We start from the raw sequence: 57,671 nt of genomic DNA on the forward strand, positions 1-57,671 counted from the left end.
CTGACCCTTCAAACATTGATTTCCCAATTCCTGCGAATGATGATGCTACTAAATCAATCCAATTGATTACTGACATTATCATCAAAGCAATTCAGGAAGGCTTAGACGAGCGTAAACGTGAGAAAGAAGACGAAGCTGAAAAAGAAGCAGCTGTAGCAAAAGCAAAAGCTGATGCTCCTGAATCTAAAGAAGAAGGTGCTTCCCGTCGCGAACGTAAGTCTGCTGAAGTAACTGCTGAAGCAGGAACTGACGCTCCTGCCGAAAGCGCTGAGTAATCTCAATCCCCACAAAGGGAACTAATAGAATAAATAATTAAATCTTCTCAGCCTCCGCCATTGGCGGAGGTTTGAGGTTAAATACAAAAACACATGTCTACAGTACAAATCTCTGCCTCAGACGTAAATAAACTGCGCCAACAAACAGGTGCAGGAATGATGGATTGTAAAAAAGCTTTAACAGAAGCAAACGGTGATTTCGAAGTTGCGATTGATTACCTTAGAAAAAAAGGTGCTAAAGTTGCTGCAAGCCGCCAGGATCGTGAGTCTAACGAAGGCGTAGTTATTTCTAAAACTACAGCTGACGGAAAACGCGGTATTATTGTTGAAGTTAACTGCGAAACTGATTTCGTTGCTAAAAATGCTGACTTTATTGCTTTTGCTAACAGCATTGCTGAATTAGCGATCGACAAAAACGTATCGTCTGTTGAAGAATTAACCGGTCTTGATTTAAACGGAACTAAAGTTTCTGATGCATTAATTGATCAAACCGGTAAAATAGGAGAAAAAATTGGTGTTTCTAAATTCGAAACTGTAACTGGCGAGAAAGTTATTGCTTACATCCACGGTAACTACCGTTTAGGTGTTTTAGTAGCTTTAAGTGCTGATGCAGCTAATGCAAACGAAGCTGGTAAAGATGTTGCAATGCAAATTGCAGCTATGAACCCGGTTGCTCTTGATAAAGGCGATGTTGATGCCAAAACTATTGAGCGTGAACTTGAAATTGCTAAAGAGCAAATTCGTGCAGAAGGTAAACCAGAAGAAATGGTAGAAAAAATCGCTGCCGGTAAACTGAACAAATTCTATAAGGATTCAACTTTATTGAATCAGGAATTCGTTAAAGATTCTTCTAAAACTGTTGCTCAGTTTTTAAACGGAGTTCAAAATGGGTTAACTGTTACTGCGTTTAAACGCGTTCAGTTAGGAGCTTAGTCATTACATTGGTTTAGACCAAACGCATTAATATTAGAAATCCTTGCCAAATTTGGCAGGGATTTTTTGCGTATAAGAGCATGCTATGTTTTGAATTCTGCCAGATGCAATACATTGAAAACGAGTATATTAAACCCTCTTCATAAACCTTATTACACCGCTCGCACACACACACCTGCCGCTAAAGTTCTATTTTAAAATTCACTAAATGATCAATGATCAATTAACTAATGTACTAATTTGTTAAATTCGCCAAAATATTGTCTTGAATGAAGTATAAGCGCATCCTCCTGAAATTGAGCGGAGAATCATTAATGGGTGATAAACAATATGGTATTGACAGCGACCGTGTTTTACAATACGCCAAAGATATAAAAGCAGTTCATGACACCGGACTGGAAATAGCTATAGTAATAGGAGGAGGAAATATTTTCAGAGGCTTGAGCGCTGAAAAAGCCGGAATGGACAGAGTCCAGGCAGATTATATGGGGATGCTTGCTACAGTAATTAACAGCATGGCACTTCAGGACGCTCTGGAAAAGGAAGGCGTAAAAACCCGGCTTATGACGGCAATAAAAATGGAGCAGATCTGCGAACCATTTATCCGCAGAAGAGCGGTAAGACACCTTGAAAAAAGAAGGATTGTAATTTTCGGAGCAGGTACAGGGAACCCTTATTTCACTACTGATACGGCCGCTTCACTTCGTGCCATCGAGATCCAGGCAGATGCCGTATTAAAAGGAACACGAGTTGATGGAATCTATTCTGCCGATCCCGAAAAAGATCTAACAGCAGTAAAATATGAAAACATTACTTTCCAGGAAGTTTACGATAAAAATCTAAACGTGATGGATATGACTGCGTTTACTTTATGCCAGGAAAACAAACTTCCTATCATTGTATTTGATATGAATAAATCCGGCAATTTTATGCGAATTGCCAATGGTGATTCTATTGGAACTTTAGTAAAAGGATAATCAAACTGTGTTATAAAATCTCATATACTGAACGATGAATGAACTTATAAAAAAACAGCTAAGCGACGCCAAAGCCACGATGGAAAAAGCTGTTGAACATTGCGATGCTGAATTACTAAAAATTCGCGCGGGCAAGGCTTCAGCAACCATGCTTGATGGTATTAGTGTTGATTATTATGGCAACCCGACTCCATTGCAACAGGTTTGCGGAATTTCTACTCCGGATGCCCGTACCCTGGTAGCTCAACCCTGGGAAAAACACATGATAGGCCCCATTGAAAAAGCTATTATTGATTCCAACGTAGGTTTGAATCCTCAAAATGATGGAATCGTTATCCGTATGAACGTTCCGCCATTAACCGAAGAACGCCGGAAAGATCTGTTTAAAAAAGCAAAAGAAGAAGCGGAAAAAGGACGTATAGCTATACGAAACATCCGTAAAGATATAAATGGAAAAATCCAGAGATTAAAGTCTGAGGGAGTTTCTGAAGATGAGATAAAAGGAGGTGAAGCCGAAGTTCAAAAGTTAACCGATGGCTACATAGTTAAGATTGATAAGCTTGTAGAATCTAAGGAAAAAGATATCATGACGGTGTAACGCGAAAGCGTCATGTTGAGCCTATCGAAACATAAGCGATTACTCTTCGACTCCGCTCAGAGTGACAATCTCTCCGAGAAGCTCAGAGTGACAGTGCCGTCCTGAAATATTTAATCTAAAAGTCAAAATAAAAGGAATGAGTTAATTAGCTCATTCCTTTTTTAATTTTGTAATATCATGAAGATTTTATTAACATATTTGAAGCAATACAAGAACTTACTGATACTGGCATTATTTCTTGCTGCTATTAATCAAACCTTCTCCTTGCTTGATCCCTGGATCCTTCGTATAATCATTGATACTTATGTAACACATTATAAAGAGTATACAACCGGTGAGTTTTTTAAAGGCGCCGGCTTACTTATTCTTGCGGCAATGGGGGTGGCCATGGTCTCCCGCATTGCAAAGAATTTCCAGGATTATTATGTTAATGTAATTACACAGAGTTTAGGTGCGAAAATATATTCTGATGGTTTGGCGCATTCGCTGGATTTACCCTATTCTGTATTTGAAGACCAGAGAAGCGGGGAAACACTCGGGATACTACAAAAAGTACGTACAGATTCAGAAAAGTTAATAACGGCGCTTATTAATATTCTTTTTACGTCACTAATCGGGATAATATTTGTATTTGTGTACGCGGTCAATATTCATTGGTCAATAGCTGTTGTTTATCTCTCTGTTATTCCTATACTTGGTTTTATAAGTTCTGTTTTAAGTAAAAAGATCAAAATAGTTCAGAAAAAAATCGTACACGAAACAACTACGCTTGCAGGTTCAACCACAGAATCGCTGCGCAATATAGAACTGGTTAAAAGCTTGGGCCTGTCATCTCAGGAGATACAGCGCCTTAAAAATACAACGGATAAGATTTTACTCCTTGAGCTTAAAAAAGTAAAATACGTAAGAAGTCTGAGCTTTGTACAAGGCACCCTGGTTAACCTGCTTAGAAACGGGATACTACTGTTAATGCTTTATCTTATTTTCGCAGAAAAAATCACTGTTGGTGAGTTTATCTCTTTATTCATTTATTCTTTCTTCATTTTTGGACCTTTACAGGAACTTGGAAACATTATAAATATTTACCGTGAAACGGAAGTTTCCCTAGAAAATTTCAGTAAAATATTAGCCATTCCAAAAGAGAAAAAACCGGCAAATCCAAAAATCATTAGTCGCATCACAAATCTGAAGTTTAATGATGTTAGTTTTAAACATCAGACAGCTAACAGAAATGCATTAAACAACATTTCTTTTGATACGAATATTGGTCAGACCATCGCTTTTGTAGGCCCATCCGGATCAGGAAAAACGACGTTGGTAAAGCTCCTCGTTGGTTTATATCAGCCACTGGAAGGTGATGTATTGTACAACAATTCTTCCTATCATGATATTGATTTAGATCGATTAAGGGAACGCATAGGATTTGTAACACAGGATACTCAATTATTTTCGGGAACCATACGAGAAAACCTTTTATTTGTTCGCCCGGATGCTACGGATGAGGATTGTATGAATGTTCTGGAAAAATCCGCATGTCAATCTTTACTGGCACGTGCAGAAAAAGGTCTGGATACTGTAATTGGTGAAGGAGGTGTAAAAGTATCAGGAGGCGAAAAACAACGTTTATCTATCGCGCGTGCATTGTTGAGAAAACCAAATATTCTGATTTTCGATGAGGCCACATCATCCCTCGATTCTATAACGGAAGAGGAGATCACCCGCACAATCCGTGATGTCTCTGAAATGGATAATCATATCACCATTCTCATTGCTCACAGGCTTTCAACGATTATGCACGCAGACAGAATCTATGTTCTGGAACGTGGTCAAATTATTGAGTCGGGAAAACACGCAGAGTTATTGGAGGAAAAAGGCTTGTACTATGCGATGTGGAGACAGCAGATCGGAGAAAAGCAGGTTTTGGAAATCAGTTAATTTTTCGTGTCGGATAATTTTTTATAGAGCCTGGCTAATGCCGGGCTTTATGTTTTAGATAGGATGCCGCTTTGATAGAAAATTTCACAAGTACAGGGATTAGTATAAGCAATATTCAGGTTTGATGATGCGATAATATTGCAGGTGCTTGTATGATGGCTGCAGGTCCTTATATGATGAGTGAAGGTGTTTAGGAGTCACATTTTCCCCATCCTAAACCCGGCTGTAATGGATACCGGCCATTGTGGCTAATGCCTTGTGCAGTATGAATGAAGACGGGGCTGCATTTTCCACAGAGACGCCTGGTGTTTTTCTAAAATGCACAACATGAGGATTGAAAATTAGTTAAATGTCGTACCTTTCATGAAAAAACTAATGAACAACCTGTTATTTCTAAACCTTGGAACACTGGAAATAATCATAATTATTTTTATGGTGATTTTGCCATTTATATTAGCTCTTATTTGCCTGATTGATATCCTGAAATCGAATTTTCGAGACAGTACAACGACAAAATTAATCTGGGTATTGATTGTACTTGTGGCGCCGGTTATCGGATCTTTAATCTATATTTTCTTTGGCAAGCAAAAGAAGATAACAAACTTTGAACGAAGAGCAACTTAGCTTTCGGGTTGATGAATTTCTTTTAAACCCAAAGGCACCAATTTTTTAGTTTTCAAATAAGTTATTGATACAATTACAAGTGTCATGCTGCCGCCGAAAAGAATGGCCGGCACTGTACCCATCAGCCTTGCGGTTAAACCGGATTCAAAAGCTCCGATTTCGTTCGAAGAACCAATAAACATGGAATTAACCGCTGAAACTCTGCCGCGCATATTATCCGGAGTTAGTAACTGCATAATGGTTGAGCGGATCACCACGCTTACACTATCGAATACACCTTCAAAAAATAAAAAAAACAGGGTTAAATAGAAGCTGGTGGAAAGGCCATAGCCAATTATTGATAAACCAAATCCGGTTACGGCAAACAACAGATTTCTCCAGGGCTTGTTCATGGGCGAATGGCGAGCCATAAAGAGCATCGTTATCACAGCCCCAATAGCGGGCGCCGCCCTCATCATTCCAAACTGCTCGGCGCCTACATGCAATACTTCGCTGGCGACTACTGGAATTAATGCCACAGCACCCCCAAAAAACACAGAGAATAAATCGAGACTCATTGCTCCTACAAGCATCCTGCTGCGGAATACAAAGCTGATTCCTTCCTTTAGACTTTCCATCATATTCTCATGTGGAACAAATTGAGGAGGACGCTTTTGAAGGAAAAATATACATCCAAATGATATCACTAAAAAAACCAGTATCAAAAAGAAAGTCACTGAGATTCCTGCATAAGCATATACCAACCCCCCGAAAGCCGGACCAGCGATGGAAGCCACCTGCCAGCCTGTACTGTTCCATGTTGAAGAATTAGCATAATGTTCCCGCGGAATTATCTGAGCCATTAATGAAAATATGGTTGGCCCCATAAATCCCCGGGCGATCCCAATCCCGAAAATCATAAGATATATTGTCCAAACGATATTTGACTGACTAAGCTGAGAAGAAAAAACCGGCAATGTTACTAAGAACAATATCAGAGAGCACACAAACATTCCCGCCAAAATAAGTTTTAAAAGCTTTGTTTTTTCTGATTTATCGGCCACGTAACCGCCATATAGAGCGATACTCAAAGCGGGAATCGCTTCGGCTAAACCAATAAGTCCTAAAGAAAAGGGGTCTTTTGTTAAATGATAAATGTACCAGCCAATTATTACGGCCTGTATTTGGTAGCCAAATGTGAGAAAAAACCGTATTGCTAAAAATGAGCGAAACTCCGGATAGCGCAAAGCGGCATAAGGATCTTTTTTCGGATCTGAATCTAACTTGTCCACTAAATCTTTTTCTAATTAACAGAGACGCAAATCTACAGTTTTACATCAGTTCTATGATATGTTATGAAGTGAAATTGCCCTTTCTTTTATGTTAAAATACTGCTTAAGCAAGTGATTTTTTTCCATAGCAAGGTTTGCATCTTCCTCAAAAATCCGGATAACTTCATTCCTTGCTTCCTGCAAAATATTCTGGTCCTGCATTAAATCTGCAAGTTTTAAATCTAATACACCGCTTTGACGAGTACCTTCCATATCTCCCGGACCACGCAATTGAAGATCTATTTCAGAGATTTCAAAACCATCATTAGTTTTAACCATAGTTTCCAAACGGACTTTGGCTTCTTTACTCAGCTTGTTTCCGCTCATTAAAATGCAATACGACTGTTCGGCCCCGCGACCAACTCTCCCCCTGAGCTGGTGTAACTGCGATAAACCAAAGCGTTCTGCATTTTCAATGATCATCACACTGGCATTTGGAACATTTACACCTACTTCAATCACTGTGGTCGCAACCATTATCTGAGTTTCTCCTTTTATAAACCGTTGCATTTCGAAGTCCTTTTCAGATGGCTTCAGCTTTCCATGTACAATGCTAATTCTATAATCAGGCAATGGAAACTCACGAGAAATGGTTTCTATACCAGCTTCTAAATATAAAAGATCAAGCTTTTCACTTTCTTTTATTAAAGGATAAACTATGTAAACCTGCCGGCCCAAAGCTATTTCCTGCCGCATAAAACCAAACATTCGCAAACGCTGATTTTCAAACAGATGGATTGTTTTAATGGGCTTTCTGCCTGCCGGTAACTCATCAATTACTGATACATCCAGATCGCCGTATAATGTCATCGAAAGAGTGCGTGGAATTGGGGTTGCAGTCATTACTAATACATGCGGAGGTATAACGTTCTTCCTCCAAAGCTTGGCTCGCTGCTCTACGCCAAACCGATGCTGCTCATCAACCACTGCCAGGCCCAGGTTTGCAAATTGCACCGCATCCTCTATCAGTGCATGTGTTCCAACTAGTATGTTCAACTTCCCATCAGCAAGCTCGGCATGAATTTTTTTACGATCCTTTTTTGGAGTAGAGCCGGTTAATATTGAAATGCTTACAAAATCATCATTTACCAATTTTTGAATCGAACTGAAATGCTGCTGAGCCAGAATTTCTGTGGGAGCCATAATACATGCCTGACAACCATTATCTATAGCAAGCAACATGCACATAAGGGCTACAATAGTTTTACCGCTTCCAACATCACCCTGTAACAATCTGTTCATCTGAATTCCCTTTTGAGTATCCAGACGAATCTCTTTTAAAACTCTTTTTTGCGCATTGGTTAAATCAAACGGAAGTTTCTCATTATAAAAAGTATTGAACTTTTCACCAACCTTATCAAACACCGAGCCCTTAAATTTTTGCGTTCGTAAAAGTTTATTTTTCAGTAATCTAAGCTGTATAAAAAACAACTCCTCAAACTTTAACCTCCTGATTGCCGCCTGCAATGACAAAGCATCGGGAGGGAAATGAATATATTGAATTGCCTCCTGCTTACCGATAAACTTATACTGACTAAGTAAGTAAGCGGGTAACGTTTCCTGAATTTCGTAAAGTACTGCCTCAAGAGCAGATGTCTGCAGGCGTTGAATACCTTTAGTATCCAATGAAAATTGCTTAAGCTTCTCGGTAGAATTATAAACAGGTTGCAGGGTTAAATTGCCTTGTTTCTTTAAATTTGGATTATATAATTCAAGCTCGGGATGAGTGATTGAAATCTTACCGTTAAACTCATTTGGTTTTCCAAATACAATAAATACAGCATTTGGCTGGAGCATTTTCTCCACCCATTTCATTCCCTGGAACCATACCAGTTCTACGATGCCTGTGTCATCTCTCAGCTTAGCCACAAGACGCCTTGATTGCTTTTCACCTACAATTTCTTTTGATATTAAGCGGGCTATAAATTGAACAAGGGGTAAATCGGGACTTAGCTCTCTTATTTTATAAAACTTTGTCCGATCAACATATCTGAATGGATAATGATTAAGTAAATCCTGGTAGGTGAAGATGGATAATTCTTTTTTAAGCACATCTGCACGCTGAGGTCCAACGCCCTTGAGGTATTCGATAGGTGTGCTTAAAGAATGTATTGCCAAAAGTGTATGTGTTAGAAACCAAAAAGTGTATTCCAACTCAAAGATAAATGAAACTTGTTAAAGCTTTATGGGATAAAGCTATTTCAATGAAAAGCTCCTGCACTAGTGTACAGAAGCTTCATAAATATAAAATTATAATCTTATTGAACCGGCTCTACTCTGAACCAATCAAAATCTGCAAATCCTGAATCATTGATCTGTGTTTCTCTGGTAGCAAACAATCCAACCTTGGCACCTTTCCAACGGCCGACTTCAGCCTGGAATTCAGCGCCTGCGTCTGTAAATACTTGTCCATCCAAACTATAACTAAATTTGCATTTGGCGCCTTGTGTTACCTTCACTCTGAAATATACCGGTTGATTTGATACTTTTGAGATAATCTTTTCTTCTTCGGCCTTTCCACCTTCAGCATTTTTGCACAGGGTATAGACCAAATAATTGCCGTCTTTCTTGCTTTTTAATGCCAGTCCGGCATAACTAAATCCCATTATCGTTAAGCCAACTTTTTCATTTTCAAGCTTCGTATTCGGAGTAAATTTAAGTTTTGTGGTAACCATAAATTCATCAGCCGGGAATTTCTGAAGCAATACGTTAGGCGCTTGCCAAAGGTTTTTAAGGGAATCCGGAAGCTTATCGGTAAACAATCTGAGCGAACCGTTTGCTGCATGAGCAAAGGCCCATGTAGGCTTTGGATTGGCCATCCACTGCCATTGCAAACCAAGTTTGTTACCGTTAAATTCGTCGCTTTCCGGCGGGGTAGCAATTGGAAATTGTTTCTTTCCAACGTTCGGCTTTTTATAAGTTAATACGGGATCTCCTGTGCCATCGCCGTCTTTATCAACACCAATTACAGGCCAGTCGTTTACCCATTTCATGGGATTCAGATGTACAACTCTTCCGTAAGGGCCTTTATCCTGAAAATGCAGAAACCAGTCTTCTCCAGTTGGTGTGTCTACCCATGCACCCTGATGCGGACCGTTTACGGTCGAAGTTCCCTGGTGCATTACAACTTTTCTTTCGTAGGGACCATATAAATTCTTTGAGCGTAACACCAATTGCCAGCCTGTAGACACTCCCCCTGCCGGAGCGAAAATATAATAGTATTTATTTCTTTTGTAGAACTTTGGGCCTTCAATAGTTGCATCCGTCTCATGTCCGTCGTACACGATCACTCCTTCTTCTGAAGCTTTGGTGCCTTGCACGTTTAATTCCCTGACAGCTATAATACTTTTAATTCCCGCCCTGCTTCCAGCATAAGCATGAACCAAATAAACCTTACCGTTATCATCCCATAAAGGGCAGGGATCAATTAAGCCTTTTCCACCTGCAACTAAAATCGGATCTGACCAGGGACCTGCCGGGTTTTTTGCTTTAGTAACATAAATTCCAAAATCAGGATCGGGGTAGTAAATATAAAACTCTCCGTTATGGTGACGAATGGCCGGAGCCCACACTCCCTGCCCGTGGCGCGCCGCCGAAAAATAATCAGCCGGGATCTGCCGTTTTAATGCATGTCCGATTAAGGTCCAGTTAACGAGATCTTTTGAATGAAGAATTGGCAGACCGGGGACATCCTCAAAAGAAGAAGAAGTGAGGTAAAAATCACTCCCGACACGCACTGCATCAGGATCTGAATAATCAGCGTTTAACACCGGATTTTTATAGGTGCCGTTTCCCTGATCGGCAACCCAAACTTTAGAAATATAATTCTTTTCGGTTTGTGAATAGGCCGGAAAAATGAATGAGCAAAACAATACCGCCAATAACGGTCTCTTAAAAATAGAATAATAATACATGGGGTTTATTTAGGGTTATAATGAAGCGGCCCAATTCGCCTGGCCGGAGAATATATCTTTTAGTGTATACTTTTTTATTTCTTTTTTTGATAGTCTTTTTGACCATACTACACGCTTAGCTGAATCAGCACCCGCACCAAAGGATCCGTACTCTGCATAATAAGTAGTTTTTTCTTTGTCAGGGAACATTTTATCACCTTTCCATGGATCCCAGCCTTGAGGCACAATATGCTTTCCCATCTCAGTTCGTATAAATACCGTTTTAGCATACGGTCGCCACGGTCGGCCTAAATAAACCTTATCAGCAGCAGGATCTGCAATCAATTTGCAATCGAAAAACACATATCCAAAACGTTGAACCGGTGTAGTAGCAGCAGCGGTAACATACGAGTTTGAAAGGCTCTTTATTGTACAATTCTGAAATACAACTGTAGCTTCACCAAAAATAAAATCTGTTGTACCTTCAATATAACAATCTTTGTAATATTGCCGGCTAGTACCCGAACCTGTATATAAAGTATCCTGATTCCCTAAAATATTGCAGTTAACTATTGTCGCCCTGTCGCCTTCTACGTGCAGAGCTACAGCCTGCCCCACTCGTCCGGCAGTATTTTTAATCGTTAAATTTTCTGCTCTGAAGTCGTTTCCCTGAACTAAAACAGTATAAGAAGTGTATGTTGAATATTTATCTTTCCCATAAGGATCTTTACCTCCCGGGAATGCTTTTCCTGAATAATCATTTCCGGTAATAATTGTATTGTCCTTGCTTTCGCCGATCAGGAAAATTTTAGTTTTCCATGAAGGGATAACCAGCTTTTCATTATATACCCCTTTTTTAATATAAATTTTGACTACCTGTTGTGAAAGGTCACGAACGGCATTAACAGCTTCCTGAATAGTTTTATAATCACCGCTGCCATCCTGGGATACCGTTAATGAAGAAGGAAGAATTTGAGATTGCCCTTTTAAAACTAGAAATGAATGAAAGCAAATGAGAATAAGGATTATCCTTTTCATAAAATTGGTTTACATAATTCAAAACACAAGATTAATTAGAATTATGCTTTTATCCAATGCAAACGTTCGCATTTATCTTTTAATTTCTTAAAGACGACTCCCTGACGATCAATCTTGGCTCTAAAATCAGTTTCTCAGCCTTATACGGTACATTTTCATTTTTTAACTGATTAAGAAAGATTCTTGCAGTTTCTTCGCCCATTTTCGCTGTTTGCTGATCAATAGTAGAAAGAGAGGGACTAACCAAACTACCAAAGGATTCATTTGCAAAACCGATCACGCCAATTTCATCCGGAATTTTAATGTTCAACTCTTTTAATGCCTGCATTGCTCCCATGGCCGTATAATCTTCGAGGGCAAAAATCGCATCATAATTAATTCCCTGCGTTTTTGCTTCTCTCACAACATCTTTCCCAAACTGGAGGGAAAAATTCCCTTTTATTATAAGCTCTTCTTTAACGGGGAGATTATAATAAAGCAAGGCATCGACATATCCGCGCAAACGTTCTTTAAAAATTGCAATGTCCTGATGTGCCGTAATATGCAGAATGTTCTTATAACCCTGCTTTATCAAATGCTCGGTAGCTATAAAACCACCCTTATAATCGTCTATAACTACGGATGAGACACTAAGGGAGCTTAACTCTCTGTCGAAAAATATAAGCGGTATATTACGACTTTTGATTTCGGCATAAACCTCCTCAACCGTTTCGGTGGTTACCGACGATATAATTCCGTCTACCCTGGATTGCAGAAACGTTTCAATCCCTTTTGCTTCATGTTTTTTAGATTCGTTCGATTGAAATAAAAGTATATTATACCCGTTCGCATTCATAATATTTTCTATTCCTGATACAACAGAGCTAAAAAAGCTTACATGTAAATTAGGGACAATAACTCCGATGATGTTGCTCCGGCCAGAACGCAGAGAGGATGCAATTTTATTTTGGCGATAGTTTAAACGCTCTGCTGTTTCCCGAACCGCTTTTTTTGTTGCAATGCTAATTGCCGGATGATCATTCAATGCCCTGGCAACAGTAGAAAAAGTAACATTTAACTCTTTTGCAATATCAAGTATGGTGGTCTTTTTCAATTTCAATTTTTTTAATCCCATAAAACTAAAAAAATAATAATTTAAAAAGATATTATTTCTACCTTAGTGCCAACGTTGGCAATAGCCATTTAAACCTCATAGCATGCTTTTACTTGGTATTGATGTTGGTACATCTTCTATAAAAGTGTCGGTTGTAGAATCCGAGACTCAAAAAACTATAGTTTCGGCTCAATATCCTGATACAGAATCGTCTATAACTTCCTTAAAAACAGGCTGGGCTGAGCAGTCTCCTGAAATGTGGTGGGATCATGTACAAATGGCTATCCTGAAAGCTAATGCCAGTAAAGCTTATAATCCTCAGGATATTGCCGCGATCGGTATAGCCTATCAAATGCATGGTTTGGTAGTAGTGGATAAAAATCAACACGTACTACGTGATTCTATCATTTGGTGCGACAGCAGGGCGGTTGAAATTGGAAACCGTGCATTCGAGCAGATTGGTGAGGAAAAAAGCTTGTCACATCTGCTTAATTCGCCTGGAAATTTTACCGCTTCTAAATTAGCCTGGGTAAAAGAAAATGAACCTCTCATCTACAATAAAATAGATAAAATCATGCTTCCCGGAGACTTTATTTCCATGAAGCTAACTGGAAAAATCACCACGAGTAATTCCGCACTTTCGGAAGGGATATTTTGGGATTTTCAAAACAACTCAATTTCTGAAGACATTTTAAATTGCTTTGGCTTTGACAAAAGCATAATTGCAGATGTAATGAATGTGTTCGCCGATCATGGTCATCTGACGAAAACAATAGCAGAAAAACTTTCATTAAAGGCTGGAATTCCGATCAGCTACAAATCCGGAGATCAGCCTAATAATGCCTTATCGCTAAATGTTCTTAACCCTGGAGAAGTTGCTGCCACTGCAGGGACCTCGGGTGTTATTTATGGTGTGAGCGATTCTGTCACTTATGACAAGCAATCGAGAGTAAATACTTTTGCTCACGTAAATCATACAGGCAAAAATACCCGTCTCGGGGTGCTATTATGTATTAACGGGACAGGGATATTAAACAGCTGGACCAAAAAGAACATCGCTTCTGGCATTGATTATGAAGAGATGAATGATCAGAGTGCCCAAATCCCGGTAGGAAGCGACAAATTAAGAATACTTCCCTTCGGAAACGGAGCAGAAAGAATGCTAAATAATAAAATTATTGGAGCTCATTTTAACAATATAGATTTCAACCTTCATACACGAGCGCATATTTTCAGGGCTACACAGGAAGGCATCGCATTCGCATTCAGATATGGATTAGATATTATGCGCGAAATTGGAATAAATCCATCAGTTATCAGAGCTGGGAAGTCAAATTTATTCCTGAGTAAGGTTTTTACAGAAGCATTTGTTAATGCAACCAATGTGCCGGTGGAGCTTTATGAAAACGATGGAAGCGTTGGAGCTGCCTTAGGAGCCGGAATTGGAAGTAAAATATTCTCTTCTGAACAGGAGGCATTTAAAAACGCCAAACCGCTCGCTTTTATTGAGCCAACACAAGCAGAAACTTACGAACCAATTTACCAGGATTGGAAAAAATTATTAGATAATCATATAAAAAATCATAAATAAATGGGAAGTGTAATCACCGGAGATACCGAATTTTTTAAAGGAATAAGCCAGATTAAATTTGAGGGTTTAGAATCAGACAATCCGCTGGCGTTTAGATGGTATGACGAAAACCGAGTAGTAGCGGGCAAAACATTAAAAGATCATTTTCGCTTTGCGGGAGCGTACTGGCATTCGTTTGTAGGCAATGGTGCAGATCCGTTTGGAGCACCTACTCATGCTTTTCCATGGGATAAGAAAAGTGATCCTGTTGAAAAAGCAAAAGACAAAATGGATGCAGCCTTTGAATTTTTAACAAAAATGAATTTGCCTTATTACTGCTTTCACGATTTAGATGTGGTGGAATATGGCAATGACATTATCGAGAATGATAGAAGATTGCAGGCCCTGGTAGATTATGCCAAGCAAAAACAAGCAGCAAGCGGAATAAAATTACTGTGGGGAACAGCAAACTTGTTTTCAAATCCACGCTATATGAACGGGGCTTCGACAAACCCGGATTTCCATGTTTTAGCTCATGGTGCCGCACAGGTGAAAGCTGCACTTGATGCAACTATCGCATTGGATGGTGAAAATTATGTATTCTGGGGAGGTCGTGAAGGATATATGACTTTGCTTAATACGGACATGAAACGTGAGCAGGAACACTTCGCTAAATTCCTTCATGCAGCTAAAGACTACGCACGCAAGAATGGGTTTAAAGGAACTTTCTTTATTGAACCGAAGCCTGCAGAACCTTCAAAACATCAGTATGATTTTGACTGTGCGACGGTAATCGGGTTTTTAAACCAATTCGGCTTAGAAAAAGATTTTAAAATAAACATTGAGGTTAACCATGCTACACTAGCGGGACACACTTTTCAGCATGAATTGCAAGTTGCGGCAGATGCAGGAATGTTAGGTTCGGTAGATGCAAATCGCGGCGACTATCAAAATGGCTGGGATACAGATCAATTCCCCAACAACTTAAATGAAATCACGGAGGCGATGATAATTTTCCTTGAAGCCGGTGGTTTACAGGGAGGAGGTGTGAATTTTGATGCGAAGATCAGAAGAAATTCTACCGACATGAAAGATCTGTTCTATGCGCATGTTGGTGGAATGGATACTTTTGCCAGAGCATTGATCACGGCAGACAACATTCTTCAGAAATCAGATTACAAAAAAATCCGCCAGGAGCGATATGCATCTTTCGATTCAGGTAAAGGAAAAGAATTCGAAGAAGGAAAGTTATCTCTTGAGGATTTAAGAACTTATGCTATTGAGCAAGGCGAACCTGCTACAATTAGCGGCAAACAAGAATATCTTGAAAATGTAATTAACAGATATATTTAATCACTCTGTTTAAAAGGACAAAAGGGTATTTATGCCCTTTTGTCCTTTTACATTAAAAACAATTAAGATACTCCGAAAGGTGCTACTAAAGCTAAAACTTCGGCTTTAGTTAGGGGCTCATCAAAGGCCTCTGTTGCTGCACTAAATGATATATTTCCACCGACCCCGGGTAAATTTGTGATTATTACCCCTGCCTGATTAACATTATTTTCCGGGCTTGCTCCACCATAATTTCCATTTGCAGCGGCCACACCACTATCGTTAGAACTGTTGGCTGAGCCTGTAATCCATGGCTTTAATGCCGGAACACCATTCATCCTGCGCATATACCGAATTTTGGCAGCATGCCTCGCCTCTACAGCATGGATACCAAGGGCTGCGGTTAAAACCACCTTCTCTCCTTTAAGGATACCTGCCTGACCTTTATATGCTCTCACTCCAGTATCTTCCAATGCCTGGGCTACCGCCAAAAAGGTACCATAATTTGTAAAAACATCCGGAAAAGTACCCCCAGCTGTAAAATCGTATGTAGCTTTCTCTGACACAGGAGTCTGACTAAGAGAACTTAAAACGCTCTTCAGAAAATCAACATGTTTCTTTTCGCTATCGCGAATCATAACTATCGCATTTCTCTGTTCACCGGCAGGAATTGGCAAAGCGGCGGCTGCATTGCCTTTCAGGTAAAAATTATATTCAAAATGTTCCAGTGTTAACGCATACTGAAGCACATCCACAATAGCTGAGGGCGTAGCCTGGCCATACGCCTTAGTAAACATCGAGCCTAAAGCTAATGGCATAGCCGACAAAGCAATTTTAGAACCCATGCTAAAAAATTCTTTCATAGCATTTCTACGGGGACTTAATCGCTCATAAATCTCTCCGTCTACTTTTTCTATTTCTTCTAATATATTTACAATATTCATGATCTTTTGATTTAAGCTGGTATAGTCGATGGGTCAATTTTAGTTTTAATATAGGTACCCGCAATTGCCAATACCTGAGCAGGAGTGCGGGATATGTTTACAGAACTACTATCAACCTGATCTCCCAAAAAAGTATTTGGTGAGATAAGCTCACGTATTAATGCAGCATGACGCGCTTCTACAGACACGATTTTACCGGCCAATAATAAAAAGTTAGCATTTTGTAATAAATAACCTGCGCCGTCGTAGGCGGACACACCTAAATCTTCGAATGCCATTGCTGTACCCAACACACTGGCACGGCTGGAAAAATTAATGCTACTAAAATCAACAGTTAAATTCTTAATGGGAGTCGCACCATTGGCGGAAATAGCAGCCTTAAAAAACTCGCGGTGAGCAATTTCGTGATCACGGATATCAGTCAAAAAAGCGGTCTCGGTAGCGGTCATGCCCGAATAAGGAGTCGCGACTGCCTGAATGTAAAATGCAGCTTCCAATTGCTCAAGAGCGTAGGCATAATTGAGGATTGCAACATCTCCCGTGCCCAAAGATATGCCAGGACCAAATCCATTTTCAGGATCGTCGGGGTTATAATTACTTTGCTTACACCCTGCTGCCACTAAAGCAATTCCCGCAACACCCGCTCCCGCATACTTCAAGAAAGAGCGCCGTTGCACTTTCTGATCTAAGAGCTCCTCTTTTGATAAAGCGCCCTTTTGTTTAATAGTTGAATTTTCCATAAATCTATTATTAGGTTTAATTGTTCTCAGTAACTACGAGAAGAAATATTGTAATGGATTTATTTTCTTATGAAAAAAAAATATTCATACATTAATCATTGAGGTATGTAAAGCATTCACTATTATTGGAAAGAATATAGATTTGAGCAGAAAAACTAAAATATCACTTCCTGAAGCCGATCTTATACAAGCTATACGGCAGAAACAAAGAATAGGGTCTGAGGCATTATACGACATGTACTCCGCTTCTCTATATGGCGTTATTATTAGAGTAGTACAGAATCAGGAACTCGCTGAAGATTTATTGCAGGAGGCTTTTATTAAAATCTGGAACTCATTTGATTCTTACGATGAAAAAAAAGGCCGCCTCTTCACCTGGATGGTTAATCTCACCCGTAATCTCTCGGTAGACAAAATAAGATCGAAGGATTTTCGTAATAACAGCAAGAACCAGGACATTGAAAACTCCGTAATTACAATTGACGAGCAGCGAAATTCCAGCTTAAATCCAGACTTGTTTGGCGTACGGGAAATGGTTAATAAACTAAAACCTGAAGTTAAAGCTGTATTAGATCTGATTTATTTTAAAGGGTATACGCAGGTTGAGGCGTCTGAAGAATTGGGAATACCTCTCGGCACTGTAAAAACAAGAGTACGATTAGCAATTATCAGTTTAAGAAAACTATTCAATTAAATTGGAAGATTTAAAAGCATATATCGAAAGCGGGATTTTAGAGCTCTACGTGCTTGGCGACTTAACCGAAAGTGAACGCCTTGAAGTAGAACTTATGCTCGAAAAACATCCTGAGCTTAGGGCAGAGTTATTGGAAATTGAAAAAGCGTTAGAAAAATACGCCGAAGCACATTCTCAAAACCCTCCTGATCAGATGCGTGCCCAAATCCTAAATATACTTGATACCAGAGATCGCCAAGATGAAAGTATCGTAGTGCCTATCGACACATATTCTAACAAAAACACTTTTTATAAATTCGCTTTTGCTGCGTCGGTTGCACTCTTATTACTAAGTTTAATCGTGCTAATTAATCTTTATAGTCAATTAAAAGAATCTAATAATCAAATCGCAGTACTGCGCCAATCAAATCAGAAATTTTCTAATCATATAAGTTACGTAGAGGATCAGCTTAAAGTGGCAAATAAATCCTTGCAGATATTTCACAATCCGGACGAATATAAGATTGTGAAACTAAAAGGAACTCCAAATGCTCCCACAGCAAGCCTGATGATTGCTTTCAATCCGGAAAACGAAGAAGTTATGATTGACATGGCTTCTCTGAAGATGCCCACAAATGACACGGAACACCAATATCAATTATGGGCAATGGTAAATGGGAATCCGGTAGACCTGGGTGTATTTGATGCTAAGGGCGATACATCAGGAATGATAAAAATGAGATCATTAAAAAATGCGCAGGCTTTTGCGGTCACTTTGGAACCAAAAGGTGGCAGTATTAATCCTACGATGGACCAAATGATGGTTATGGGCGCTGTTGAACTATTAAACCAGGAGACAGCAACTGATTAATCATTCAATTTATAATCAGGAAAAACAATTCATTTTAATTCTGTCCTTTCTTGGTCACCCGCTTTATCTCTTTTATTAATCTGAATTTAAAAAATACAAATAAGGCGATAGCAAATACTGCAACGATCACTATACTGTACCTTTCCTCGTTGAATCCCCAAAAAAGGCACATTACCATAGTAAAAATGGCTATGTTATAAAAAACGTTTAAAAGAACTTTTTTAAACATTCTAGTAAACAGGCATAGATGGATCGTACTTTTCTTTCCAGGCTAGTATCCCGCCTTCAAGATTATAAAGATTGTCAAACCCTAAAGTTTGAAGTTGCATAATAGCTGCGGCACTTCGTTTTCCGCTGCGACAATGTACAATTACAGGTTTATCTGTCTCAATTTTATCCGATTCTATCATTATTCCCGATAATGGAATATTGACACCCCCTAAATTAGACACCTCATATTCAAAGGTTTCTCTAACATCAATCAGCTGGAAATCTTCGCCATTATCGATTTTTCTTTTTAATTCTTCTACCGTTATTTCTTCCATTTCATAGAATTTTTAAACAAAGATAATACTTATCCGGTATTTGATTGAGATGTTATTTTTAGCCTTTCATATTTATTTTCAGTTAATTTGTAACAACTTACATCACAGGCCGTTTTATAAAATATTATTCTCTCAGTTTAATGAAGAAAATCAATGACTTTTTCTGGTTTTGTTCCGGAACACATGTCGATACTTTAAAGAAATTTCCTACAGAACATAATAAATATGTTGGTATAGGGGCCACTATATTTTTTACTGCCCTATTCGCCTCCTTATCAGGAGGCTACGCTATGTATTTTGTTTTCTCCGGAAACCCGGCTGCAATTCTGCTGGCTATTATATTCGGGCTAATATGGGGGCTGGCAATCTTCAATATGGACCGGTATATTGTTTCGAGTATTACAAAAACCGGAACCGCCAATCAGCAAATCTTGCAGGCTACGCCGCGTATTTTACTCGCGATAATGATTGGAATTGTAATATCCCGCCCTCTGGAGCTGAAAATTTTCGATAAAGAAATCAGGCAGAAATTAAAAACAAGTTATTTGAATGGCCAGCGTTCAAAAATAGATACCCTTAACAATACTTTTAGCAATAAATATGTAACAGAACTACATAAAATAGTAGACCTTAAAGCGGAAAAAGATTCGCTGGAAAGAGATATTAATCTCTCACGTTACGTTCTGAACCAGGAGATTTTTGGAGACAAAAGCAGCCAAACTTCTGGAAAAGAGGGTTACGGTACCTATGCGAAACAAAAGGAAAGCGTTCTGAATCAAAAAATTCAACGCCTGGAGACAGTCAGACAACAAATGACAACGCTGGAGAATTTCATATTACGACGCAAAGAGCTTGAAAGTATAACCAGCGAACGCATGTTTAGCGGTAAACAATTAGACAGCCTGGCAAATGTCGCGGGCTTTGCCGACCGAAACTGGGCCTTAGGTCAGTTAAGCTTTAACACAGATGGTAGCAGAGACCTTGGTACCTACCTGGCTATTGCATTTATCAGCATGCTGTTCATTTTGTTTGAATGCCTTCCGGTTTTCGTGAAGCTTATGAGCCCCGTCGGGCCCTATGATATAGCCTTGCAAAATATTGAACTTTCGGCGGTGCACGGATCTTATAAAAATAAAGACTTTGATATAGCGGTAACAGATGGTGTTCAGGACACAAAAGTGGAAACCGAAATCCATAAACAGAAGCAAATTATTACCGGTAAATCTGCAAGAGAATTAGAGAATTACGATTGGGATTAATTCGATCGGAAAAAATGTATGTGTGCAGTATTTCAAGCCAAACCAATGTACTTCATTTTTTAATTCGATACATCATTTTTTAAATTTGAAGATGAATCTGAAGCATACATGAGCTCAGATATATGCCCGTAAATAAATCTATGAAAAAAGCTTATCTCATCTACATACTTGTTTTTCTCATTTCTTGTGTTGCTCAAAAACCCGAAAATCTTGTACAGCAAAACGATATTGAGAGAATTATTCGCACACTTTCCGCTGACGAGATGCAGGGAAGGGCAGTTTTTACTCCAGGAATTGAGAAAGCCGCCAGCTTTATCGAAAGCGAATTCAGGCAAATCGGCCTGCAACCATTTAAAGGTCAAAACACTTTCAGACAGGAGTTTTCAATGACCAATATAAAACCCATTGCTCTCAGTGTATCCGTTAACGGTAACGTGATAGATGAAAACAATGTATTAGTGATTACGGATAAACCAGGTTTAAACTGGAATACTGCCTCTGGGGTAGAAACACAATTCATTAAGTCCGGAGACATATTTATGTCGAGATACCGTTCTATTATGACACTTAATAAACCTGTTATAATTTTTGTTGACGAAGAGTTTTATGATGCTTTTAAGCGTGTGCGAAATTTTTTCATGGGCGAAAGGTTAATTGATGAACCCAGAGAAAATACTGCGGCCGTATTTATTATCGGAACAAAGGACCCTTCAACCTATCAGATTAATTTCACAAATAAAATTGAACAGGCCCCCCTTTTTAATATAGCAGGAATAATTCCGGGAAAATCGAAACCTGATGAATATGTTATATTTTCAGGCCACTATGATCATTTAGGGATCCTTGAGGATGTTAAAGGAGACTCAATTGCGAACGGCGCCGACGATGACGCATCAGGAATTACCGCAGTAATGTCTTTGGCCAGATATTATAAAAAGCTGAATAACAATGAACGCACTTTAATATTTGTTGCTTTTACCGCTGAAGAATCAGGAATGATAGGCTCTAAATACTTTTCGGAAAAATTGAACCCGGATGAAATTAAAGCCATGTTTAATATTGAGATGATCGGAAAGGAATCTAAATTTGGAAAGAACTCTGCATTCATAACCGGATTCGACCGCTCTGATTTCGGAACTATTTTGCAAAAAAACCTTGTAGGTACCGGTTTTACTTTTTATCCTGATCCATACAAAGAACAACAACTTTTTTACCGTAGCGACAATGCTACTCTTGCTGCTCTTGGCGTGCCGGCTCATACTATTTCGACTGATCAGATTGATATCGATAAATTCTATCACACTGTAGATGATGAATTTGAAACATTAAATATCGCTAATATTACAGCCACGATAAAAGCTATAGCTTTAAGTTCAAGGGGTATTGTAGCAGGTACAGAAACGCCTAAAAGGATAACGCCAATTTCACCAAAAACGCCTTAAAGAATCATCCTCATTACGTAATCATTTAATGTGTATTGATAATACGGGATATCGACTTCTTCAAAAACTTCGAATCCATACTTCCTGTAAAAGTTTTGCGCCGGATTATTCCGGTTAACGTTTAGCTCTAAAATTTTGCCACCCTTGGCTCGTGCATCACGCTTGATGAAATTGGTTAAGTGAGTCCCCAGACCTTTCCCTTGTTCTTCGGGTAAGATATAAAGTTTATGAATCTTATAAATAAATTGCTGGCTATCTGATAAAGAATAAGATGCAAAAGCAAGCGCTTTGCCTTCCGCTTCAGCGAATATGAAAGTGATTCCCTCATCAAGTTGTGATTGCAAGCTTTCAATTGAATACATTTTACTGAGCATAAACTCAATTTGCTCTATCGGCAAAATGCTTTTATAAGTGGAATGCCAGATTGCATTAGCGAGCTGATGGATCAGGAAAATATCATTTGAGCTTGCCAGCCTGATATTCATGTTTTTTTATAAGGTTTCGGCGATAAACGTAAATGGCTGTTCGAATGTTAGCGTATAGAACCCTTCTTTCTCGGTTTCGAAAATATGTTCGGTAATGGGAATCAATCCGGAAACATGTAAATTATGAGCTTCCAGGAGAACCTCTATTTCTTCTCCGGCAGTTTGCCATTTACTAAACCCTGGCTTTACCGGAAATATTTTCTGATGAGGTGTTAAAACTACAATATCTATTCTGTCAATATATACAGCATAATCCTTCGCCGAAAAAGAATCAGCGATGATATTTACAGCCGGATATTGCTCGCCTGTTAAATATTTAAGAGCATCCTGCAAGGGATCATCTTCTGTATGTATTACAATAGTTTCAGGCTGAGCAGCATAAGAAAGATTTTTACTTACCACGCCATCTATCTTAATCCCAAGAGAATCCACGGTTTCAAATATCTCTTCAACAACGATTACCGTAGGACTCCACTCTAAAAGCTGTCCCAGGTTTTCATGATTGAAACCTTCCATACTTATAATTAGCAGGGCAGGCTCTTGTTTTTCACGTATGATATGATGCGATGACATAAAAACAAAAGTACTGAAGACTTAATACACTTTTTTATAAATTTCTTTGAACGCAGAAACCGGATTATCAGACTTATTAACTGCAGCTGAGATAGCTACACCATATACCCCGGTTTTCATTACAGCATCTACATCTTCTATTCTAACACCGCCAACTGCAAGAACAGGGATTTCGATCCCGGCCCCTCTTATTTTATCGGAAAGTGATTTATAGCCCTCAATCCCCAATATCGCATATTCATTAGGCTTGGTGTCGGTTAAACTAAATGGGCCACAACCAATATAATCCACAACTCCGCTTGCTGCAATACGCTGAATATCCTCGAATGTGTTTGCAGAAGCTCCTAATGTTTTTTCACTACCTATTTGTTCCCGAAATGTCGTAAAGTCAGCTTCCATATCTTCTATATGGACGCCTTGAATATCTGCTTGATCTAAAAGATGCGCATGATCAGTAACGATTAGTGTTGCCCCCCAGTCATCGCAAATAGCGGCTATTTGATGAAGATCGTTCAAAAGTTCATCATCATTCTTAGAAAAGCATCTATATTGGACCCATTTACATCCGGCTTCACAAGCAATTTGTGCTTGCTCAATATGACTCCTGCCATCTAAATCCTGTGTTAAATAATGCAATTTGGCTATAAATTTTTTCATTAGAATATAATTGTCTTTTAAGCTCTGAAGTCGTTCGAATGGCCTGGCATCAGCTTATTTTCACAGAGATTTATTTAGTTAGGTGTTCAAGAGAACGTTTCTCTAAGTTCATTTCGGCTTGCCCGCCCGTTCGAGCGGGTGAGAGCTAAGCTCATGCAGGTTTCATTAAACTGTGTTGGCCTTAACAGCTAAATTACTTTAAAACTTCAATAATAGGTTGCCCGATATTACCATTAGGCTCCTGAATATGCAACAAAGCTGAAAGAGTTGAAGCAACATCGGACATACTTGTTAAACGGTTGGTTTTCCCTTGTTTAATTCCCCAGCCCATAAAAACTAAGGGAATATGGGTATCGTATGGATTCCAGGTGCCATGTGTGGTTCCGGTAACCTCGGTACCAGAGCCCTGATAGTAACCCGGATTGGTTATGATTTGAATTTCTCCGCTTCGCTTTTCATTATAGCCATGGATAATCCGGGCTTTTAATACCTCAGGGATGGGTTCATTTCCAATATTTTTCAAGTCAACCACATAAGAAACATTTACTTGACTCTTATAATAAGAAATTACATCCTTTTTAATCTGATTGATATCTAATCCTTTCTCATTAATCAGAGGATAATTAAAATGAACCTGATAATTAAACAAACTTCTAACTACTTTATCGCTCCCATATTTCTTAGACAAAATTCCATTTAGCTCCTCAAGTCCCCGACTGCTATTATTTGTCGTGTTCCAAACTCCTGCCGGAATTTTATGATCGCTTAAAAAGTTCGGATTATGGGCAGCTCCGTGGTCTGCTGACAGGAAAATAGTGTACTCTCCTTTTCCCACTACTTTATCGAGGTAGCTTAAAAAACCAGCAATATCTCTGTCCAACCTAAGATAAGTGTCCTCAACTTCGACAGAATTCGGACCAAACTGGTGCCCTATATAATCGGTTGATGAAAGGCTGACAGCCAGAAAATCAGTGAAGTCGCCTTTTCCCATTTGTTCGCTCTCAATAGCTTTTTTTGCGAAATCAAGGGTATATGTATTAGCAAAAGGAGTATTTCTGATAGCTCCCCAACCAGCTGTACGTCCCGCCCAAATATCATGCGGAAAAGCAGCTGTCGTTTCATTCCTATACTTTCCTTCATATCGCGAAGAATTGTCGGGACTGCTTTGCTTATAGGTAGCAAGTGGATAAAGAGTCTCCCATTTATAATTTTCCTGGTTTTCAACTAATCGCCGATTATTAAACTCTTCTACCCATAATGGCAAATTTGCTCTGTAATAGGTACTGGTAATCCAATTCCCTGTTAAGTCGTCATACCAGTAAGCCGCATCGGCAGAATGACCTGCAGGCAGTATCCCACCCCTGTCCTTTAAAGCAATGCCGATAACTTTTGAGCGAAAGTTTGTTGCCAGCTTTAATTCATCAGTAATTGTACTTGACAGAAGATTTTTGGGCGACATCCTTCCGGCTCTTGAAGTAGTACCTACAGATTGAACTGATGTATCCTCAGTACAATACAATCTGTAACCTGAAGATTGAACGATCCAATCATTTCCTGCAATGCCGTTAACCGAAGGAACAGAGCCTGTATATAAACTTGCATGACCGCAAGCTGTATAGGTTGGAACGTATCCTATCTGTGTATTTTCACAACTGAATCCTTCATTTAAAAGACGCTTAAACCCTCTGGAACCATACCGTTCATAATATCGATAAAGAAAATCCCAGCGCATTTGGTCCACAACCAACCCAACAACCAATTTTGGTCTGGGCAATACAGCGGAAGATTTTTGTTGTGAGAATAATGAAGTACAATAAAAGGAAAAAACAACTAACGGAAGATATCTAAGTTTCATTTATTTAAAATAACAGAGCCAAATCTCGCAATTGAAATTTAAAGTAAGGTTAATTTTTAATGAATAGAAAAATTAATACATCTGCCCTTATCAGACAGATGTATTAGCAACTAAAATTTCAGGTTGAGGGAAACCATATAATTGCGATAAGCCTGCGGAAAATAGAAATTTTCCGTGGTGAATTTACTTCCCATTATGTAGCTATAACTATATCCATTTGAGGCAAATTTCTCTGAAAAGACATTATTCACCAGAAAAGATAAGCCGATATTTTTAATCTGTTTGACCGATGTATTATAACGAAGTCTTAAATCATGTACATCAAATGCGGCTAGAGATCTGCCGTTATTTGATGTGTTGTCCAGGTATTGCTTGCTAACTACTTTGCTTAGAAAAGCAACTTCTATGCCTTGGAAAAAACTATAAGAAATATCACTTGATGCAATAAAATTCGGAGAAAAAGCCAGGTCGGTGTTTTTGAAATTATTAGAAATCTGACCTCCATTATCATAATCATCTGCATATTCAGTAAAATCCTTCACCTTGTTACGACTTAAAGCAGCTGTTGCCGACCAGGAAAGAGCAGGGATTATTTGAACTCTGGAATCAAGCTCTAAGCCCATACGGTAACTATCTGAAACATTTTGCCGAATGTATTCTCCTACGTCATTGATCTTACCCGTTAAAACTAGTTGGTCATTATAGAACATAGCATAGGCATTAATGCCTGCCGAATAACTTTTTCCATTAACTCTGTAACCCGCTTCCAGATCTTTAAGATTTTCAGATTTTGGAATGTTGACAGCACTAGAGTTAATAAAATCATCCCGATTAGGCTCTTTATTTGCTATTGCAAACGAGGCATAAAAATTACTACCAGGATTAAGTTGGTATGTAAGGCCAATTTTTGGATTGAAAAAATTAAAATCGATATCATGGTTAAGCTGATTTCTATTTTTGTCTGTTCCGGTAATTTTATAACCTATGCCTCTATATTGTAAATCGGCAAATAAATTAATTTTCCCGACCTGGTAATTTGTTCTTCCATAAATGTTAAAGTCTGTTTTAAACCCGTTACCGTTATAATAACGTTGTCTGATTTTACTATCTGAAGCATATTGCGCCCAAATTACTTCGCCAAAATGATCCCCGTCATACTCATTGTAAGCACCACCTAAAGTTAAACTCAATGGTTCGGATGGATTGTAATTTAAAGAATAGGTAAATCCGTAAAAATCATTATCCAGCCAGCGGCGGCGAATCAGGTCTGTTTCATTAATGGTTGTACCACCGATAGTTATCGAGCTTAGTTCGTAATCATCAAGGGACTGAGAATTCTTATACTCTTCGAAATAACCACGACCATAAGTATAATGCAAGGCCGTATTAATATTTAATTGAGGAGAAAAAGTATGAGTATATAATAATTGATAATGATCCTGAGAATAGTTGTCTGTTTGATCATCGTATAAAAACTGGCTGTATTTTCTTTTGTCAGAGTCAAAAAGGTTGATAGAATCGGCAGTAGTATGATATAAATAACCGAGGTTATTGTAATAATGATTTAACAAGGCAGCATTGTCTCCTGTTAATTTAGCTTCGGGAATGCCATTCCATACCTGAAATGTTTTCTCAGCGCCTGAAAAAACATTGGCTCTCAGCAAATCTTTTTTTCCGTAGTAAGCCCCGCTTAAAAAATACGAGCGCAGTTTAGAAGCTCCCCTGTCAATATACCCGTCGGAGATGATTCTTGATAGACGGCCATCAAACGTAAATTTCCCATTTATTAAACCTGTTCCGACCATAACGGTATTCTTTAATGTACCGAAAGAACCGGCTGTATTATTTAATTCCGCATAAGCAGAATCACGCAAAGTTGTGGTTTGAACGTTCAAACTTCCGCCAAACGCTCCTGCACCATTAGTTGATGTCCCTACACCTCGTTGAACCTGTATATTATCTACCGATGAAGCAAAATCCGGCATATTCACCCAAAATAGTCCCTGACTTTCGGAATCGTTATATGGGATTCCGTTTAAAGTGACATTAATTCTGGTTGGGTCGCTTCCGCGGATCCTGATTCCTGTATAACCAATGCCCGTACCGGCATCGGAGCTCACTACAACAGAAGGGGTTTGATTCAGAAGATAGGGTAAATCCTGTCCAAGATTATTTTTTTCCAGCTCCTCCCGGCCAACATTCCGGTAAGTAGTCGCAGAATTCTTGTTTGCACGCGTCGAATTTACGAGTACTTCATCAGTTACGATGCCGTTTCTTTCCAGTGCAGCATTTATGGTCTCATTCGAATTAAGTACTATCGTTTGAAGGAATGGTTGATACCCTAAATAAGTAACCTTAACCAGGTACTTTCCTGCTTTCAGGTTAGGAATTGAATATTCACCGGCAAAATTAGATTGAACTATGTAATTACCCGAAGTTATTGTTGCGCCTGCCAGTGCCTGCTCATTTTGGCGATCAATAATTTTTCCGCTAATAGAAAACTGAGCTGCTACCAGTGCTGGTAAGAGGATTGTCGCGATTGCGAACATTACATTTTTTTTCAATTTGATTTATTATAAGTTAACACAATATGCACGAAGGGGTACGCACATTCTTAACTCTACCTCCCTCCGCCGGCATTACCCGGATCAGGTGTTCATTGAAGCTAAAGATTACAAGCCAGGATTAAAAGATATATCACTTTTTAACACTAACCTTTTCAGCTTCTCTGATGGGTCTAATCTCAGCCTGTTTTTATGTTTGCCGATTGGAGTTCAATCATTTATTCACAAACAAGGCACCCCTTTTTGAGACTGTAAAGGTAAGGATTGTTTATTTAGTTTAAGTAACAGTTTTTACCTGCAACACAATCAGGTAGTTTTCCTATTGGTTTTAAACAGAATTCTATCTAAGTTTAACATTTTTTATCTGCTTGCTTGGATAAATTTTATCTATTTCTAAATGTTACGCGTCGATAGCTCAAAACCCTGTAAACTTGTATATTCACTATGCAAGCACGAATTCTTAGGCTATTTAATCGAACCTCATATTGTTCAGTTAAATCAGGATGGAGATTTTTCGCTTACTTACCAGCGATTATTTTCAACTACTGCGAAGGAGTTCTCTACAATACTTGATGAAACCGACATTAAGCTCATTAAACTTTTAGAAGAAACCGAGCAGGGGCATATAATTAAACGCTATCATAAAAAGCCTGTAAGACCTTTTGAATTCTTCAGTAAAACGTTCGATCCGAAATTCTATGAAATTATTCGTCCTAAAATTGAAAAACGAATAATCGAAGCATTCAAGTTACTGAAAGATAAATCTCTGTATTTGATGAGTAAAGAAGGATGGCCTGTTGAGCGTAAGATACAATTGGCTGAGGAACCTGCTTCGGTATTGTTCCATTTCAGAAGAAATGAAGAAGAAACCAGGTATTTCCCTACGATTAAATATCAGGGCATCCGTATTGAATTCATGTTTAAAGATGCGCAGGTGATTTGCAATGAGCCTGCATGGTTGCTATTGGAAGATGTTTTATACTTTTTTGATGGTGAAGTAGAAGGCAAAAAGCTTCAGCCTTTTTTAAACAAGCGATTTATATCTATTCCCAAGTCTTCAGAAAAAGCCTATTTCGAAAAATTTGTAGGTCCTCTAATTGAGAAACACCATGTCTACGCAGAAGGATTTACTATAAACACAGAAAAATTTGATGCAACTCCAGTATTAAAAGTAATTTTCATACCCGGAGGGATCTCGCAATTACAGCTTTATTTTAGATATGGCACTTATATTTTCGCTGCCGGAAGCACTACAAAAGTTTCCGTCAGAATGGAAAAAAAAGGCGACGAATATATTTTCCACCGAATAAAAAGGTCGCTCTCCTGGGAAAAGTCGAAACTTGATGATTTACTGGACCTTGGTTTAGAAGCTGCAAGTTCCTTGTTTTTAAACCTGGAGGTTAAACAACTATTTTCCGAAGAAGATGCTTCATTTAGCGTTATAAACTGGCTCAACGAAAATCACGAACAACTTGTAGAAAACGGCTTTGAAATAGAGCAGCCGGATGGCAATAAACGCTTCCTATTTGGCACCAGCAAGGTTGATCTGGAATTCAAGGAGGGAAATGACTGGTTTGATTTAAAAGCCTTTGTATATTTTGGACCCTATCAAATTCCATTCATGGATTTGCGCCATCATATTCTGAATAAGATTCGCGAGTTCACTTTACCTTCCGGCGAGGTAGCTATAATACCCGAAAAATGGTTTTCGCAATATGGGAACCTGTTGCATTTTACCGAAAAGTCGGATGATCATTTAAGACTTAAAAAACATCATATTGGTTTGATAAATGACTTCGCCAATAGCGAACTGGCATCTATTACCATGGACAGGAAACTTCAGCAACTCAGCAATTTTGAAAAAATCGAGGATCTGGATGTTCCCGTGAACTTTAAAGGCAAGCTTCGCTCTTATCAAAAAGCCGGTTATGACTGGTTTCAGTTTTTACGTAATTACAACTTTGGAGGATGCCTGGCCGATGATATGGGCCTTGGAAAAACAGTTCAAACGCTGGCACTTCTACAAAAAATAAAAGAAGAACATTCAGAAACATCAGCCTCCTTAATTATAATGCCAACCTCGTTAATTTATAACTGGGCTAAGGAAGCTGAAAAGTTTGCTCCCTCTCTTCGGATTTTAGAACATACAGGCACATTTAGAAGTAAAGATGTCACTCGGTTTATGGAATACGATGTGGTTTTTACAACCTATGGCATTACCCGGGTAGACATTGAGCTAATGAAAACCCTCTACTTTAATTATGTCATTCTCGACGAAAGTCAAAACATAAAAAACCCCGCATCAAAAGCGTACAAAGCAGTTAAACAGCTAAAATCGAAGCATAAATTAATTTTAAGCGGAACACCGGTGGAAAATACGGTAAATGACTTATGGACTCAGATGTCGTTTATTAATCCGGGCCTACTGGGCAGCCAGCATTTCTTTCAGAATGATTTCGTAATTCCAATTGAAAAGAAGCGGGATGAGGAGGTGGCCAGAAAATTACAGGCTCTAATTAAACCATTTGTTTTAAGAAGAACAAAAGACCAGGTTGCAACCGAATTGCCGGAAAAAACAGTGCAGCTCTTTTACTGTCAGATGGGCGAAGAGCAGGCGAAATATTATGAAGATGTAAAATCTGAGTATAGAAATGATATGTTAAGGTCTTTAGAAGACGGAACTTTTGCAAAATCTCAAATTCAGGTTTTACAAGGTCTTACTAAACTTCGACAGATAGCCAATCATCCTTATATGATTGATAAAGATTATGAAGGCGAGTCCGGCAAATTTGAAAACGTAATTCATACTCTGGAAAGTGTCTTGTCGCGTGGACACAAAGTTCTGGTATTCTCGCAATTTGTGAAACAGCTGGAGATTTATCGCAACCATTTTGATTCGGAGGAAATACGCTATGCCTACCTCGACGGCTCGACTCAAAACAGAGGACAGGTTGTGGAGGAATTTCAAAAGAATGAAGATATTAAGTTATTTCTTATCTCTTTAAAGGCCGGAGGTGTGGGATTGAACCTTACGGAGGCCGATTATGTATTTATGCTCGATCCATGGTGGAACCCTGCTGTAGAACAGCAGGCCATTGACAGAACCCACAGAATCGGACAGAAAAAGAAAGTATTCATTTATAAGTTCATTACCAAAGACACAGTCGAAGAAAAGATTCTCGCTCTTCAAAACAGGAAGCGTTCGGTAGCCGAATCTTTAATAACTACCGAAGAAAGTTTTGTAAAATCGCTGAGCGCAGACGATATCCGGGAGATTTTGAATTAGAAGAAAGTAGTAATCAGAAAAGCATCATTAAGTATAGATCTAAACCCTCAAAAATATATAAACGCCCTTAATTAGTTCCTAATATCCTCATATACTCCTCTCTCGAAATATACTCAGCCCCCATACTCTCCAGGTGATCGGTATGGAACTGACAATCGATCAGAGAATAATTCTTATGTTTACAAAGCCATATTAAAGCAGTTTTTGAGGCATTGACAGCGAAACTAAACATGCTCTCCCCGCAAAATACATTTCCGGTTTTTACGCCATAAAGACCTCCTACCAAAACATTATCCTGCCAAACTTCAATAGAATGAGCGATCCCATTTTTGTGAAGAGCCATATAAGCATCCTGCATTTCAGAAATTATCCAGGTACCATCCTGACCCTTTCTTTCCGCTGCAGCGCAAGATTTTATCACCTGCTCAAATGCCTGATTTTCGGTTATTTTATATACATCCGTTTTTAGAAATTTACGCATACTTTTAGACACCTTAACCTTTTCAGGGAAAATAACGAATCGCTCATGCGGTGAATACCATAAAATCGGTGTCTCTTCAGAATACCAGGGGAATATCCCCATACTGTAGGCAAGATTTAAACGATCAACCGATAAATCTCCGCCAACAGCAAGAAGGCCATCCTCATCAGCAAGTTCGGGTGCAGGAAATAGCAGAATATGCTCTTCAAGTCTAAAAATCACAAATAAATATACTTATAAATTAAACCCTCGACCAAACCACGAGTCAATCAGGTAGAGTTTACGCTTACAATATTTAGAAAAGGGTTAGAGTTCTAGTTTAGTTTTTAGTTTTTATTGGTTAAAGCGGCTGAGTTAATTGGCCGCTTTTTTCCTTCTTAATCCAGTGAAAAAATTGGAATAACGAATTACCGGCATTTTTCAAAGAGTAGTTTCTCGGATTTATTACTTCCCAGCTTGCGGATCAGATTAAGATCTTCACAAGCGCCTTCTTTATCGCCTTGCTTCATTTTTTGCTGAGCCTGTCTTAATAATCGATCAAAAAATCGCTCATCATAACCTAACTGCCGCTTTAACTCCAGAATTTTTTCTTCATCAGAAGCCGAATAGCTTCCTGAGGATTTCTTTTCATAAAAGTTTATTACAGCCTTACTAAGATCTTGCCGGGCCTGATATGCGGCTATTGCTTCCTTGATTTCGTCAGATGAACGCTCACTGCAGTTATATTCTTTTAACGTAAAATTGATAGGAATAACAATAGCTTGTGTGGTATCAAAAGCACCAGGTACAAGCCATTTCCCAGATGTCAACCGAACAATACGCAAAGCTTCAGAATCCAGATCTATTCCGAAGCCCTTACTCACTTTAGATCCGAATATTCTGCCTTGTTTGGTAAGCTGAAAGCTAATGTGAACAGTACCCTGAAGACAATTTTGTTTCGCATATTCAGGATAAATCAGATTATTGGAAATAAAGCTGTTAAGGTTTTTAGCACCGCCTTTAAACACCGGCACACCATCAGTTTTAACACCACTGAAGGCTAACCACATTACCAATGCCACGCTTAAAGTCATAGACTAATATAACGATACAGATGGATTTTTATTTAGTAATTTAAGTTATTTAGCTTAAGGATACCTTAATACATTTATTCTTCCGTATCGGGTTGTCTTGGCTCCTGACTTATTTTATCGAAAATCTTATCCATGCGCTCAACATAGGTATTGGTGTCGTCCAAAAAGAATTCAAGCTGCGGAACGATCCGTGCCTGGTTTTTTATTCTTGCACCAAGTTTATACCGAATTTCACTGGCATGAGCTTTAACTGTATTTAAAGCAACACTCGTATTTGAATTGTTAAAAAAACTTAAGAAAACACGGGCAATGGCAAGGTCGGGAGTAATGCGTACCTTGGTTATTGTAACTAATGTATTCGGCAAAAAACTCATGCCTTCACGTTGAAATATCTCGGCTAAATCTTTCTGAATTACCCCTGCGAATTTTTGCTGACGTTTCGATTCCATAATAATAATTTTATTGATTCTCCCCTTCTATATCAGGATACAACAAAGCGTCGTATGGGTATCTTTCCTGGTGAACGTTTTTGACTTTTGTGTATAACAAATTTCGCAACTCTTCCACATTTTCCTTTTTTGCTGCCGAAATAAAAACCGCAGGACTGTTATGTTTTCCCATCCAGCTGTTTTTAAACTCCTCCAAACTTAGAGTAACCCCCGTTTCATTATCATGTTCAGGTTTATATACGTCGATCTTGTTAAAAACTGTAATAATCTCTTTATCTACAACGCCTAAATCTTTCAAAGTTTCATTAACTGTCTTAATCTGATCCTCAAATGTGGCATGTGAAATATCAACAACATGTATTAATATATCAGCTTCCCTTACTTCGTCTAAAGTCGATTTGAAACATTCTACCAAATGGTGAGGCAACTTGCGAATAAAACCAACTGTATCCGAGAGTAAGAACGGAAGATTTTCGATTACAACTTTTCTAACTGTAGTATCCAGGGTAGCAAATAACTTATTCTCGGCAAATACATCAGATTTAGACAACATGTTCATAATGGTAGATTTTCCTACGTTGGTATATCCTACCAATGCTACTCTAACCAGCTGTCCGCGATTTTTCCGCTGGGTTTCGTTCTGCCTGTCGATTATCTTCAAACGCTCTTTGAGCAAAGCTATTTTATCCTGAATGATCCTCCTATCCGTTTCAATCTGACTTTCACCCGGACCACGCATTCCAATTCCCCCTTTCTGACGCTCTAAGTGAGTCCATAAACGGGTTAATCTTGGAAGCAGATATTGGAGCTGAGCAAGCTCAACCTGAGTTCGGGCCTGAGAAGTTTGTGCCCTTGATGCAAAGATGTCCAGTATTAAATTGCTCCGATCAAGAATCTTAACCTGCATTTCCCGCTCGATATTCCGAAGCTGGGAAGGGCTCAGCTCATCGTCAAAAACTACAATATCTATTTCTTCCGACCGTACATATTCTGCTATCTCTTCGAGCTTTCCGGTTCCAACAAAAGTAGCTCTATCAGCACGCTGCATCTTTTGCGTAAAGGTTTTTTCTGTAATTCCTCCCGCAGTCTCAACTAAAAATTCTAACTCTTCCAGATACTCCCGCTCCTTTTCTTCTGTTTCGTTTGGTGTAATAATACCTACTAAAACCGCTCGTTCAGGCTTTATTGCAGTATCGAAGAATTTCTGTTTACCCATGCTTTAAAGTATTTTAGATTGCCCTTTATCAGGAATTAATAACATAACACCGAAATAATAATACTGATTTATTTATTGTTCAAGAATTGCAAGCTGCTTTACAAATTCCTTCATTGCCTTACCAGGATCCTCTTCCTTCATGAAATTTTCACCTATTAAAAAACCATTAAATCCGGCCTTTTTCAACTCATATATTGTAGCCGGATTGCTGATACCGCTCTCGGAAATCTTAAGAAACTTATCAGGAATCTGATCCACTAAATCATATGAATGTTGTAAAGAAACCGAAAAATCAGCCAGATTTCTATTGTTTACCCCAACCGCATCCAAATCATCGCAAAGACTTTGTTCCAGTTCCTGCTGATTATGCACTTCTAATAAAACGCTTAAGCCTAGGTTCTTTGCTAAACGGGCAAACTTCTCGATAGTTTTAGGTTCTAAAATAGCGGCTATTAATAAAATAACATCAGCTCCGATAGCTTTTGCCTCAATAATCTGATATTCATCCAGAATAAATTCCTTCCGCAAGACAGGAATTGTATTGGCATGCCTTGCCTGTAATAAATCACTTATTCGCCCACCAAAAAATTGCGAATCTGTAAGGACTGACAGGGCGGAAGCCCCAGCTTCTGCATAGGCCTTAGTTACAGTACCTGCATTAACCTTGTTATTGATAATTCCCTTAGAAGGTGATGCCCTTTTAAACTCAGCTATTATGCCAGTTCTTTCCGGGGATAAAATAAATTCCCTTAAAGAATAACATTCGCGGTGAAACAATTCATCCTCCTCTAAACGGCTGATCGAAACCCTTGACCGAGCTTCCGAGATCTCCTGTAATTTATGCTTAACAATTTTGTCGAGTATGGTACTGCCGGTACTTGTTGTCATATCTAAACTATTTTGCAGGTTGCGTTAGCCAATTATTTATCATTTGTTTTCCATTCTCTGTTAAAACAGATTCCGGATGAAACTGCACTCCCCTAACGTCATATTCCTTGTGCCGCAATCCCATAATAACGCCCTCTGTATCTTTGGCCGTAACGATTAAGTCTTCAGGAAGGCCTTCACGCTTTACTGCCCACGAGTGATATCTGCCTACATTAAAGGTATGGGGCAATTCATCAAATAAAACTTCATCCTTATCCAAAACCTGCATAGCTGTCGCCCTACCATGTACAGGATATGATAAGTTATAGAGGCTGCCGCCAAAAACCTCCGCAATAGCTTGTACACCAAGGCAAACTCCTAAAATACTTTTAGAAGGAGAGTATGTTTTTATTACATCTAATAATAAACCTGCTTCGGATGGAATTCCGGGCCCCGGAGACAATAAAACTTTATCGAAGGCTTCAATATCTGCCAGTTCAAATTTATCGTTTCTCCATACCGTAGGATCGTATCCGCACTCATTAAGCAAATGAACGAGATTAAAGGTAAAGGAGTCGTAATTATCTATTACTAATATGTTCATTTTAAACCTTTTCAAAAGATGGTACAATTGTTTCTGCCAATTTTATAGCCATTCTCAGCGCCATAATTTTATTATTTACTTCTGTCAGTTCACTTTGGGGATTCGAATCTGCAACGACTCCTGCTCCGGCCTGGTAGTGCAGAACGTTATTGCGGCTCATAAAAGAGCGAATCATTATGGCGTGATTAAAGTCTCCGTTAAAACCCATAAAGCCTATCGCTCCACTATAGAAACCGCGTGGTCCATTTTCAAACCGGTCAATCAAAGTCATTGCCATATATTTAGGCGCCCCGCTTAATGTACCTGCCGGGAATGTATCACCAACAACAGAAAAAGGATCTGTACCCTCTTTTAATTGACCGGTAACTTTAGACACCAGGTGAATAATATGCGAATAATACTGAACTTCTTTAAATGCCCTAACCGTAACATTTTTACAGTGTCGGCTAAGGTCATTGCGGGCAAGGTCAACCAGCATTACGTGTTCTGCACTTTCCTTCGGATCGTTCTCAAGCTTTTCAGCGAGTTCAGCATCCAGAATGTCATTTCCCGTCCGCCTGAACGTTCCGGCTATCGGGTAAATAGTCGCTTCATTCTTTTTAATGGTTAATTGAGCTTCGGGCGATGAGCCAAAAAGTTTAAAATCGCCATAATCAAAGTAAAAAAGATATGGTGAGGGATTTATAGATCGCAGAGCCCTGTACACATTAAATTCATCTCCCTGAAACGATTGAGAAAACGCTCTTGAAGGCACAATCTGAAACACATCACCACGATAAATGTGCTTTTTAAGATCCTCAATAACTTGCAGAAAAGCTTCATCTGTAAAATTGGAACTCTCATCCCCGGATGCTTCAAAACGATATTCGGGAAAGTCTTTATTCTGAATTAAATATTGAATACGCTCTATTCCCGATTTTTCTTCTTCATCGGTACGATGCTCAAAAAGATATAATTCGTTTTTAAAGTGATCTATGGCAATAACATAGCGGTAAATATGATATTGCAATAAGGGGATATTTCTTGGCCCGGAGCGGTCGGTCTGTAATTTAATATCTTCAAAATGCTCAATGCTCTCAAAAGTAAAATAGCCAAATAAGCCGTTGGAAATAAACTTAAAAGCAGTTTCTTCTGTAGAAGTAAAACTGCTCCTGAAATTTGTTACTTCCCTAAGCAGATCTACATTTTCAACTGAAACTTCCTTCCTCTCCCCATCCGGGAAATAAGTGGATAAAACATTTTCATTAAGACTGATACCGGCAATTGGGTCACAGCAAACATAGCTCATGCTGTTTTCCCTGCTATGGTAATCAGAACTCTCCAATAAGATACTATTAGGAAACACATCCCGCATCCGCAGATATATACTCACCGGGGTGGTAGTATCTGCGAGTAGCTTTTTATAAGAAGTATGTAGTGTATACATAGATTAAAATTATTCCCTGCAATCAGGGTAGTTAAGGCCAAAAAAAACCCGACGGATTAGCGTCGGGTTGATATATAATGTCGTTTTTCTAATTGTTAATACGAAACACACTTACCAGACGCGAGTTGCTGCCAGCCACCACCAAATCATAGTATGTTTTAAAATCATCATTTTAACAAAAATAGAAAGAAAATCAGAACTGTCAATAGTTTTATCGATTATCTTATTTACCAATTAACGGTCTTCCGCTTAACACAATGGCAACTATTATAATTATAAAAGCTATGCTATAAAAAACAGCTACAGTTTTATGCTTTGCGATATCATTTAAGAGCTTTTTGGATTTTGAATATCCTACTGTAATCAATGCTACCGCGATAAGCATCATAATTATATGCTCAACAGTCCAGTAACGCAAAGTATCATCCTTCATAGCAGATCCCATATCTCCAGTTTTTACATAAGGACTGATAAAATATAAAACAAGACCAAGAACAAATTGAATGTGGGCACTTATTAAGGTAAAAAGATTAATTCTTTTGTTGCCTGGGGTAAATGGTTTCTTTCCAAACCACCCTGCCAAACTTAAAAGGATAGCGCCGATAAGCAGCAACATTACTACGTACCTTAATCCCGAATGTGCTTCTAATATAAATTGATACATCGTTTATTTTTTGCCCAAAGTAACAAAAAATGCATTAGTAATGGAAAGACACTTTCCAATTCAAACGTTTACTAATAACAGATAAACGATAAAACATACATGATATAACCGATAATAAGCTAAATCACCTTCGAGGTGCTGCTTGGTTAAAGGCTCTGGCTCAACCAGATTTGCTATACTAAGCAGAAAAAAAATCAGTTAAATAAAGATCATATTTCTATGCAACTTCGTACATTATATAAATTGTACAATCATCATGAAACTGAGAATAATTTTTTTCACGCTTTTAAGTTCATCGGTCTTTTTCTCCTGTAATCTTTCAGGCCAGCAAAAAACCAGCGCCGTAAAATTGACATCGCCGCCAAACAAAGCAATAGCAGTTTTTGCAGAAGGATGCTTTTGGTGTTCTGAACATATATTTGAAGAGATTGCAGGAGTAGATTCTGCAGTTTCGGGTTATAGTGGAGGACATGTTAAAAACCCCTCCTATGAGCAGGTGTGTTCAGAAACTACAGGTCATGCAGAAGCCATAATGGTATATTACAACCCGAAAATTCTCTCCTATTCGGATTTGCTGGATGCCTTCTTTACTTCTCACGATCCCACTACATTAAACCGTCAGGGACCTGATACCGGCACTTCGTACCGTTCGGCCATATTTTACAATTCTCCTGAAGAGAAGGAGTCCATTAGAAAAGCTGTCATGAAATGGTCAACCGCCTTTAAAAAGCCCATCGTTACCGAAGTCGCTCCTTTAAAGGCATTTTATAGGGCGGAAGAGTATCATCAGAATTATGCAGCTTCCAATCCGGGCAACTCCTATATTCAAGGTGTATCAATGCCGCGGTTTGAATCGTTTAAACGAGAGTGTAAATTAAAATTGAAAGAATAATAAAATAATATAGCCTATGCTTCATCCCTAGGCTATATTATTTATCTTGTACCCTTAATGGATTATCAGGTCTTTACCTTGCCAAATGGCATCCGTCTTTTACATAAACCAACAACATCATTATTATCGCATGCCTGCATAATTATAAATGCCGGTTCGCGCGATGAAATGCCCGGGAAAGATGGCCTTGCTCATTTTATTGAACATTTGCTGTTTAAGAAAACAGTAAAGAGAAGCACTACTCAAATTTTAAACCGGCTGGAGTTGGTCGGTGGCGATTTGAATGCCTATACAACTAAAGAATATACATGCCTCCACGCTTCGTTCTTAAATCCTTATCTGGAACGAGCCATAGAGCTGTTACAGGACTTGGTTTTCAATTCTGTTTTTCCACAGGATGAGCTGGAAAAAGAAAAAAGCGTTATTCTGGATGAAATCACCTCATATCTGGATCAGCCCGAAGAAGCTATTCAGGACGATTTTGAAGATATTCTTTTCGCCGGACACTCTCTTGGAAGGAATATTCTTGGTACCCCTGATACAGTAAAGGGCTTAGAGCGGTCGGATATAATTAATTTTTTAAACAGCAATTACAATACACACGAGATTGTTGTCGGAATTTTGGGGAACTACGATTTTAAAAAACTTTGCAAAATTTTTACCAGGCTTTACTCAGATATTCCGGAGAGAAGAACAAATTTAACCCGTAAATCTTTTCCAGGAAACAAGGCTTCAGAAATTCGAATTGAAAAATCAATCGGCCAGACCCATTGCGTGGTAGGCAACCAGGCATTCTCTATACACCATGAATATAAAACAGGATTGATGCTGTTGAATAATCTGCTTGGAGGAACCGGGATGAGTTCAAGGCTTAATTTGCAGATCCGTGAAAAATACGGTATAGCTTACACTATTGAATCTAATTATACAGGATTTACGGATACCGGGATTTTCTCTATTTATTTTGGAACTGATGCAGAAAAATCCGCAAAGGCAATGTCATTGGTACATAAGGAATTAAAAAAATTAAGGGAAAATAAATTATCAGCAATAGCACTGCAGCAGGCCAAACAAAAATTTACAGGCCTAATAGCCCTGGGTGAAGAAAACAGAATCGGCTTAATTATCTCTATGACCAAGAGTTTGACAGACTACGGAAAAGCTGATACGCTTGAAGAGATATACGCAAAAGTAAATGCGGTTACAGCAGAGCAAGTACTGGAAATAGCAAACACTGTTTTTGAACCTTCAAAACTAACATCACTCATCTTTGAACCGTCAGAATAGCGTATTAATCCACCTCTGATGTTTCTAATCCAGCCGATTTAATTATTTTTGCAAAATGAAATTACCGATTATAGCATACGGAGATCCGGTTCTCAGAAAGAAAGCTATTGATATCACAAAAGATTATCCAAATCTGGAAGAACTAATCGACAATATGTTTGAGACAATGTACAATGCCAGTGGCGTTGGTATAGCAGCGCCTCAAATCGGTCTTTCCATTCGGCTTTTTATTATTGATTTGAGTGATAAAGAAGAACCTGAATTAAAGGATTTTAAAAAAGTGTTTATTAACGCACAAATCTTAAATGAAGAGGGGGAAAAGTGGAGCTTTAATGAAGGATGTTTAAGCATACCTGATATTCGCGAAGATATCAGCCGCAATCAAACACTCACAATTTCTTATTACGATGAAAATTGGAATCAGCATACTGAAACCTTTTCTGGGTTCCAGGCCCGGGTTATTCAACACGAATACGATCATATTGAAGGGAAACTCTTTACTGATAAATTAAGTCCCCTTCGCAGAGCCATGTTAAAAAGCAAACTTGATTCGATATCAAGAGGTGCTGTTAAGGTTGATTACAGAATGAAATTTTTCGCGGCCTCTAAAAAGCGCTAATTATCTGAGTTGGACCGGCTTTTATCACCCTGCATGATCTGCTGAATCAATGCCCCCCATGCGAATGGGTTGAGTAATGGATTCGCCCCCCGTTGATTCATATTTTTGTTACTCAAGGCAATATGATTATTTTGGAAATTAAGATTGTTCATTTCCGTTCCATCGCGAGGGAGACTTTTAGCCATGGCCATTAAAGAAGTTCGGGCTACATTCTTTTTAGCGATTTCTAAATCATCGTCGGCAAACTTCATTGCCATAAAGTCTTTATTAAAATCATCTATGCTCGCCCATGGCAGTACCTGCACCATAGGAAGATTTACAACTTCGGCTTTCAGTTTAATAATAACAGTGTATTTTTTATCCTGAACATTCCTCGGAATTACCAAAGCTTCCCTTCTGTATCCAATCGCACTGAAAACTACCGTATCACCTTCATGTGCCACAAAAGAAAAATATCCCTGATGATTTGCTGAAAACACTTTGCCTTTTTCAGACCTGTTAATAATCGAAACATAGGGCACCACAACATTTGAGTCCACATTGTAGATTAGTCCGGAAAATTGAACAATAGACCTTTCCTGAGCTTTTGACAAACCTGCAGCGAGAAATAAAATTGATATGGCGAGAAAATGCTTCATCAATGTAAACCTAACAAAAATTGTGCAAGACTTATGTTAAAAACTGTTAAGAAACTTAAAGCCCTTTTTATTTTCAAAATCGATTAAACTAAAAAAGCGATTTCGTTAGATAACGTTATCGCTTTTTCGATATTTTAATAGCTAACTAATTCATCGTTTGTGGCATTACAGCATTAGGATCATCCATATCTGTGAGGTTTACTGCCTCAACGCCCTCTATCTCTGGCACTGCTTTTTTTATCGCTTGTTCTATGCCGGCCTTAAGAGTCATTATACTCATTGGGCAAGAACCGCAAGCTCCGAGTAATTTTAGCTTAACGATATTGTCTGATGTAATCTCTTCTACAGATACATTGCCACCATCTGCCTCCAGATAAGGCCGGATGGTATCCAGAGCACTTTCCACTTTTTGCAATAAATCCATTTATATCTTTTTTATAAAATTACTAAAATTTATTCTTTTAACCTACTTTGACAGGAGCATGGGCATTTGCTATTGATACCTGCTGAGCAACTCTTTCGGCAATATCTAAAAATGCCACCGACATTGGGTTATTTTCATTTAGAATTACCGGCATACCTGAGTCTCCTGCATCACTTATACTTTGAACAAGAGGAATTTCTCCTAAAAATGCTGTATTGTACATATCAGCAAGTTTTCTTCCTCCGCCTTCACCAAAAATATAATATTTATTTTCAGGCAGCTCTGCTGGTGTGAAATACGACATGTTTTCAATTATCCCTAAAATTGGAACATTTATGGATTCCATTAAAAACATTCCAATACCTTTTTTGGCATCTGAGAGTGCTACATTTTGAGGTGTGGTAACAATTACAGCGCCGACAACAGGATAATTTTGCGTTAAAGTGATATGTATATCACCGGTTCCAGGAGGAAGATCAACAACTAAATAATCCAGTTCGCCCCAGTCCGCATCATTAAACAATTGTTTTATAGCATTTGAAGCCATTGGACCTCTCCATGGAATAGGCTGATCTGGATCAGTAAAAAAACCTATTGACAAAAGTTTGATTCCGTACTTTTCTATAGGATCAATCCGGGTTTTCCCATCAGCTGTTTGAGTGGCATTTGGCCTGGCACCTTCCAAACCAAACATTATAGGAACAGATGGCCCATAAATATCGGCATCGATCAAGCCCACCTTAGCGCCACGCTTGGCCAATCCAAGAGCCAGGTTTGTAGAAACAGTAGATTTACCTACTCCTCCTTTTCCAGACGCAACAACGATTATATTTCTGATATTACTAAGTGGTTGATTTTTTTGTGTAGTAACCCGGGAGGTCATTTTCACCTCTACCTTTATATCCTTGCTTATAAAATGAGCAATCGCGTTGCGACAGGCATTTTCAATTAACGCCTTTAGGGGACAAGCAGGTGTAGTTAATACTACAGAGAAGGTAAGATTATCCCTTTCAATAATGATATCTTCAATCATATTCAGAGTAACCAGATCTTTTTTGAGATCGGGCTCTTCAACATGACTTAATGCTTTTAATACTTGCTCTTTAGTAATCATTTATTATGTATGAGCAGCAAATTTATGAAACCTAAGCCTATTATACTTGTTTGCACCATGAATTTAAAGATATTTACACTCTGGAAATAAAACTCACCATAAATCGTTTTTTTTGTTCTGTTATTGAAACTCAAAGTATTTTCATTCATGCGTAACCGGATTCCGCCTAAGTTTATAAAAATTGCCTTAATTTCTTTATCGGTGCTGTCTGTATTAGCTTTAACCGGTGGGGCTATTGCATATTCCAAACGCGAAGCAATTTTGAATGCTGTAATTTCAAAAGCAATTAATAAAGCAAAAAGGGAATACAATCTTAACTTAAAAATCAGCGATCCTCATTTTGAGGGTCTTAGCTCAGTGGCGTTCTCCAATATTTCGGTTGTACCAGAAAATCGCGACAGCCTTATTAATATTCATGATCTTCACATTGGCATTAAATTATTACCCCTTATTTCGGGTGATTTCAAACTTTCAAGCCTCAGAATCAAAAGCGGAAAAATAACCTTAATTAAGCGGGATAGCATAAGTAATTACGATTTCCTTTTTAAGAAAAAAAACCGTGATAATAAGAAGACGTCTAAAGCCGACCTGGCAGAGCTGGCTAATAATTTGTTAAATCAGGTACTTTATAAAATTCCTGACGATATGCTGGTTACAGATTTTGATGTCTCAATTATTCATGATGATAATAGGATGAACTTCTATACAACCTCAGCTACCATAACGGAAGGGCTGCTTAAATCAAATATTCTCATTAATAATACTGAAGCAGTCTGGCATTTGGATGGTACCGTTGAGCCCGGAGATAAAGAATTGGCGTTTAAATTATACGCTGAAAACAAAAAGGTTGAACTGGCCCTGATTGAAAAAGAATATGGTTTGAAACTTTCCTTTGACACGGTGTTTACCCAATTAAAAAAGGCGGTTAAGCAAGGCGATAAATTTCGCATTTATGGTTCATGGGCAATTAGAAACCTTTTAATTAATCACCCAAAGATTGCAGCCAATGATGTACTGCTGCAAAGCGGAGCTATTGATGCAGATGTGGTTATTGGCGAAAACTTTGTTGCATTAGACAGCACCTCGGTTATTTATTTAAAAAACATCAAAGCCAATCCATATATAAAGTATACAAACTCGCCTAAAAAAACATACGCATTAAAATTAAAGACTGAAGAATTAAACGCTCAACAGCTTTTTGATGCATTCCCGGTTGGCTTGTTTGAATCACTTGAAGGTATTAAAGTTGCAGGGAAACTTCAATATAATCTGGATTTTTACCTCGATTCTAAAAATCCCGACAACGTCCGCATAAATTCCACCTTACATAAAAGCAGTGATTTCAAAATCCTAAGATTCGGTAAAACTAACCTGCAAAAAATAAACAGCAGTTTTGTTTATACGCCATATGAATATGGAAAACCAATGAGAAATATAATAATAGGCCCTCAAAACCCCGATTATGTTCCCATTAACCAAATCGCCCCTTCCTTAAAAAACGCCATTTTAACAGCAGAAGATCCTTCATTTTACAGCCATAAAGGATTTGTGGAAAAAGCATTTCAAAGATCAATAGCAACAAATTTCAAAGAGAAGGCTTTTAAGCGGGGAGGAAGCACGATATCAATGCAATTGGTTAAAAACGTTTTCTTGAGCCGGCAAAAAACATTGGTCCGAAAGGTAGAGGAAATACTTCTGGTGTGGCTAATAGAAAACAACAGGTTATCTTCTAAACAAAGAATGTATGAAGTTTATCTGAACCTTATAGAATGGGGAAATAATGTATATGGAATAGGGGAAGCTTCCCGCTACTATTTTGGCAAGCACCCTTCTGAACTGAACCTAGGCGAAAGTATCTTCCTGGCCAATATTGTCCCTAGACCTAAAAAAGGATTGTATTTCTTTGAAGGGGATGGCAGTTTGAGTTACTCTTTAAGAGGATATTTTAAATTGATTGGGGGCTTGATGGCAAAACGAGGTTATACGAGCAGAGACACAAACGCCTACGGCTTTTATGGAGTTATGTTAAGAGAAAATTTAAGGCGTCGGGTAGACCCTGTTGATTCGGTAGTAGTTGATTCTCTTTACGAAGAAGAGACAGAACCGGCTGTTGGCGGAGGCTTTTTTAAAAATATTTTCAGGAGGCATCCAGATACTACTCGTGTAAATCAAAAAACGGGCACACCGGTTAAGGATACGATCATGTCCCCATCAGAGCTGAGACAGCAAAGACGTGAACAAAGACGAAAAGAGCGTGAACAAAAGGGAGATGACTCCTGATTTTTTCTATCTTAGAAACTAATTATTTCTGATACGTAAATTATTATCCTGAATGAAACCTGCACGAGCTTACCGCTAAAAAAAATGAGAAAGCCCGACTGTTTTTCTGGCAGGCTCATGCAAGCTTCATAGCTGATAAAAAACAATTATTTCTAATGAAAATTGAAATTGAAGATAAAGAATTCGTCCAGCTTTTAGAGTACGATCAGATTAAAAAAAGAATTAGGTTTCTGGGGATTCAGCTAAATGTAGATTATGAAAAACGTGTCCCCATATTCTTAGGAGTCTTAAATGGCAGTTTCATCTTTATGGCCGACCTAATAAAGGAAATCAATATATCATCCGAAATCAGTTTTGTAAAGGTTTCCTCTTATAATGGCACCGACACCAGCTCGGGTGTTATAAAAGAAGTCATTGGTTTAGATATAATCCTCAAAAATCGCGATGTTATTATTGTCGAAGACATTGTTGATACGGGTATCACATTAAGTTATCTTTTAGAAAAGGTGAAGGCGCAGGAGCCTGCCTCTGTATCTGTTTGCACACTTCTTTTAAAACCTAATTCTCTGAAAAAAGAAATAGAGGAAATTGATTACATTGGATTTGAAATACAAAACGAATTTGTGGTAGGTTATGGACTAGACTACAAGGGCCTTGGAAGAAATTTAACAGATATCTATCGTGCAATCTCTGCTCCTTCAGAAACCTAATTCATATAATTTTACCATCTTTGAAAAATTTAAAAAATGACTATTCACAAAGAAGGCTATACATCTCTTGCTCTTACCGTTTTACTTATTTTTATAGCTAATGCACTGGTGCATTATTACAGTCCTGATGCTGAATGGATTAGCTGGCTGGTATATATCATCTCTTTTATCCTTTTTGTAACTATTTTACAGTTTTTCAGAAGTCCAAGCAGAAAATGGGCGCAGAATGACAAGCATATTATTTGCCCTGCTGATGGTAAAGTGGTAGTGATTGAAGAGACGGAAGAGACCGAATATTTTAAAGACAAGCGGATACAGGTCTCTATTTTCATGTCTCCTGTTAATGTCCACGTAAACAGAAATCCAATTTCTGGAATTGTTAAATTAGTTAAATATCATAAAGGTAAATATCTGGTTGCCTGGGATCCGAAATCATCGACAGATAATGAGCGTACTACTATTGTGATAGAAAGCAAAGCTGGGGTTCCTGTTCTGTTCAGACAAATTGCCGGAGCTCTTGCCCGCAGAATTGTTTGGTACATTAAAGAGGGCGACGAAGTAAAGCAAGGCGACCAATTTGGATTTATCAAATTTGGCTCAAGGGTAGATGTATTTTTGCCGTTAGGGACTAAAATAAATGTTAAGATTGGTGATACTGTACAGGGAGGGATTACCGTTCTTGGAGAGTTCTAAATCCATTAAATAAAATACATGAAGAAGATATTTATTGCGATTGCGGTATTTACATCATTAACAGCTGCATCGGCACAAACTAAGCCTGCTCAAAAAAAAGCGGAAGTAAAAAAAGCTGCTAAGGCTAAAGAGTGTACAAAAGAAGATGATAATTGCTGCTCTCCGGGCAGTAAGGCCAGAGTTATGTCAACTGCAAAAAAAGCCGTTACTAAAGTTTAATCCTGCCTGATATATTTTAACTGCACTGGAAAAAAATCCGATGATGAGAATAAATCGGAAGCAGCAAAAAAAGCGCCTGAGAAATTCTCAGGCGCTTTTTTATTCGACAGTACGAATTGAAGTCTTTATTAAACTCTTTTAGATTTAATACGGGCAGCTTTACCAGTTAATGCGCGTAGATAGAACAATTTCGCTCTGCGAACCTTACCGCGATTATTAACTTCAACTTTCTCAATATTTGGAGAATTGATTGGAAAAATACGTTCAACTCCCACACCATTCGACATTTTACGTACAGTAAAAGTTTCGTTGGCTCTAACACCGTTGCGTTGTATAACTACTCCCTGATAAATCTGAATACGCTCTTTATTTCCTTCGCGGATTTTATAGTGTACACTTACAGTATCGCCAGATTTGAATGCAGGAACTTCTTTTTTTGCAATCGCCTGCTCTTCAACAAATTTTACTAAATCCATGATTTTAAGCTCTTAATACGATTTTTATTCCCTAAAAATCGGACTGCAATATTAGGGTTTTTTTTTTAATAAAAAAAGCACTGTTTTAATTTTTTTGGCAATTAATCACCTTTTCTTCAGAGGCATGCTGAAACAGATTTTTAATCCCAATTGCTCAGAGCTCTGCGACCATAAATTGCCACCAAAGAAACTCAATATATCATAACATAACATTAAGGTTATTTCAGATTCTGACAAGGCTAAATCATTGCTTCTGCTATTACTCAGGCAAATGTTATTTATCCCTTTAAGACCTGTTTCCTTTCCAGCAGATAAGCAAGTAATTATTTCGTTTTCCAGAATAAAGCAACTGATTTCTATCCCCTTAACAGCCCTGAAATATTTGACAACAAAAAACAAAAGTTTGGAAAGAATAAACCCGAATAAATTTAAATCAATCTTGAAGCTAAGATTGCTAACTTTATTTTTAACATTTACAGGTTGATCTACTTTTGAAATTATTATTTGGATTATCAGGTCTGTTTGAATCCTTAAATTTGAATAATATAATTTATTCTCAGATTCCTGGCTCAGTTTCAGGTCAGAATATTCCATACTTTCCTCAATTTCCTGAAGCTGTTTGATATATTGAGCAACATTCAGAATTGGCGAATTCACATCAGCATCGAGCAGACAAACAAATCCTATACTCTCTATTTCTCTTAATCCTCCCATTCTTCAAGTAATTGTTTTAATGATTTATATTCCGGTTCGAAATTCTCAAGCTCCCCTGGCGTTAAACCGAAAATTCTTTCCATTAATACCACTTTTTGATGAGGAATATCCTGGTCATCTGAAAGCTTTATATTTCTATAATTTGAGAATGTATTCAATGACACATCTATGGCTTTGGGTATTATCTTGATAGCCTTTCGATAATCTTTCATAGGTAGCTGAATCAAAAAGTCGTTTATGCGATATTTAAACATAAATTCAAAAATTTGTATATTCACACCAAAATGCTGGGCACCTCAACTAAAATTTTGAGAAGCATCAAAGTTTTATAGGTAATTGATGCCAATAAAAATATGTATAACAATTTGATTTGTAAAATTTTTGTTCATTTTAGATGAAACTGAAAGAAATTGTGGATAAAGTATTAAAAGATCAGAACCGTTCTTTAAGCTGGCTGGCAGCAGAAATGAACAAAACATTTGATGGATTAAAGCTTAGTTTGGTGAAAGGCTCAATAAAATACACTGATATCAAAAAAATGTCTCAAGTGTTAGAAGTTCCGGCCGCAACCTTCTTTCAAGAAGAAAACACCTTGGAAAACATGGTTTCGGAAGAGAAAGTGAATTACTCAAATTTAAGATCCGAGCTGAATTCCTGCAGAGAATTAGCAACCATTCTTAAAAATCAATTGGCAGATAAAGAAAAAATCATTGACCTGCTAAGTACAAAGCCCTAGTCCTTTAACAAATCAGGTCTTCGCTGTCGGGTCCTTTCTAAGGCCTGTTCATCACGCCAGGCATCAATCTTAGCAGGATTGCCACTCAGTAGAACATCAGGCACCTTGTGCCCCTTCCAATCGGCCGGACGTGTATAGATAGGCGCGTCAAGTAGTTCACCCTGAAAGGAGTCCGACAATGCAGAGGTTTCATCAGACAATACGCCTGGGAGCAATCGTACCACTGCATCAACCAAAACTGCCGCAGGCAGTTCTCCGCCGGAAAGAACATAATCACCAATAGAAATTTCTCGGGTAACAAATATGTCTCTGATCCGCTGATCAATACCTTTGTAATGCCCTGCGAGAATGATAATATTTTTTTTTGAGGATAGATGATTGGCAATGCTTTGCGATAAAACCTCTCCATCAGGACTCATAAAAATCACTTCGTCGTACTCTCTATCCGCTTTAAGCTTCTCGATACATGCGGCAAATGGTTCAATAGACATGACCATGCCGCTGCCCCCGCCATAAGGGTAGTCGTCAACATTTTTATGCTTATTGGTAGAATAATCGCGAAGATTATGAACAACAATTTCTGTAAGTCCTTTCTTTTGTGCACGCTGTAAAATAGAATGAGCAAACGGACTTTCGAGTAAAGCTGGTAGAACGGTGATTATATCAAAGCGCATTTAAACAAAGATAAGTTATTGATGTAAAATGTATCTGATTGTCTATTCCTTATAAATTGGTATAAATCTCAATTAAGCCATCTGGCAGACAAACTTTTACAATCCCACCTTCTTCATCAATTTCCTTTATAATTTCATCATTAAGAGGAAACATTATTTCAGTAAACTTATAGGAAACAACTGCAATAAATTGCTGAGGATACTCATGCACTTCAATTATTTCACCTAATTCTCCATTCTTCTCATCATGAACGATATAGCCTTTTAAATCCGTGTAGAAAAATTCATCATCCCCCCGCTCAGGCATTTTGATATTCGGCAGATATAATTTTTTCCTGACAAGCTTCTGAGCCTTTTCAATTGTATCCACATCTTCGAAATAAAAATACCCCGTTTTATTGGCTTGTAACTTATAGACAGTTGTAAAAAAAGGGACAAGTTTGTTATTGATCTCCAAAAACACAGAATCCAGGTCCAGATCTTCAAACTGATCGAACTCAAAATACACCTGAACCTCCCCTTTAAGGCCCTTGGTTTTCGTAATATATCCTATATAAAAACTATCTTCAATATTCATTTTGAGAGATGTAAAGTGTAAGACTCAGATTTTAGAAATCAAACTAAGTCTACCACTATAAAAACAAAAACGCCATTACGAATATTCATAATGGCGCTTAATAAGATTAGAAAAACTATTCTGCGTCTTTAGCAGGAGCTTCTTCAGCAGCTGGTGCTTCAGCAGCTGGTGCCTCAGCAGCAGTTTCGTTCTCAGTAGCAGCTTCAGGAGTTTCCTCAGTTTCAGCAAAAACTTCTTCTTCAACTACCTCTTCAACAACAGGAGCATTTTTAGCAGCTAAAGCAGCAGCTCTGTCTTGTTTCTTTTTAGATTCAGCAGCTAAAGCAGCTTTTCTTGCTTCTTCTTTAGATGAAGTCAGGCTTTCTTTTTTGCCTTCAATCTTAGCACCTTTTCCTTGTAACCACTCGTTAAATTTAGCTTCTGCCTGCTCTGCAGTTAAAGCACCTTTTTTAACACCACCTTCAAGATGTTTTTTGTAAAGAACACCTTTGTAAGAAAGAATAGCACGACAAGTATCGGTAGGCTCAGCTCCACTGTTTACCCACTCTAATGCTTTTTCAAAATTAATTTCAATTGTAGCAGGATTGGTATTCGGGTTGTAAGAACCTAAACGTTCGATAAACTTTCCGTCTCTCGGAGAACGTGAATCTGCCACTACTACATGGAAAAAAGGCTTTCCTTTTTTTCCGAATCTTTGCAATCTGATTTTAGTTGCCATTTCTTTTTGTTTATGTATTCAACATAGTTCCCGGAGTTTATTCTGCGGGGCTGCAAAGATAGTAAATATATCAATAAAAAAAAGTTAAATGCCTGTTTAATACTGGATAACCTCCACAAATATTTTATTTCTGGCAAACACAATCCGTATTTATCTGGCTTCTCAATGAATTGCATGAACAACCCAACAACATAACTATATAATAGTCAGAAAGATAAATAAAACCTTTATAAAAACAACCCTTAGAGACGCACCAGGTCTGTGATTGGAACAGCCAGATTTCGCTCAATATAATCAATCAAACAATGTATAACTTTAATATGGATCTCCTGGGCCCTGTCGGAGAAGTCAGATTTTGGAGCCCTGATTTCCACATCACATAATGATGCCATTTCGCCACCATCTTTTCCTGTAAGGCCAATAATGAGCATCCCCTTCAACCTGGCGGCTTTAATTGCATTCAATACATTTTCTGAATTGCCACTGGTGCTGATCGCGAACAACACATCCCCTTTCTGACCAATTGCCTCGACCATTCTGGAAAATATGAACGAATACCCATAATCATTCGAAACACAGGAAATATGTGAAGGGTCAGAAATGGATAATGCAGCCAGTGCCCTTCTGTCAGCCCTGTACCGACCTGATAATTCTTCTGCAAAATGCATAGCATCACACATTGAGCCCCCGTTACCGCAGGAAAGGACTTTCTTGCCAGAGTTTAAAGCGGAAGTTAAAATTTCGCCGGCTTTATTGATTTTAATAAAATTATCCTCAATACTTAAAAAAGTATTTAAAACGGATTGAGCTTCAATAAAATGTTGCTTTATATAATGCATTGATCTAGAAAGATAACTTAAATAGCCAAAATATCAAGAATCTTCAAAAGGGAAGGATTAACTTCCGAAATATGCTTGATTGCATTATGAAAAGGAGTATAATGGATATTCCCGTTAACTATTCCAATCATTTCACCTTTACGACCACTTATAAGAGCTTCGACTGCTGCCACACCGACCCGGCTTGCTAACACTCTATCCATACATGTAGGCCTGCCACCACGCTGAATATGTCCTAAAATAGATAATCGGGTATCATAGTTCGGGAAACGCTCTTTTATCATGGAAGCTATTTCGAACCCTCCTGCATTATCTCCTTCCGCAACAATGATAATTTTGGAAGACTTGTCTTTCCTGCCTTCCTCTAATCGTTTAAAAAGGCATTCAATATCAGTTTTAGATTCAGGAATTAAAATAGCTTCCGCTCCTGCTCCGATTCCACTCCGCAAAGCAATTAATCCTGAGTCGCGACCCATCACTTCTACAATAAATAACCGGTCATGAGATTCAGCGGTGTCCCTGATTTTATCTACAGCGTCGATAACATTGTTAATTGCTGTATCGTAACCAATTGTAAAATCAGTTCCTATTAAATCATTATCAATAGTTCCCGGGATGCCAACAATAGGATAATTAAACTCCTGAATAAATACCTGAGCACCAGTAAAGCTACCTTCTCCACCAATTACAACGACTGCGTCAATACTATTTTTCCTTAATTGTTCATAAGCTTGCATCCTGCCATCTTTTGTACGGAAAGATTCACTTCTGAAAGTTTTTAGAATAGTTCCTCCCCGCTGGATAATGTTACCAACAGATTTTCTGTCCATCGAAACAAATTCCCCATTTACCATCCCCTCAAAACCACGCATAATTCCTGTAACCTCGAGGTTATAATACAAACCAGCTCGTACAACTGCCCTTATGGCCGCATTCATACCCGGCGCATCGCCTCCGGAAGTTAAAACACCAATATTTTTTATTTCGCTCATATTATTGTCTAGAAAAAGCGTTTTTTCCGCTATCTAAGAAATTTATATAATTTTTCACATCCAGGTTAAAAGCAAGTGGCGGCACAAGTGTTCTGCCTTCCGAATTTACGATAACATAATACGGTTGTGAATTTGTTTTGAAATTCTTTGCCTGCAAATCACTCCATTTGTTGCCCAAAGTTTTAATTTTTTTACCGCTTTCCGAAACATATTTTTCATTTTCAGCTAATTCGGTTTTATCATCAACATATAAAGAGATGATTACGTAGTCATTTTTTAAACGATTTAATACTTCATGCTCCGCCCAAACAGAGGCTTCCATTTTACGGCAATTTGTGCAGCTCCATCCGGTAAAATCAAGCAGTACAGGTTTATTCACTTTTCGTGAATATGCCAGGCCCTCTTCATAATCGTAAAAAGCATCCAAACCATGGGGTGCATGGAAAAGGTCGGTATATTTTTTGGGCGTCACTTCACTTTCTGCAGTACTATAAGAATTTGTGTAAAGATCAAAATCCTGAGTGGTTTGTGGGGGAAGCCAGGCACTAATCCCTTTTAAAGGTGCTCCGAAAAGCCCCGGAACCATATAAAGAGTAAATCCAAGTACAAGCATGGCAAAAAACAATCGTGTCAGTGAAATATATCCTACTTCTACATCATGTGCCAATTTAAATTTACCCAATAAATAAAGACCCCAACAACCAAAAATCATTATCCAGATTACAATAAATATATCCCTGTCCAAAATATTCCAATGATAGGCTAAATCCACGTTTGACAAGAATTTAAATGCCAGTGCTAATTCTAAAAACCCCAAAGAGACTTTGACGGCATTCATCCAACCACCAGATTTGGGTAATTCTTTTAACCAGGATGGGAAAATCGCGAAAAGTGTAAAAGGCACAGCCAAAGCTGCCGAAAAACCTAACATGCCAATTGCTGGGCCCAGGTTTGCGCCCTTTGACACAGTTTCGACCAATAATGTACCTATAATGGGCCCCGTGCACGAAAAAGAAACCAATGCTAAGGTAAAGGCCATAAAAAACAAGCCTATCAGTCCACCCTGATTGGATTTTTCATCCATTTTGTTCACCAGTGATGATGGCAATGTGATTTCGAAGGCTCCTAAAAACGACACTGCGAATAGTATGAGTACTGCGAAAAATAAAAGATTAAAAGCAGCGCTGCTTGCAGCCTCATTCAAGGCAGAGGCACCGAATATTGCGGTTATCAGCAATCCCAGCGCAACATAGATAATGATTATGGAAATGCCATATATTAATGCGCTCTGTACCCCTTTGGCTTTAGAACCTGCTCTTTTTGTAAAAAAGGAAACAGTAAGTGGGATCATGGGATAAATACACGGCATAAAAAATGCCAGCAAACCGCCTATAAAGCCTGCTACAAAAATTCCTATAAGTGTATTATCGCTACCTTTCGGTTGGTTCGGGTTTTTTAAAACTGCGACAGCAGAACTTACAGAATCAGGCCGTGTAATTTCATTATTTACTGTATCGGTACGAACCTGATTAGCGATTTGTTGATCTGTAGTTACTGTTAAGGAGGAAGGAACAGCGACGACAGGAACAGTTTTAAAAGAAACCGGAATATTAAATTCCACCTCTTCGGGAGGAAGACATTTCTGGTCGTTACACACCATAAACTCCAGAGAACCAGTTACAGATGTCGCCTTATTAACCTTAATTACTTGCTTAAATATAACCTGCTTTTCGTGCCAGGCGATATTCATTTTAAAATTGTTATCAAAACTACTTATTGCCTTAGGAGATTCGGTAACCTTACCAATAAGTGAATAATCTCCAGACGGATTGAATGTAAATGAAGTAGGAATGGGACCACCTTCTTCAATAAATTGTGAATAAACATGCCAACCTGGCTGAATATCAGCTCTAATACTTATTTCTACTTTATCTTCATTTAAGTTTTTTGCCGAAAACGACCATTTAACAGGGTTCTCAATTTGGGCAAATACTGATAAGCCTGAAATTAAAAACCAGAAACATATTATTAAATTCCTCATTGTTTTATTTATGAACGAATGCTATTTCCTTGAAATTATAACTACGTAATTTTCCCTCAACTAATACCGCAAGAAAACCATTTTTTCCAATACCGGTGATAATCCCATCCATTTCTATCCCCCCAACTCTAAACCTGTAACTTTCGTTTAGTTTATAAAGGTTTTTTAAATACAACTCCTCTATCATACTAAACTTACCAGCTCTTAATTGCAAATAACGCTCTTCAATTGATTTGCAAAGGTCATTTAGTAAAGCATTTATATCATAATCCTGATGTAAGATTTTCTTTAAAGAAGTAACATTCTTAATATTATCGGGAAAATTAATTTGATTTATATTTAAGCCGATACCAATAACGGCATATTTCCAGATACTACCCCGTAAAATATTCTCAATTAAAACGCCCCCAAGTTTATCATCCTTAAAATAAATGTCATTAGGCCATTTTATTTTTACATCGTCTCCAATAATTTCAAACAGCGCATCGTTTATAGCTATACTTATTGATTGGTTTAGCAAAAACTGTTTGTCAGGGTTTAGAAATGCAGGAGATAACAACAGGCTAAAGGTTAAATTTTTACCGGGCTCACTATTCCAGCTATTGTTAACCTGCCCCCTTCCCGCGAATTGTTCTTCTGCCAATATAACAGTGCCCTCGGGCAATGGCGTGGAATTTGTCAATTCCTTTTTAAGATAATTATTTGTAGAATCAACACGCTTTAATGTTACTACATTTTGACCAACAAATAGTCTTGAAAAAGTGTTATTTTGCAAACTAATCGGAGTAATGTTAATTTTATTCAAAACTAATTTTTTTTAATGTTAAAAAACAAAGCAATTAATGAATCCACTTTCACTTCAGAGTTAGCCATACTTGGCATACAGGAAAAGAAGGGAAATGAAATTGTAAGATTAGACTTAAGAAATATAAACAGTTCAGTTGCAGATTATTTTATTGTCTGCCATGCTGAGTCTTCTACTCAGGTGCGAGCTATCGCATCGAGTGTGGAGGAAGAAGTGTTTAAAGCATCCAAACAACACCCTTACAGAATTGAAGGACTTGAACACGGGGAATGGGTTTTATTGGATTATATAGATGTGGTGGTACATATCTTTAAAACAGATAAAAGAGAGTTCTACGGAATAGAGGATTTATGGGGAGATGCAGAAATGAAATATTATCAAAGTGCCTAATGGCCACCATTTATAATTGAAATGAAAGAAAATAAAACCGATAATAAAAAACCACAGCGTAAACGTACGGGAAAAAAAATAGTACCTGCTCCTCCAAAATTTAATATAATGTGGCTTTACGCCGCTATAATTTTTGCACTGTTTGCGGTACAATATTTCTGGAATAATACAACTACAAAGCAAATCAATTATCAGCAGTTTGAGACTGATATGCTTATTCCACGCGATGTCCAAAAACTTGTAACTTATAAAAATAACGATTTATTTGTTGTTGAAGTTTATATTAAACCCGACCGATTAAAGTTGCCTAAATATAAAGACGTTCGTGGTGAGAGCGGCAATTTTACGTCAACAACTAACGCTCCTCAATATAAATTTAACATCGGCTCTCTTGAAAGCCTTGACAAAAAGATTCAGGAAGCGGAAAAGAACCTTCCTGCTGATCAAAGAACACCCATCATACCTGAGTCCAGGGATAATTTCTGGGCAAGCTGGTTCATGTCGATTATATTACCTGTATTGCTTTTAATAGGATTCTGGGTATTTATCATGCGACGTATGGGCGGTGGTGCAGGCGGTGGTGCAGGCGGTCAGATATTCAACATAGGAAAGTCTAAAGCCACATTATTTGATAAAGAGTCTCAGGTAAACGTAACATTTAACGATGTTGCTGGTCTGGAAGAAGCGAAATTAGAGGTTATGGAGATCGTAGATTTTCTTAAAAACCCTCAGAAATATACAAATCTTGGAGGTAAAATCCCCAAAGGGGCCTTACTGGTTGGGGCTCCGGGAACAGGAAAAACCTTACTTGCCAAGGCTGTGGCAGGCGAAGCGCAGGTGCCATTCTTTTCTTTGTCAGGTTCTGACTTTGTTGAAATGTTTGTAGGGGTGGGTGCATCACGTGTACGTGATTTATTCCGTCAGGCAAAAGATAAAGCGCCGTGTATTATTTTTATTGATGAGATCGATGCCATCGGACGGGCTCGTGGAAAAAACAATATAGTAGGTGGAAATGATGAGCGTGAAAACACGCTGAATCAATTGTTAGTTGAGATGGATGGTTTTGGTACCGATTCTGGTATTATTATTATGGCTGCTACAAACAGGCCCGATGTTCTTGACTCTGCACTTTTGCGCCCAGGACGCTTTGACCGGCAAATCTCTATTGATAAACCGGATTTAGTTGGCCGTGAACAAATCTTCAAAGTCCATTTAGCGCCAATTAAATTAGCTGAAGAAGTAGATCCAAAGAAGCTTTCTGCTCAAACTCCTGGATTTGCCGGTGCGGAAATAGCGAATGTTTGTAACGAAGCAGCATTAATTGCTGCCCGTAAAGATAAGCTAGCTGTAGATATGCACGATTTCCAGGATGCTATTGACCGTGTAATCGGTGGATTAGAGAAAAGGAACAAGATCATTTCACCAGAAGAAAAACGAATTGTTGCCTATCATGAAGCGGGACACGCTATTGCTGGATGGTTTCTTGAGCATGCCGATCCCTTGGTAAAAGTATCTATTGTACCACGCGGAGTTGCAGCTTTAGGTTACGCACAATATCTTCCCAAAGAGCAATTCTTATAC

The 57,671-nt window shown here is 38.3% G+C and carries 58 protein-coding genes (2 of these 58 only partly in view); 23 read left to right on the forward strand and 35 right to left on the reverse strand.

Annotated features, from left to right (window positions below; all coding sequences use genetic code 11):
- The 6 genes from rpsB to WG906_RS10780 all read left to right on the forward strand — a co-directional run.
- A protein-coding gene (gene rpsB, locus WG906_RS10755; protein WP_339992599.1) for a 30S ribosomal protein S2 crosses the window boundary here: on the forward strand, window positions 1-275 show its final stretch. Its footprint begins 571 nt before the window's first position; the window shows 275 of its 846 coding nt (coding positions 572-846); its start codon lies beyond the left edge, outside the window; its stop codon occupies window positions 273-275.
- Between the two features lie 93 nt (window positions 276-368).
- Entirely contained in the window at window positions 369-1,208 is an 840-nt protein-coding gene (gene tsf / locus WG906_RS10760) for a translation elongation factor Ts (RefSeq protein ID WP_339992600.1), read from the forward strand.
- A gap of 269 nt (window positions 1,209-1,477) precedes the next feature.
- Window positions 1,478-2,185 carry a UMP kinase gene (pyrH, locus tag WG906_RS10765; protein WP_339992601.1) on the forward strand — a complete coding sequence of 236 codons (708 nt, stop codon included), beginning with the start codon at window positions 1,478-1,480 and terminating at the stop codon, window positions 2,183-2,185.
- Window positions 2,186-2,219: 34 nt separating this feature from the next.
- Complete coding sequence (frr, locus tag WG906_RS10770) at window positions 2,220-2,783, forward strand: ribosome recycling factor (RefSeq protein WP_339992602.1); 564 nt, start codon at window positions 2,220-2,222, stop codon at window positions 2,781-2,783.
- Window positions 2,784-2,960: 177 nt separating this feature from the next.
- Window positions 2,961-4,718 carry an ABC transporter ATP-binding protein gene (locus WG906_RS10775; RefSeq protein WP_339992603.1) on the forward strand — a complete coding sequence of 586 codons (1,758 nt, stop codon included), beginning with the start codon at window positions 2,961-2,963 and terminating at the stop codon, window positions 4,716-4,718.
- A gap of 375 nt (window positions 4,719-5,093) precedes the next feature.
- The gene (locus WG906_RS10780) at window positions 5,094-5,342 is read left to right on the forward strand and encodes a PLDc N-terminal domain-containing protein (RefSeq protein ID WP_339992604.1); all 249 of its coding nucleotides are present in this window, start codon (window positions 5,094-5,096) and stop codon (window positions 5,340-5,342) included.
- Here the strand turns inward: WG906_RS10780 and WG906_RS10785 are convergent.
- From WG906_RS10785 to WG906_RS10805, 5 genes are all read right to left on the reverse strand, one after another.
- Window positions 5,339-6,613: an MFS transporter gene (locus WG906_RS10785; RefSeq protein ID WP_339992605.1), complete on the reverse strand. Its 1,275-nt coding sequence runs from the start codon at window positions 6,611-6,613 to the stop codon at window positions 5,339-5,341. The genes WG906_RS10780 and WG906_RS10785 overlap by 4 nt on opposite strands.
- Before the next feature lie 51 nt (window positions 6,614-6,664).
- Complete coding sequence (recG, locus tag WG906_RS10790) at window positions 6,665-8,770, reverse strand: ATP-dependent DNA helicase RecG (RefSeq protein WP_339992606.1); 2,106 nt, start codon at window positions 8,768-8,770, stop codon at window positions 6,665-6,667.
- 140 nt (window positions 8,771-8,910) lie between these two features.
- Entirely contained in the window at window positions 8,911-10,533 is a 1,623-nt protein-coding gene (locus WG906_RS10795; protein WP_339992607.1) for a glycoside hydrolase family 43 protein, read from the reverse strand.
- Between the two features lie 48 nt (window positions 10,534-10,581).
- Window positions 10,582-11,583 (reverse strand): pectinesterase family protein, encoded by a 1,002-nt coding sequence (locus tag WG906_RS10800; protein WP_339992608.1) that lies wholly within the window; start codon window positions 11,581-11,583, stop codon window positions 10,582-10,584.
- 79 nt (window positions 11,584-11,662) lie between these two features.
- Window positions 11,663-12,676: a LacI family DNA-binding transcriptional regulator gene (locus WG906_RS10805; protein WP_339992609.1), complete on the reverse strand. Its 1,014-nt coding sequence runs from the start codon at window positions 12,674-12,676 to the stop codon at window positions 11,663-11,665.
- Window positions 12,677-12,779: 103 nt separating this feature from the next.
- Here WG906_RS10805 and WG906_RS10810 point away from each other — a divergent pair, with 103 nt between their 5' ends.
- A complete protein-coding gene (locus WG906_RS10810) occupies window positions 12,780-14,267 on the forward strand; it encodes a xylulokinase (protein ID WP_339992610.1) in 1,488 nt (495 codons plus the stop codon).
- The gene (gene xylA / locus WG906_RS10815) at window positions 14,268-15,599 is read left to right on the forward strand and encodes a xylose isomerase (protein WP_339992611.1); all 1,332 of its coding nucleotides are present in this window, start codon (window positions 14,268-14,270) and stop codon (window positions 15,597-15,599) included.
- 62 nt (window positions 15,600-15,661) lie between these two features.
- On the opposite strand, the gene WG906_RS10820 is transcribed toward xylA, so the two are convergent.
- On the reverse strand, window positions 15,662-16,522 hold the full coding sequence (locus WG906_RS10820; protein ID WP_339992612.1) for a ferritin-like domain-containing protein: 861 nt from the start codon (window positions 16,520-16,522) through the stop codon (window positions 15,662-15,664).
- An 11-nt stretch (window positions 16,523-16,533) separates the two neighbouring features.
- Window positions 16,534-17,262: a ferritin-like domain-containing protein gene (locus tag WG906_RS10825; RefSeq protein ID WP_339992613.1), complete on the reverse strand. Its 729-nt coding sequence runs from the start codon at window positions 17,260-17,262 to the stop codon at window positions 16,534-16,536.
- A 142-nt stretch (window positions 17,263-17,404) separates the two neighbouring features.
- On the opposite strand from WG906_RS10825, the gene WG906_RS10830 reads away from it, so the two are divergent.
- Together WG906_RS10830 and WG906_RS10835 are read left to right on the forward strand one after the other, a co-directional pair.
- Entirely contained in the window at window positions 17,405-17,956 is a 552-nt protein-coding gene (locus tag WG906_RS10830; protein WP_339992614.1) for an RNA polymerase sigma factor, read from the forward strand.
- Window position 17,957: 1 nt separating this feature from the next.
- Window positions 17,958-18,806, forward strand: coding sequence for an anti-sigma factor (locus WG906_RS10835; RefSeq protein WP_339992615.1), 849 nt, complete (start codon window positions 17,958-17,960; stop codon window positions 18,804-18,806).
- Between the two features lie 34 nt (window positions 18,807-18,840).
- Here the strand turns inward: WG906_RS10835 and WG906_RS19475 are convergent, their stop codons facing one another.
- Both WG906_RS19475 and WG906_RS10840 read right to left on the reverse strand, forming a co-directional pair.
- Window positions 18,841-19,035: a DUF6358 family protein gene (locus tag WG906_RS19475; protein WP_431844475.1), complete on the reverse strand. Its 195-nt coding sequence runs from the start codon at window positions 19,033-19,035 to the stop codon at window positions 18,841-18,843.
- Between the two features lies 1 nt (window position 19,036).
- On the reverse strand, window positions 19,037-19,351 hold the full coding sequence (locus WG906_RS10840; protein ID WP_339992616.1) for a rhodanese-like domain-containing protein: 315 nt from the start codon (window positions 19,349-19,351) through the stop codon (window positions 19,037-19,039).
- Between the two features lie 140 nt (window positions 19,352-19,491).
- On the opposite strand from WG906_RS10840, the gene WG906_RS10845 reads away from it, so the two are divergent.
- Both WG906_RS10845 and WG906_RS10850 read left to right on the forward strand, forming a co-directional pair.
- The gene (locus WG906_RS10845) at window positions 19,492-20,610 is read left to right on the forward strand and encodes a DUF4407 domain-containing protein (protein ID WP_339992617.1); all 1,119 of its coding nucleotides are present in this window, start codon (window positions 19,492-19,494) and stop codon (window positions 20,608-20,610) included.
- Window positions 20,611-20,750: 140 nt separating this feature from the next.
- A complete protein-coding gene (locus tag WG906_RS10850; protein WP_339992618.1) occupies window positions 20,751-22,052 on the forward strand; it encodes a M20/M25/M40 family metallo-hydrolase in 1,302 nt (433 codons plus the stop codon).
- Here the strand turns inward: WG906_RS10850 and WG906_RS10855 are convergent.
- The 5 genes from WG906_RS10855 to WG906_RS10875 all read right to left on the reverse strand — a co-directional run bounded on the left by WG906_RS10855 (window position 22,049) and on the right by WG906_RS10875 (window position 28,186).
- Entirely contained in the window at window positions 22,049-22,537 is a 489-nt protein-coding gene (locus tag WG906_RS10855; RefSeq protein WP_339992619.1) for a GNAT family N-acetyltransferase, read from the reverse strand. The genes WG906_RS10850 and WG906_RS10855 overlap by 4 nt on opposite strands.
- 6 nt (window positions 22,538-22,543) lie before the next feature.
- Window positions 22,544-23,053: a thiamine pyrophosphokinase gene (locus WG906_RS10860; protein WP_339992620.1), complete on the reverse strand. Its 510-nt coding sequence runs from the start codon at window positions 23,051-23,053 to the stop codon at window positions 22,544-22,546.
- 78 nt (window positions 23,054-23,131) lie between these two features.
- Window positions 23,132-23,767 carry a thiamine phosphate synthase gene (locus WG906_RS10865; protein ID WP_339992621.1) on the reverse strand — a complete coding sequence of 212 codons (636 nt, stop codon included), beginning with the start codon at window positions 23,765-23,767 and terminating at the stop codon, window positions 23,132-23,134.
- A gap of 193 nt (window positions 23,768-23,960) precedes the next feature.
- Window positions 23,961-25,622 carry an alkaline phosphatase PafA gene (gene pafA / locus WG906_RS10870; protein ID WP_339992622.1) on the reverse strand — a complete coding sequence of 554 codons (1,662 nt, stop codon included), beginning with the start codon at window positions 25,620-25,622 and terminating at the stop codon, window positions 23,961-23,963.
- Window positions 25,623-25,732: 110 nt separating this feature from the next.
- Window positions 25,733-28,186: a TonB-dependent receptor gene (locus WG906_RS10875; protein ID WP_339992623.1), complete on the reverse strand. Its 2,454-nt coding sequence runs from the start codon at window positions 28,184-28,186 to the stop codon at window positions 25,733-25,735.
- A gap of 397 nt (window positions 28,187-28,583) precedes the next feature.
- Between WG906_RS10875 and WG906_RS10880 the strand changes: the two genes are divergently transcribed.
- On the forward strand, window positions 28,584-31,472 hold the full coding sequence (locus WG906_RS10880) for a DEAD/DEAH box helicase (protein ID WP_339992624.1): 2,889 nt from the start codon (window positions 28,584-28,586) through the stop codon (window positions 31,470-31,472).
- A 67-nt stretch (window positions 31,473-31,539) separates the two neighbouring features.
- Here WG906_RS10880 and aat read toward each other — a convergent pair whose 3' ends face one another.
- The 8 genes from aat to WG906_RS10920 form a co-directional block, all read right to left on the reverse strand.
- The gene (gene aat, locus WG906_RS10885) at window positions 31,540-32,175 is read right to left on the reverse strand and encodes a leucyl/phenylalanyl-tRNA--protein transferase (RefSeq protein ID WP_339992625.1); all 636 of its coding nucleotides are present in this window, start codon (window positions 32,173-32,175) and stop codon (window positions 31,540-31,542) included.
- Window positions 32,176-32,360: 185 nt separating this feature from the next.
- Window positions 32,361-33,026, reverse strand: a complete 666-nt coding sequence (locus WG906_RS10890) for an energy transducer TonB (protein ID WP_339992626.1) — start codon at window positions 33,024-33,026, stop codon at window positions 32,361-32,363.
- Between the two features lie 74 nt (window positions 33,027-33,100).
- Window positions 33,101-33,475: a 30S ribosome-binding factor RbfA gene (rbfA, locus tag WG906_RS10895; RefSeq protein ID WP_339992627.1), complete on the reverse strand. Its 375-nt coding sequence runs from the start codon at window positions 33,473-33,475 to the stop codon at window positions 33,101-33,103.
- Window positions 33,476-33,485: 10 nt separating this feature from the next.
- Window positions 33,486-34,691 (reverse strand): GTPase HflX, encoded by a 1,206-nt coding sequence (gene hflX / locus WG906_RS10900; protein ID WP_339992628.1) that lies wholly within the window; start codon window positions 34,689-34,691, stop codon window positions 33,486-33,488.
- A 72-nt stretch (window positions 34,692-34,763) separates the two neighbouring features.
- Window positions 34,764-35,579: an indole-3-glycerol phosphate synthase TrpC gene (gene trpC, locus WG906_RS10905; protein ID WP_339992629.1), complete on the reverse strand. Its 816-nt coding sequence runs from the start codon at window positions 35,577-35,579 to the stop codon at window positions 34,764-34,766.
- Between the two features lie 7 nt (window positions 35,580-35,586).
- Entirely contained in the window at window positions 35,587-36,162 is a 576-nt protein-coding gene (locus tag WG906_RS10910) for an anthranilate synthase component II (RefSeq protein ID WP_339992630.1), read from the reverse strand.
- Between the two features lies 1 nt (window position 36,163).
- On the reverse strand, window positions 36,164-37,588 hold the full coding sequence (locus WG906_RS10915; protein WP_339992631.1) for an anthranilate synthase component I family protein: 1,425 nt from the start codon (window positions 37,586-37,588) through the stop codon (window positions 36,164-36,166).
- Window positions 37,589-37,811: 223 nt separating this feature from the next.
- Entirely contained in the window at window positions 37,812-38,252 is a 441-nt protein-coding gene (locus WG906_RS10920) for a cytochrome B (RefSeq protein ID WP_339992632.1), read from the reverse strand.
- 256 nt (window positions 38,253-38,508) lie between these two features.
- On the opposite strand from WG906_RS10920, the gene msrA reads away from it, so the two are divergent.
- From msrA to def, 3 genes are read left to right on the forward strand one after another with little or no spacing between them, the layout of a single operon-like run.
- Window positions 38,509-39,144, forward strand: a complete 636-nt coding sequence (gene msrA, locus WG906_RS10925; RefSeq protein ID WP_339992633.1) for a peptide-methionine (S)-S-oxide reductase MsrA — start codon at window positions 38,509-38,511, stop codon at window positions 39,142-39,144.
- Window positions 39,145-39,201: 57 nt separating this feature from the next.
- Complete coding sequence (locus WG906_RS10930) at window positions 39,202-40,431, forward strand: M16 family metallopeptidase (protein WP_339992634.1); 1,230 nt, start codon at window positions 39,202-39,204, stop codon at window positions 40,429-40,431.
- Window positions 40,432-40,486: 55 nt separating this feature from the next.
- On the forward strand, window positions 40,487-41,050 hold the full coding sequence (gene def, locus WG906_RS10935; protein WP_339992635.1) for a peptide deformylase: 564 nt from the start codon (window positions 40,487-40,489) through the stop codon (window positions 41,048-41,050).
- Here the strand turns inward: def and WG906_RS10940 are convergent.
- From WG906_RS10940 to WG906_RS10950, 3 genes are all read right to left on the reverse strand, one after another.
- On the reverse strand, window positions 41,047-41,688 hold the full coding sequence (locus WG906_RS10940; protein ID WP_339992636.1) for a peptidase associated/transthyretin-like domain-containing protein: 642 nt from the start codon (window positions 41,686-41,688) through the stop codon (window positions 41,047-41,049). The genes def and WG906_RS10940 overlap by 4 nt on opposite strands.
- 145 nt (window positions 41,689-41,833) lie before the next feature.
- Window positions 41,834-42,112 (reverse strand): NifU family protein, encoded by a 279-nt coding sequence (locus WG906_RS10945; protein WP_339992637.1) that lies wholly within the window; start codon window positions 42,110-42,112, stop codon window positions 41,834-41,836.
- 37 nt (window positions 42,113-42,149) lie between these two features.
- Complete coding sequence (locus tag WG906_RS10950; RefSeq protein WP_339992638.1) at window positions 42,150-43,226, reverse strand: Mrp/NBP35 family ATP-binding protein; 1,077 nt, start codon at window positions 43,224-43,226, stop codon at window positions 42,150-42,152.
- 123 nt (window positions 43,227-43,349) lie between these two features.
- On the opposite strand from WG906_RS10950, the gene WG906_RS10955 reads away from it, so the two are divergent.
- From WG906_RS10955 to WG906_RS10970, 4 genes are all read left to right on the forward strand, one after another.
- Window positions 43,350-45,506, forward strand: a complete 2,157-nt coding sequence (locus WG906_RS10955; RefSeq protein WP_339992639.1) for a transglycosylase domain-containing protein — start codon at window positions 43,350-43,352, stop codon at window positions 45,504-45,506.
- Between the two features lie 155 nt (window positions 45,507-45,661).
- Window positions 45,662-46,216 (forward strand): hypoxanthine phosphoribosyltransferase, encoded by a 555-nt coding sequence (gene hpt, locus WG906_RS10960; protein WP_339992640.1) that lies wholly within the window; start codon window positions 45,662-45,664, stop codon window positions 46,214-46,216.
- A gap of 36 nt (window positions 46,217-46,252) precedes the next feature.
- Window positions 46,253-46,909 (forward strand): phosphatidylserine decarboxylase family protein, encoded by a 657-nt coding sequence (locus tag WG906_RS10965; protein WP_339992641.1) that lies wholly within the window; start codon window positions 46,253-46,255, stop codon window positions 46,907-46,909.
- A gap of 18 nt (window positions 46,910-46,927) precedes the next feature.
- Window positions 46,928-47,128, forward strand: coding sequence for a hypothetical protein (locus tag WG906_RS10970; RefSeq protein WP_339992642.1), 201 nt, complete (start codon window positions 46,928-46,930; stop codon window positions 47,126-47,128).
- Window positions 47,129-47,256: 128 nt separating this feature from the next.
- Here the strand turns inward: WG906_RS10970 and rplS are convergent, their stop codons facing one another.
- The 3 genes from rplS to WG906_RS10985 form a co-directional block, all read right to left on the reverse strand.
- Window positions 47,257-47,604 carry a 50S ribosomal protein L19 gene (gene rplS, locus WG906_RS10975; RefSeq protein WP_431844476.1) on the reverse strand — a complete coding sequence of 116 codons (348 nt, stop codon included), beginning with the start codon at window positions 47,602-47,604 and terminating at the stop codon, window positions 47,257-47,259.
- Window positions 47,605-47,709: 105 nt separating this feature from the next.
- The gene (locus tag WG906_RS10980; RefSeq protein ID WP_339992643.1) at window positions 47,710-48,318 is read right to left on the reverse strand and encodes an ATP-binding protein; all 609 of its coding nucleotides are present in this window, start codon (window positions 48,316-48,318) and stop codon (window positions 47,710-47,712) included.
- Window positions 48,306-48,530 carry a hypothetical protein gene (locus tag WG906_RS10985; RefSeq protein WP_339992644.1) on the reverse strand — a complete coding sequence of 75 codons (225 nt, stop codon included), beginning with the start codon at window positions 48,528-48,530 and terminating at the stop codon, window positions 48,306-48,308. Before WG906_RS10985 ends, WG906_RS10980 begins: the two co-directional genes overlap by 13 nt.
- Before the next feature lie 182 nt (window positions 48,531-48,712).
- Between WG906_RS10985 and WG906_RS10990 the strand changes: the two genes are divergently transcribed.
- A complete protein-coding gene (locus WG906_RS10990) occupies window positions 48,713-49,054 on the forward strand; it encodes a hypothetical protein (protein WP_339992645.1) in 342 nt (113 codons plus the stop codon).
- On the opposite strand, the gene trmD is transcribed toward WG906_RS10990, so the two are convergent.
- The 7 genes from trmD to WG906_RS11025 all read right to left on the reverse strand — a co-directional run bounded on the left by trmD (window position 49,051) and on the right by WG906_RS11025 (window position 55,700).
- Complete coding sequence (trmD, locus tag WG906_RS10995; RefSeq protein WP_339992646.1) at window positions 49,051-49,728, reverse strand: tRNA (guanosine(37)-N1)-methyltransferase TrmD; 678 nt, start codon at window positions 49,726-49,728, stop codon at window positions 49,051-49,053. The genes WG906_RS10990 and trmD overlap by 4 nt on opposite strands.
- Before the next feature lie 49 nt (window positions 49,729-49,777).
- Entirely contained in the window at window positions 49,778-50,305 is a 528-nt protein-coding gene (rimM, locus tag WG906_RS11000) for a ribosome maturation factor RimM (RefSeq protein ID WP_339992647.1), read from the reverse strand.
- Between the two features lie 115 nt (window positions 50,306-50,420).
- Complete coding sequence (locus WG906_RS11005; RefSeq protein WP_339992648.1) at window positions 50,421-51,023, reverse strand: 30S ribosomal protein S16; 603 nt, start codon at window positions 51,021-51,023, stop codon at window positions 50,421-50,423.
- 242 nt (window positions 51,024-51,265) lie between these two features.
- Window positions 51,266-51,862 (reverse strand): D-sedoheptulose 7-phosphate isomerase, encoded by a 597-nt coding sequence (lpcA, locus tag WG906_RS11010; RefSeq protein ID WP_339992649.1) that lies wholly within the window; start codon window positions 51,860-51,862, stop codon window positions 51,266-51,268.
- A gap of 17 nt (window positions 51,863-51,879) precedes the next feature.
- The gene (pfkA, locus tag WG906_RS11015) at window positions 51,880-52,854 is read right to left on the reverse strand and encodes a 6-phosphofructokinase (protein ID WP_339992650.1); all 975 of its coding nucleotides are present in this window, start codon (window positions 52,852-52,854) and stop codon (window positions 51,880-51,882) included.
- A 1-nt stretch (window position 52,855) separates the two neighbouring features.
- Window positions 52,856-54,895: a protein-disulfide reductase DsbD family protein gene (locus WG906_RS11020; protein WP_339992651.1), complete on the reverse strand. Its 2,040-nt coding sequence runs from the start codon at window positions 54,893-54,895 to the stop codon at window positions 52,856-52,858.
- 4 nt (window positions 54,896-54,899) lie between these two features.
- Window positions 54,900-55,700 (reverse strand): biotin--[acetyl-CoA-carboxylase] ligase, encoded by an 801-nt coding sequence (locus WG906_RS11025; RefSeq protein WP_339992652.1) that lies wholly within the window; start codon window positions 55,698-55,700, stop codon window positions 54,900-54,902.
- Window positions 55,701-55,715: 15 nt separating this feature from the next.
- Here WG906_RS11025 and rsfS point away from each other — a divergent pair, with 15 nt between their 5' ends.
- Window positions 55,716-56,090 (forward strand): ribosome silencing factor, encoded by a 375-nt coding sequence (gene rsfS, locus WG906_RS11030; RefSeq protein WP_339992653.1) that lies wholly within the window; start codon window positions 55,716-55,718, stop codon window positions 56,088-56,090.
- A 21-nt stretch (window positions 56,091-56,111) separates the two neighbouring features.
- Window positions 56,112-57,671, forward strand: partial view of an ATP-dependent zinc metalloprotease FtsH gene (ftsH, locus tag WG906_RS11035; RefSeq protein WP_339992654.1) — the 5' portion only. Its footprint extends 528 nt past the window's final position; 1,560 of the gene's 2,088 nt are visible here — the first part of the coding sequence; it begins with the start codon at window positions 56,112-56,114; its stop codon lies beyond the right edge, outside the window.

This window comes from Pedobacter superstes, from assembly GCF_037622515.1.
In the GTDB taxonomy this organism is placed as follows: Bacteria; Bacteroidota; Bacteroidia; order Sphingobacteriales; family Sphingobacteriaceae; genus Paradesertivirga; species Paradesertivirga superstes.

What these genes read in the sequence shown, in the direction of transcription:
- WG906_RS10940 (WP_339992636.1), bottom strand. Translation starts at nt 41,688, where the DNA reads ATGAAGCATTTTCTCGCCATATCAATTTTATTTCTCGCTGCAGGTTTG.
- hflX (WP_339992628.1), bottom strand. Translation starts at nt 34,691, where the DNA reads ATGGGTAAACAGAAATTCTTCGATACTGCAATAAAGCCTGAACGAGCG.
- WG906_RS10970 (WP_339992642.1), top strand. Translation starts at nt 46,928, where the DNA reads ATGAAGAAGATATTTATTGCGATTGCGGTATTTACATCATTAACAGCT.
- hpt (WP_339992640.1), top strand. Translation starts at nt 45,662, where the DNA reads ATGAAAATTGAAATTGAAGATAAAGAATTCGTCCAGCTTTTAGAGTAC.
- tsf (WP_339992600.1), top strand. Translation starts at nt 369, where the DNA reads ATGTCTACAGTACAAATCTCTGCCTCAGACGTAAATAAACTGCGCCAA.
- WG906_RS10845 (WP_339992617.1), top strand. Translation starts at nt 19,492, where the DNA reads ATGAAGAAAATCAATGACTTTTTCTGGTTTTGTTCCGGAACACATGTC.
- WG906_RS10780 (WP_339992604.1), top strand. Translation starts at nt 5,094, where the DNA reads ATGAACAACCTGTTATTTCTAAACCTTGGAACACTGGAAATAATCATA.
- WG906_RS10860 (WP_339992620.1), bottom strand. Translation starts at nt 23,053, where the DNA reads ATGGAAGGTTTCAATCATGAAAACCTGGGACAGCTTTTAGAGTGGAGT.
- pafA (WP_339992622.1), bottom strand. Translation starts at nt 25,622, where the DNA reads ATGAAACTTAGATATCTTCCGTTAGTTGTTTTTTCCTTTTATTGTACT.
- trmD (WP_339992646.1), bottom strand. Translation starts at nt 49,728, where the DNA reads ATGCGCTTTGATATAATCACCGTTCTACCAGCTTTACTCGAAAGTCCG.
- WG906_RS10850 (WP_339992618.1), top strand. Translation starts at nt 20,751, where the DNA reads ATGAAAAAAGCTTATCTCATCTACATACTTGTTTTTCTCATTTCTTGT.
- WG906_RS10820 (WP_339992612.1), bottom strand. Translation starts at nt 16,522, where the DNA reads ATGAATATTGTAAATATATTAGAAGAAATAGAAAAAGTAGACGGAGAG.
- WG906_RS10840 (WP_339992616.1), bottom strand. Translation starts at nt 19,351, where the DNA reads ATGGAAGAAATAACGGTAGAAGAATTAAAAAGAAAAATCGATAATGGC.
- frr (WP_339992602.1), top strand. Translation starts at nt 2,220, where the DNA reads ATGAATGAACTTATAAAAAAACAGCTAAGCGACGCCAAAGCCACGATG.
- WG906_RS10990 (WP_339992645.1), top strand. Translation starts at nt 48,713, where the DNA reads ATGAAACTGAAAGAAATTGTGGATAAAGTATTAAAAGATCAGAACCGT.
- WG906_RS10915 (WP_339992631.1), bottom strand. Translation starts at nt 37,588, where the DNA reads ATGTATACACTACATACTTCTTATAAAAAGCTACTCGCAGATACTACC.
- WG906_RS10950 (WP_339992638.1), bottom strand. Translation starts at nt 43,226, where the DNA reads ATGATTACTAAAGAGCAAGTATTAAAAGCATTAAGTCATGTTGAAGAG.
- rplS (WP_431844476.1), bottom strand. Translation starts at nt 47,604, where the DNA reads ATGGATTTAGTAAAATTTGTTGAAGAGCAGGCGATTGCAAAAAAAGAA.
- WG906_RS10980 (WP_339992643.1), bottom strand. Translation starts at nt 48,318, where the DNA reads ATGGGAGGATTAAGAGAAATAGAGAGTATAGGATTTGTTTGTCTGCTC.
- WG906_RS10810 (WP_339992610.1), top strand. Translation starts at nt 12,780, where the DNA reads ATGCTTTTACTTGGTATTGATGTTGGTACATCTTCTATAAAAGTGTCG.
- rbfA (WP_339992627.1), bottom strand. Translation starts at nt 33,475, where the DNA reads ATGGAATCGAAACGTCAGCAAAAATTCGCAGGGGTAATTCAGAAAGAT.
- WG906_RS10880 (WP_339992624.1), top strand. Translation starts at nt 28,584, where the DNA reads ATGTTACGCGTCGATAGCTCAAAACCCTGTAAACTTGTATATTCACTA.
- lpcA (WP_339992649.1), bottom strand. Translation starts at nt 51,862, where the DNA reads ATGCATTATATAAAGCAACATTTTATTGAAGCTCAATCCGTTTTAAAT.
- xylA (WP_339992611.1), top strand. Translation starts at nt 14,268, where the DNA reads ATGGGAAGTGTAATCACCGGAGATACCGAATTTTTTAAAGGAATAAGC.
- WG906_RS10945 (WP_339992637.1), bottom strand. Translation starts at nt 42,112, where the DNA reads ATGGATTTATTGCAAAAAGTGGAAAGTGCTCTGGATACCATCCGGCCT.
- msrA (WP_339992633.1), top strand. Translation starts at nt 38,509, where the DNA reads ATGAAACTGAGAATAATTTTTTTCACGCTTTTAAGTTCATCGGTCTTT.
- trpC (WP_339992629.1), bottom strand. Translation starts at nt 35,579, where the DNA reads ATGACAACAAGTACCGGCAGTACCATACTCGACAAAATTGTTAAGCAT.
- WG906_RS10910 (WP_339992630.1), bottom strand. Translation starts at nt 36,162, where the DNA reads ATGAACATATTAGTAATAGATAATTACGACTCCTTTACCTTTAATCTC.
- WG906_RS10930 (WP_339992634.1), top strand. Translation starts at nt 39,202, where the DNA reads ATGGATTATCAGGTCTTTACCTTGCCAAATGGCATCCGTCTTTTACAT.
- WG906_RS10775 (WP_339992603.1), top strand. Translation starts at nt 2,961, where the DNA reads ATGAAGATTTTATTAACATATTTGAAGCAATACAAGAACTTACTGATA.
- rimM (WP_339992647.1), bottom strand. Translation starts at nt 50,305, where the DNA reads ATGAATATTGAAGATAGTTTTTATATAGGATATATTACGAAAACCAAG.
- WG906_RS10920 (WP_339992632.1), bottom strand. Translation starts at nt 38,252, where the DNA reads ATGTATCAATTTATATTAGAAGCACATTCGGGATTAAGGTACGTAGTA.
- WG906_RS10865 (WP_339992621.1), bottom strand. Translation starts at nt 23,767, where the DNA reads ATGAAAAAATTTATAGCCAAATTGCATTATTTAACACAGGATTTAGAT.
- pfkA (WP_339992650.1), bottom strand. Translation starts at nt 52,854, where the DNA reads ATGAGCGAAATAAAAAATATTGGTGTTTTAACTTCCGGAGGCGATGCG.
- WG906_RS10800 (WP_339992608.1), bottom strand. Translation starts at nt 11,583, where the DNA reads ATGAAAAGGATAATCCTTATTCTCATTTGCTTTCATTCATTTCTAGTT.
- WG906_RS11005 (WP_339992648.1), bottom strand. Translation starts at nt 51,023, where the DNA reads ATGGCAACTAAAATCAGATTGCAAAGATTCGGAAAAAAAGGAAAGCCT.
- WG906_RS10890 (WP_339992626.1), bottom strand. Translation starts at nt 33,026, where the DNA reads ATGACTTTAAGCGTGGCATTGGTAATGTGGTTAGCCTTCAGTGGTGTT.
- WG906_RS10965 (WP_339992641.1), top strand. Translation starts at nt 46,253, where the DNA reads ATGACTATTCACAAAGAAGGCTATACATCTCTTGCTCTTACCGTTTTA.
- WG906_RS10985 (WP_339992644.1), bottom strand. Translation starts at nt 48,530, where the DNA reads ATGAAAGATTATCGAAAGGCTATCAAGATAATACCCAAAGCCATAGAT.
- WG906_RS10855 (WP_339992619.1), bottom strand. Translation starts at nt 22,537, where the DNA reads ATGAATATCAGGCTGGCAAGCTCAAATGATATTTTCCTGATCCATCAG.
- def (WP_339992635.1), top strand. Translation starts at nt 40,487, where the DNA reads ATGAAATTACCGATTATAGCATACGGAGATCCGGTTCTCAGAAAGAAA.
- pyrH (WP_339992601.1), top strand. Translation starts at nt 1,478, where the DNA reads ATGAAGTATAAGCGCATCCTCCTGAAATTGAGCGGAGAATCATTAATG.
- WG906_RS19475 (WP_431844475.1), bottom strand. Translation starts at nt 19,035, where the DNA reads ATGTTTAAAAAAGTTCTTTTAAACGTTTTTTATAACATAGCCATTTTT.
- rsfS (WP_339992653.1), top strand. Translation starts at nt 55,716, where the DNA reads ATGTTAAAAAACAAAGCAATTAATGAATCCACTTTCACTTCAGAGTTA.
- WG906_RS10825 (WP_339992613.1), bottom strand. Translation starts at nt 17,262, where the DNA reads ATGGAAAATTCAACTATTAAACAAAAGGGCGCTTTATCAAAAGAGGAG.
- WG906_RS11020 (WP_339992651.1), bottom strand. Translation starts at nt 54,895, where the DNA reads ATGAGGAATTTAATAATATGTTTCTGGTTTTTAATTTCAGGCTTATCA.